The sequence below is a fragment of the Ancylobacter sp. 3268 genome (assembly GCF_031456575.1).
Classification (GTDB): domain Bacteria; phylum Pseudomonadota; class Alphaproteobacteria; order Rhizobiales; family Xanthobacteraceae; genus Ancylobacter.
On the sequence record NZ_JAVDUX010000001.1, the window covers coordinates 395,735 to 450,859 of the forward strand.

Here is a 55,125-nt window from a genome sequence, read left to right on the forward strand (position 1 = left end):
CGGCGATCTCCTTCTCCAGATTGCGGGCCGTGGAGGAAATGATCCGCACATCCACCGAGACGCGCGTGGTGCCGCCGACCCGCATGAAGTTCTGGTCGACCAGCACCCGCAGGATGCGGTTCTGCGTCTCGCGCGGCATGTCGGCGATCTCGTCGATGAACAGCGTGCCGCCATGCGCCTCTTCCAGCGCGCCGACCTGCCGCCCCTGCCCCCCGGTCATCGCTTCTACGCCGAACAGCTCCACCTCCATGCGCTCGGGGGTGATGGCGGCGGCATTGATAACCACGAACGGTCCGTTGGCGCGGGCCGAGGCGGCGTGCAGCATGCGCGCGGTCAGCTCCTTGCCGGAGCCGGAAGGGCCGACGATCATGATGCGGCTGTTGGTCGGCGCCACCCGCTCGATGGTCTGGCGCAACTGGTTCATCACCGAGGATTTGCCCACCAGCTGCTGGGCGACCGGTGCGCGCTGCTTGAGATCGCGCACCTCGCGCTTCAGCCGCAGCGTTTCCATGGCTCGGTTGGCGACGAGGATCAGCCGGTCGGAATTGAACGGTTTCTCGATGAAGTCGTAAGCGCCCTGCTTGATGGCCGCCACCGCCGTCTCGATGGTGCCGTGGCCGGAGATCATCACCACCGGCACATCGGGATGCTGCCGCTTGATCACCTCAAGCAACTGCAGGCCGTCGAGCTTGGAGCGCTCGATCCAGATGTCGAGGAAGATGAGGTGCGGGCGGCGTGCTTCGATGGCGGCAAGCGCCTCGTCGCTATCCTTGGCGGTGCGTGCGCCGTAGCCCTCGTCCTCGAGAATGCCGGCGACCAGCCCACGGATGTCGGCCTCGTCGTCGACAATCAGAATGTCGGTCGCCATGGTCGGGTCTCCTTCAGCCGGCCTGCTGCGCAGGTGCGGTCTTGTCGCTGGTTACGAGGTGGGGAAGGCCGGCGCCCGAGCGCAGGAAACGCAGGCGAATCCAGGCGCCGCGGCCTTCGGGGGCGTCGGCAAGCTCGATGCCGCCGCCATGTTCTTCCATGATCTTGCCGACGATGGCGAGGCCGAGGCCGGTGCCCTTCTCGCGTGTCGTGACATACGGTTCGAGCAGTCTCGCGCGATTTTCGGTCGGCAGGCCCTTGCCGTTGTCTATCACGTCGATGGTGACATTGCGCTCGTCGGAGGCAAGTTCGACCGTGATCCGCGGTGGTTCAACCCGATCTTCCGCCGCAATGCCTTCAAGGGCTTCGGTCGCGTTCTTCACGATATTTGTGAGCGCTTGCGAGATAAGTCGCCGGTCGAAGCGCGCCGATACCGGGCCTTCGGGCGCATCGAAGCGGATGTCGATTTCCGGATTGCCGACCCGCATCAGGAACACCACCTGCCGCACCGTCTCGGCGACGTCGTGCTCCTCGACGACCGGCTTGGGCATGCGGGCAAAGGACGAGAACTCGTCCACCATGCGGCCGATATCGCCCACCTGGCGGATGATGGTGTCGGTGCACTGGTCGAACACCTCCCGGTCCTCGCCGATCACCTTGCCGTAGCGCCGGCGCAGCCGTTCGGCGGAAAGCTGGATCGGAGTGAGCGGGTTCTTGATTTCATGGGCGATGCGGCGGGCGATGTCCGCCCAGGCGGAGGAGCGCTGGGCGACGACGAGTTCGGTGATGTCGTCCAGGGTGACCACCCAGCCGTGATCGGCCTCACGCGATTGCTCAGTGGTGAATCGCACGGCGATCACCCGGTCACGGCCGTCGCGCGACAGCGACGTATTGCCCTGCACGGTGCGGGGGCCTGCGCCCATCGCCTCGACCAGCATCGGCGCGATCTCCGGCACGATATCGCCGAGCGGCTTGCCGAGCGCGTCGTCTTCACTCACGCCCAGCATCTTCTCGGCCGGACGGTTGATGATGGTGATGGAACCGGAGGAATCGACGCCGATGACGCCGGCGCCTACTCCCGACAGCACCGCCTCGGTAAAGCGCCGGCGGGTGTCGATCTGGTCGCGGGCCTGCACCAGGTCGTTCTGCTGGGTGCGCAATTCCTGCGTCATCTTGTTGAAGGTTTCGGCGAGGCTCGACAGGTCGCCCTCGGTCCGGCGCACCGGCACCTCGACATAGAGATTGCCGGCCGCCACGAGGTCGGCGGCGCCGATCAGACGGCGGATCGGGGCAACAAGGCGGTTGGCGAAATGGATGCCGAGCCAGACCGCGCAGAGCAGCACGGTAAGCGAAATCACTGCATAGAGCAGCGCGAAGGCGACCTGCACGCCGATGCGCTGCTGCTCGAGGTTTCGGTAATCAGCAACCGCGGCCTGCGTCTCCTTGAGATAGTTGATGACGCGCGGATCGATCGGCCGCGCCACGTAGAGGAACAAATCACCGAATTCTTTCAAGGGTATAACCGCGCCGACGAAGTCGGCATCGGTCGGCAGGTAGATCAGCGGCTGCTCTTCGGTGGCGTCCTTCACCGCGAGGTTCGACGGCACCACGAATTCGCGGCCGGTGCGAATCGTGGTGCGATCGACCACTGCGAGATCGCGCTGGATCACCATCGCGGCCGGCAGGCCGCGCACCACCGCCTGCGCGGTCATCGCCTGGCGGAAGCGGCTGCGGTCGGTGTCCCAAAGCGGGCGGATGCGCTGGAGATCGCGCGCCATGCCCATGACATCGCCGCGGATCGAATAGGCATGCTCGCGCACATAGGTCTGCGCCACCGATACCGCGTTGTCGACGATGGCGCGGGTGCGCACCGAGAACCAGCGATCTAGCCCACGATCTAGTGTTATGCTCGCCAAAAGCGCTACTAATAGTGCCGGAACCACAGCAACGATGCCGAACAGGCCGACGATCCGCACATGCAGCCGCGCCGCGGCCCGGCCCCTGCGACGGGCCTTGACGATCCGCCAGACCTCGCGGCCGATAATCCCCAGCAGGATCAGCGACATCGCGCCGTTGATGCACAGGACGACGACGACGATCTCCTGCGATGGCACCAGCGGGGTGATGCCGATCAGGATGATGAAGCTGACCAGTGAGGTGACCAGTGCGGTCAAAACCGCGAGCGGCGCCAGGCCCCAGAGCGAGAATCGAAAGCCCATACCCCCGAGGTCGGGGGTATCGCGGCTTTCCGTGTCTCGCGCTCTGTCTGTGTCCGTCATGCCTCACCGTGGCGACGGACGGTTCGATTCGGTCCGGCGCAACTGATGCAATGAAATGACACTGGTGCAAAAATGTGACATGCGCCAGAGGCGGCCGCATTTAATCGGCCGGCATCCACATCACTTGAAGGTCAGCACGCCTGTTATCGACTCGTGCGGATTATCTGGATGTCGAGATCGCGGATCTTCTTGCGCAGGGTGTTGCGGTTGAGACCCAGCAGTTCGGCGGCCTTGATCTGGTTGCCGCGCGTCGCCGCCAGGGCGGCGGAGAGCAGCGGGTATTCCACATCCTTCAAGATGCGGTGATAGAGGCCGGGCGGCGGCAGGTTCTCGCCGAAGCCGCCGAAATAGGTGTTGAGGTGGCGCTCCACCGAGGAGGACAGCGTCTCGTCCTGGCCACCCTCCTCCGGCGTCGCGGTCGAGATCGGGGTGGCGAGCTCGGCCTCGATGATCGACGCGGTAATGATTTCCTGCGGGTAGAGCGCGGCGAGGCGGCGGATCAGGTTCTCCAGCTCGCGCACATTGCCCGGCCAGCGATAGCGCTTGAGGCGATCGAGGGCGGCGATGTCGATCTGCTTGCGCGGCAGTCCCTCGCGCTCGGCCTGCAGGAAGAAGTGGCGCACCAGATCGGGAATGTCCTCGGTGCGCTCGCGCAGTGGCGGCAGGCGCAGCGGCACGACGTTCAACCGGAAGAACAGGTCCTCGCGGAACAGCCCCTGCTGGATGAGGATACGCAGGTCCTTGTTGGTGGCGGCGACGATGCGCACGTCGGTCTTGATCGCGGTGCGTCCGCCGACCGTGGTGTATTCGCCCTGCTGCAGCACCCGCAGCAGCCGGGTCTGCGCCTCCATCGGCATGTCGCCGATCTCGTCGAGGAACAGCGTGCCGCTCTCGGCCTGCTCGAAGCGACCGGCCGAGCGGGCATTGGCGCCGGTGAACGCCCCCTTCTCATGGCCGAACAGCTCGGATTCGATGAGGTCGCGCGGGATCGCCGCCATGTTGATGGCAACGAACGGGCCGTTGCGGCGCTTGCCGTAATCGTGCAGCGCGCGGGCCACCAGCTCCTTGCCGGTGCCACTCTCGCCGGCGATCATCACCGTGAGGTCGGTCTGCATCAGCCGCGCCAGCACGCGGTAGATATCCTGCATCGCCGGCGAGCGGCCGACCAGCGGAATGGCATCGGGCTCGTCGCCGCCCTTCGGCGCCAGGTCGTGCTTCTTCGGCTCCGACAGCGCCCGGCCGACGATGGCGATCAGCTCCTTCAGGTCGAAGGGCTTGGGCAGATACTCATAGGCCCCGCGCTCGGAGGCGCGAATGGCGGTCATGAAGGTGTTCTGCGCGCTCATGACGATGACCGGCAGATCGGGACGCACCTTCTTGATGCGCGGCAGGAGGTCGAAGGCGTTCTCGTCCGGCATCACCACATCGGTGATGACGAGATCACCGTCGCCCTGGCTCACCCAGCGCCAGAGCGTGGCGGCATTGCCGCAGGAGCGCACCTCATAGCCGGCCCGCGACAGCGCCTGATTGAGCACGGTGCGGATGGCGGCATCGTCATCGGCGACCAGAATACTTCCCGTGGGCATTGGCGCTCTCAATTCTTCTCAGTGCCGCGGGCGGCGCCGCGATACATAGGCATGAGGACTCGGAAGGTGGTGCGGCGCGGCTGGCTGTCGCATTCGATGATGCCGCCATGGTCGCCGACGATCTTGGCGACCAGGGCGAGGCCGAGGCCAGTGCCGGTCGGCTTGGTGGTCACGAACGGGTCGAACAGGTGCTGCATCAGGTCCTCGGGCACGCCGGGGCCGTTGTCGCGCACGCAGAATTCCAGCGGCAGGCTGACCCGTGTCGCCGAGCCGGGCACGGTAAGCCGCACGCCGGGACGGAAGGCGGTGGTGAGCATGATCTCGCCATCCGGGCTGTCGCCAATGGCTTCGGCGGCGTTCTTCACCAGATTGAGGAACACCTGGATCAGCTGGTCGCGATTGGCGAGCACCGGCGGCAGCGAGGGGTCGTATTCCTCGACGAAACGGATGCCGCGGGCGAAGCCGTTGGAGGCGAGCGTGCGCACATGCTCCAGCACGGCATGAATGTTCACCGGCTCGCGCTCGATCGGCCGCTCGTCCGAGAACACCTCCATGCGGTCGACCAGCTTGACGATGCGGTCGGCCTCGTCGGTGATCAGCCGGGTCAGCGAGCGGTCGTCATCGCTGGCGTTCAGCTCCAGAAGCTGCGCCGCGCCGCGAATGCCGGACAGCGGGTTCTTGATTTCGTGCGCCAGCATGGAGGCGAGCGCGGTGACCGAGCGGGCGGCGCCGCGATGGGTGAGCTGGCGATCCATCTTGTCGGCGATGGTCCGCTCCTGCAGCATCACCACCACATGGCCGGCGGCTTCCGTCAGCGGCGCGACGTGGATGTCGACGATGCGCTCACCGCCATTGCGCGGCGTCCCGAGATCGACGCGGTATTCATTCACCGCCGCGTTGGTCGCCCTCACCTGCTCGACCAGCGCCAGCAGCGGGCTGCCGAAGGGAATGAACTCCTGCAGCCGATGACGGGCGAGCACGGCGTGTCCGGCCTCGAAGAATGCCTCCGCCGCCACGTTGGCGTCGACCAGGCGGTCGTCATCGGCGACGGTGAACACCGGATGCGGCAACGCATTCACCACCGCATCCGACATGGCGGGGCTGCCGGCTTCCAGCGCCGGGGAGGTCGAAGCCGGGGCCTTGCCCGCCGTGGTTTTGGCCGCCGGAGACTTGGTGTCCGGAGACTTGCTGTCCGGAGATTTGGCATCCGCAGATTTGGCCCCTGCATCGGGCTTGAGCGTCTTCATGCTGCGGCACTCCATGACAATTCGTCGAAAGCGGCGCGGATGCCGGCGCGGACCTCGCGCGGCTCATCCTGCGTGAGGATGCGCTTGCGCCAATGGGCCAGCGCATCCGGTGTCCGCCCGGCCGTGACCGCAGCCGCCTCCAGTGCCCAACCAATATGCTTGCGTGCCTGCCGCCGCCCGAGATCGATGCCGTAATGCGACAGCCAGCCCTCATAGAGCTCCAGGAGCACGTTACGTTGCTCGGCGAGGCTCGGATCGGCCGGTACGCGGCGGGCGTCGGGAGACTGGGCGAGATAGGCGGCCACCTGGCCGGGGAACCACGGGCGCCCCTGGGCGCCGCGTCCGATCATCACCCCCGCCCCGCCCGAGGCCGCCAGCATCGCCGGCACCTGCTCCGCCGCCACCAGATCGCCATTGGCGAGCACCGGGAGATCGATGGCCGATGCGACGCTGGCGATCGCGCGCCAATCGGCGCTGCCGGTGTAGAACTGGCAGCGGGTGCGGCCGTGAATGGTGACCATCCGGACGCCGATATCCGCCGCCCGGCGCGCCAGCTCCGGAGCAATCAGGCCGCTATCGTCCCAGCCGAGGCGGGTCTTCAGCGTCACCGGCACCATCACCGCGCCGACCACTGCCGCGATGATGGCGGTGGCGAGGTCGAGGTCGCGCAACAGCGCCGCCCCGGCGAGGCCGGTGGTGACCCGCTTGGCCGGGCAGCCCATATTGATGTCGATCAGCGCCGCGCCGGACGCCTCCGCCATCGCGGCGGCGCGTGCCATGGAGGCCGGCTGGTTGCCGGCGAGCTGCACCGCATGGACGGGCACGCCCGCCGCCTCGGCCCGCAGCGCGGTTTCGGCATGGCCGGATTCCAGCGCCTCCGACGCCACCATCTCCGATATCACCAGCCCGGCACCGTAGCGGTGCGCCATGCGCCGGAACGGTGCATCGGTGATGCCCGCCATCGGCGCCAGCACGACGCGATTCGGCAGCGTCAGTGGCCCGACGGTGAGAGTGGCGTTCGGAAAGGCAGCAACGATCAAGCGATGATCACTCGGTGCACAGGAAATGAGCCCAGCGGGCGGTGCCTACATAATAGACAGACAGCGCCCGTCATCAAGTCTCCTGCACGGAATAGTTCGAAACTTTTGCACCGCCGTGCCGCTTTTGGGCTAAACGGGTGGCTGGGGCAAGACCTTGGGCAAGACCCTAGGCAAGACCTGGGCAGGCCCCTTGGGAAGGCGGCGCCGGGGTACCGGCCGGTTTCAGGAGAGCGTAAGTGCAGGCGGATCTGCGGGCTGACATGCGCGCCGACGTCATCGTGGTTGCCGCCGGGCGCGGAATCCGTGCCGGCGACGGACTGCCGAAGCAGTATCGCCTGGTGGGCGGGCGCCCGCTGCTGCGCCATACGCTGGAACGCTTTCTCGGCCAGCCCGGCATCCGCCGGGTGGTGACGGTGATCGATCCCGTCCATGCCGGGCTCTACGCCACGGCGACGCAAGGCCTCGCCGCCCGCTTCGGCGCCGACCGGCTGGCGGCGCCGGTGGCCGGCGGCGCAACGCGCCAGGCCTCGGTGCGCGCCGGGCTGGAGGCGCTGGCGGACGCTCCCCCGGAACTGGTGCTGATCCACGATGCCGCCCGCCCCTTCGTCACCGCGCGCCTCGTCGCCGATGCCCTGGCGGCGGCGGCGCAGCATGGGGCGGCGGTGCCGGTGCTGCGGCTGGTCGACACGGTGAAGCGCTGCGAGGCGGAAGGCTTCGTGGTCTCCGGTCCCGATCGCGACCTGCTGCGCAGCGTGCAGACGCCGCAGAGCTTCCGCTATCCGCTGATTCGCGACGCGCATCGCGCGCTCGCCGGGCGCGACGACCTCACCGACGATGCCGCGGTGGCCGATGCCGCCGGGCACCGGGTGGCGAGCTTCGCCGGCGACGCCGGCAATCTCAAACTGACGACGCTGGAGGATTTCGTGAGCGCCGAACGGGTTTTCGCGCGGGAGCTTCAGGATTTGGCCGATGTGCGCACCGCCACCGGCTACGACGTGCACGCCTTCGGCGAGGGCGACCATGTGATGCTTGGCGGCCTCGCCATTCCGCATGGGCGCGGCCTTTCCGGCCATTCCGACGCCGATGTGGTGCTGCACGCGCTGACCGACGCGCTGCTCGGCACCATCGGCGCCGAGGATATCGGCTTCCATTTCCCGCCCTCCAAGCCGGAGTGGAAGGGCGCCGCTTCCGACCAGTTCCTGCGCCATGCGGTGGGGCTTGTGACGGCAAAGGGCGGGCGGGTGGCGCATCTCGACGCCACCATCGTCTGCGAGGAGCCGAAGATCGGCCCGCATCGCGAGGCGATGCGGGAGAGCATCGCCGCCATCGCCGGGCTACCGATGGCGCGGGTGAGCGTGAAGGCGACCACCAGCGAGCAACTCGGCTTCACCGGCCGGCGCGAGGGCATCGCCGCGCTTGCCACCGCCACGGTGCGGCTGCCCTGGGGCGAGGACGGACAATGAGTGCGCGCGACGAACTCGCCAGCCGCGTATTGGGGCTGTGCCGGGCGCGCGGCTTCACCGTGGCGACGGCGGAATCCTGCACCGGAGGGCTGGTGAGCGGGGCGCTGACCGAGATCGCCGGCTCCTCCGACGTGGTGGACCGCGCCTTCGTCACCTATTCCAACGCCGCGAAAGTGGCGGTGCTCGGCGTTTCCGAGGCGACACTCGCCGCCCATGGCGCGGTGAGCGAGGAGACGGCGCGGGAAATGGTCGCCGGGCTGCTGCGCATTGCCGGCACCTCGCTCGGCGTGTCGGTGACCGGCATTGCCGGGCCGGGCGGCGGCTCGGCGGCAAAGCCGGTCGGGCTGGTGCATTTCGCCGCCGCGCGGGCGGATGGGCGGGTGATCGTGCGGCGGGACGTGTTCGCCGGCGAGGACCGCGCCGGCGTGCGGGCGCGGGCGGTGATGACGGCGCTGGAGATGCTGGCCGAACTGGCGGAAGCCTAGGTTTTTCCACGCAATTCCTTGCGCAAAACCGCTTCGCACTTTTGCGGGAATGGCTCTAAACCGCCGTGCCGTAGACCTCGTCGGCCCGCTTCTCGAAGGCCTCGGCGAAGCGACGGAAGGCGGCGTCGAACATCGCACCCATCAGCATGCCGAGCGTGCGCGAGCGGAACTCATAATCGATGAAGAACTCGACATCGGAGCTGCGCTCGCCGGTGGCGCGGAAGCTCCAGCGGTTCTCCAGCCGGCTGAACGGGCCGTCGAGATATTCGACGACGATGGTGAGGCGCGGCCTGTCCAGCGTCACCCGGCTGGTGAAGCTCTCGCGGAACACCTTGTAGGCGACGGTCATGTCGGCGACGAGGATGTCGATGCCCTCCCCGCTCGCCACCTTCCGGCGCACATGCAGGCTCTCGCAGAGCGGGACGAATTCCGGGTAGCGCTCGACATCGGCGACGAGGTCGAACATGTCGACGGCCGAATGCCGGACCTGCCGCTTGCTGCGGAACGACGGCATGGCTCAGACGGGCGCCAGCGCCGGGGACGCAGTGCCGAGCTTCGACGCCCGCGCGGCGCGCAGCCGCGCGAAGTCCTCGCCGGCATGGTGAGACGAGCGGGTCAGCGGGCTCGACGACACCATCAGGAAGCCCTTGGCATAGGCGATGGTCTCGTAGGATTTGAACTCCTCCGGCGTCACGAAGGCCATCACCGGGTGATGCTTGCGGGTCGGCTGGAGATATTGCCCGATGGTCATGAAGTCGATCTCGGCCGAGCGCAAATCGTCCATCAGCTGCAGCACCTCGTTCCTGACCTCGCCGAGGCCGACCATGATGCCGGACTTGGTGAAGATCGACGGATCAAGCTCCTTCACCCGCTGCAGCAGCCGCAGCGAGTGGAAATAGCGGGCGCCGGGGCGGACCTTCAGATAGAGCGAAGGGACGCATTCGAGATTGTGGTTGAACACGTCCGGCTTCGCCTCTACCACCACTTCCAGCGCGCCGTCCTTGCGCAGGAAATCCGGGGTGAGGATCTCGATGGTGGTGCCGGGGCTGGTGGCGCGGATGGCTCGGATGGTGCGGGCGAAATGCTCGGCACCGCCATCGGCGAGATCGTCGCGGTCCACCGAGGTGACGACGACATGCTCGAGGCCGAGGCGGGCAACGGCATCGGCAACCTTCTGCGGCTCGTCCATGTCCAGCGGGCCTGGCATGCCGGTGCGGACATTGCAGAAGGCACAGGCGCGCGTGCAAGTGTCGCCCATGATCATGAAGGTGGCGTGCTTCTTCTGCCAGCACTCGCCGATATTGGGGCAGCTCGCTTCCTCGCACACGGTGACGAGGCCGTTGGCGCGCACAATGTTGGCGGTTTCCTGCCAGCCGGGCGTACCCGGGGCGCGCACGCGGATCCAATCCGGCTTCTTCAGGACCGGCGTCTCGGGCCGGTTCACCTTTTCCGGGTGGCGCGGCTTTTCGAGAGCGCGATTCAACGTGTTGAGGACGGTGACCATGCAGTGCCCGATGCCCGTTGGAGTTCGGCCGGTTCGCGTTTCGTCTTCACACTTAATGGCTGCACGGCGCGCCGGGAACCCCCGTCCTTCGGACAGGTGCCCCGTGCGCCACGCACGCCTCGACGCGCCTGACGCGAAGGAGCGTCAGCGCGAGCGCAGCTTGCGCCAGATGAACAGCACGATGACGGCGCCGACCGTGGCGGCGATCAGGGTGCGGAAGAAGCCATAGACCGGGATCGCCGCCAGCTCGGCGAGGTATTTGCCGACAAAGGCGCCGATCAGGCCGAACAGCAGGTTGGCGAACAGGCCGTGGTCGCTTTCGGTCACCCGCTCGGCGATCCACCCGGCCAGCAGGCCGATGATGATCATGGTGAACCAGCCGACACCCGGCTGGTCCGCAACGGCGGCGAAGCTTTCCATGGACGTTTCCTACCTCTGCCGATCTGCCTGGCGGCGCGCCTCAGATGTGGATGGCGCGCCCATAAGCGGCGAGCACGCTTTCATGCATGGTCTCAGAAACCGTCGGATGCGGGAAGACGGCGTTGATCAGCTCTTCCTCGGTGGTTTCCAGATTCATCGCCAGCACGAAGCCCTGGATCAGCTCGGTGACTTCCGCGCCGACGAGATGGGCGCCGAGCAACTGGCCGGTCTTGGCATCGAAGATGGTCTTGACCAGACCGTCGGCCTCGCCGAGCGCAACCGCCTTGCCGTTGCCGATGAACGGGAAGCGGCCGACCTTGACCTCGTAGCCGGCCTCCTTGGCCTTCTTCTCGGTGAGGCCGACGGACGCCACCTGCGGCATGCAATAGGTGCAGCCGGGGATCATTAGCTTGTCCATCGGATGCGCGTGCTTGCCGGCGATGCCCTCGACGCAGATCACGCCCTCATGCTCGGCCTTGTGCGCCAGCATGGGCGGGCCGGCGACGTCGCCGATGGCGTAGATGCCGGGCACATTGGTGCGGCACAGGCCGTCGATGACCACGCAGCCGCGATCGGTCTTCACGCCCACGGCTTCGAGGCCGAGATTCTCGATGTTGCCGACCACGCCCACCGCCGAGATCAGCCGGTCGGCGACGAGGGTCTGCACCTTGCCGTCGGCGGTCTCGACGGTGGCGGTGACGTTGTCGGCGCCCTTGACCACCTTCGACACCTTGGCGCCGGTGAGGATCTTGATGCCCTGCTTCTCGAAGCGCTTCCTCGCGTGCTCGGCGATCTCCTCGTCCTCGACGGGGAGGATCTGCGGCAGCAGCTCCACGATGGTCACGTCCGAGCCCATCGCCTTGTAGAAGGAGGCGAATTCGACGCCGATGGCGCCCGAGCCCATGATCAGCAGCGACTTCGGCACGCTCGCCGGCGCCAGCGCGTCGAAATAGGTCCAGATCAGCTCGCTGTCGGGCTCGATGCCGGGCAGCGCGCGCGGGCGGGCGCCGGTGGCGACGATGATGTTCTTGGCGGTGTACTCGCCGGCGCCGAGCGCGCCCTTCGGCGCGCCATCGGTGGCGGCGACCGACACCTTGCCGGGCGCGGTGATGGTGGCCTGGCCCCAGATCACCTCGACCTTGTTCTTCTTCAGCAGGAAGCCGACGCCGTTGCTCATCTGGCTGGCGATGCCGCGCGAGCGCTTCACCACCCCGGCGATGTCGACGCCGAACTTCTCGGCGACGAGGCCGTAATCCTTGGCGTGCTCGATATAGTGGAAGATCTCCGCCGAGCGCAGCAGCGCCTTGGCCGGGATGCAGCCCCAGTTCGGGCAGATGCCGCCCATGTACTGGCGCTCGACCACACCGACCTTGAGCCCGAGCTGGGCGGCGCGGATGGCGGCGACATAGCCGCCGGGGCCGGAGCCGATGATGAGGACGTCGTAGGAAGCGGCCATCTGGGTTGTTCCGTCATGCACCGGGGCCGCGCGGGCGGTTCGCGCCGGCAGGCCCCTCGCGAAGGTGGAGGCCGGGACGGCTGCCCCGGCCATGACGAGATCGGCGGTCGCTCAGACCAGCATCGCCATCGGCTTCTCGATCAGCGCCTTGAAGGCGGTGAGAAGCTGAGCGCCCATGGCGCCGTCCATGACGCGGTGGTCGCAGGAGATGGTCACCGTCATCACCGTGGCGACGGCGAGCTCGCCCTTCTTCACCACCGCCCGCTGCTCGCTGGTGCCCACCGCGAGGATGGTGGCGTGCGGCGGGTTGATGATGGCTGTGAAATCCTTGATCCCGAACATGCCGAGATTGGAGATCGCCGAGGAGCCGCCCTGGTACTCGTTCGGCGCCAGCTTCTTGTTGCGGGCGCGGATGGCGAGGTCGCGGGTCTCGTTGGAGATGTAGGACAGCGACTTGGTCTCGGCCTTGCGGATGATCGGGGTGAGCAGGCCCTTGCCGCCGTCGATCGCCACCGCGACGCCGATGTCGGAGTGCTTCAGCTTGAGGTAGCGGTCGCCGCCCCATACCTGATTGGCATCCGGCACCTGCTGGAAGGCGAGCGCGTAGGCCTTGATGACGAAATCGTTGACCGAGAGCTTGTAGGCCGGCTTGCCGTCCTTCTCCGGCGCGGACTTGTTCAGCATCTCGCGCAGCTTCATCAGCTCGTCGACGTCGCAGTCGACGGTGAGGTAGAAGGTCGGCACTGTCTGCCGCGCCTCGGTCATGCGCTGGGCGATGACGCGGCGCATGCCGTCGAGCGGGACTTCCTCATAGGTGCCGGGCTCGTAATAGGCCTTGACCTGCTCGAGCAGCGCGCCGGGGGCCGGCGCCGGCTTGGCGGCGGAGGGAGCCGGAGCGGCGGCGGCGGGCGCCGGCGCCGTGGCCGTCGCGGGCTTGGCGGCGCCGGGCGTGGCGGTGGCGACATCGGCGGCGACGATGCGACCGCGCGGCCCGGAGCCCTTAACTGCCGACAGGTCGACGCCCTTGTCCTTGGCGAGACGCCGGGCCAATGGCGAAGCGAAGATGCGCTCGCCGGTGGCGGCCGGCGCCGGCGCGGCGGCAACCGGAGCGGCCGCGGGTTCGGCCGGCTTCGGCGCCTCGGCGACGGGCGCCGGAGCGGCTGCGGCCGGCTTCGCAGCGGAGGTGCCGCCGGCGGCGACCGCCTTGGCATCCTCGCCATCGGCGGCGAGCACGGCGATGAGTTGGTTCACCGGCACGTCCTGCGAGCCTTCCGGCACCATAATCTTGGCCAGCGTGCCCTCGTCAATGGCCTCGACTTCCATCGTGGCCTTGTCGGTCTCGATCTCGGCGATCACGTCGCCGGGGGAGACCTTGTCGCCTTCCTTCTTGAGCCACTTGGCGAGGTTGCCCTTCTCCATGGTGGGAGACAGGGCCGGCATGAGGATCTCGATCGGCATGGGCGCTCTCCGTCCTCAGCAGCTTCAGCGATAGGTCACGGCCCGCGCGGCCTCGACCACTTCCTGGACGTTCGGCAGCGCAAGCTTTTCGAGATTGGCGGCGTAGGGCATGGGGACGTCCTTGCCATAGACGCGCAGCACCGGCGCATCGAGATAGTCGAAGGCGCTCTCCATGACGCGGGCGGAAATCTCGGCGCCGACACCGGACTGGCCCCAGCCTTCCTCCACCGTGACGAGGCGGCCTGTCTTCTTCACCGAGGCGAGGATGGTCTCGGTGTCCATCGGGCGGATGGTGCGCAGGTCGATCACCTCGGCGTCGATGCCGAGCTTGGCGAGTTCGTCCGCCGCCTTCAACGCGTAGGACATGCCGATCGACCAGGCGACCAGCGTCACGTCCTTGCCGGGGCGGGCGATGCGCGCCTTGCCGAGCGGGACGATGAAGTCGTCGAGCTTCGGCACCGGCGAGGAGTGGCCGTAAAGGATTTCGTTCTCGAGGAAGATCACCGGGTTGGGATCGCGGATCGCCGCCTTGAGCAGGCCCTTAGCGTCGGCGGCGGTGTAGGGCGCCACCACCTTGAGGCCGGGGATGTGCGAATACCAGGCGGTGTAGTCCTGGCTATGCTGGGCGGCGACGCGGGCGGCGGCGCCGTTGGGGCCGCGGAACACGATCGAGCACTGGATCTGGCCGCCGGACATATAGAGCGTCTTGGCGGCGGAGTTGATGATCTGGTCGATCGCCTGCATGGCGAAGTTGAAGGTCATGAACTCGACGATCGGCTTCAGCCCGGCCATGGCGGCGCCGACGCCGACGCCGGCGAATCCATGCTCGGTGATCGGGGTATCGATGACCCGCTTGGCGCCGAATTCCTGCAGCAACCCCTGGGTGATCTTGTAGGCACCCTGATATTCGGCGACTTCCTCGCCCATGACGAAGACGTCGCCGTCGCGGCGCATCTCCTCGGCCATGGCGTCGCGCAGCGCCTCGCGCATGGTCTGGTTGACCATCTCGGTGCCCTCCGGCACTTCCGGCTCGGGCGCAGGAGCGGAGACGACCGCGGGGGCCGCCGGGGCGGGGGCGGACGTGACGACCGGCGGCGGCTCGGCCGGGGCGGCGGCCACCGGCGGCGCGGACTCGGTGGCCTTCGGGGTGGGAGCTGCCGCGGCGCTGGCGTCCTCGCCATCGGCGAGGATGACGGCGATCGGGGTGTTCACCGCGACATCCTGCGTGCCTTCCGGCACCAGGATCTTGCCCAGCGTCCCCTCGTCGACCGCCTCGACTTCCATCGTGGCCTTATCGGTCTCGATCTCGGCGATGACATCGCCGGATTTGACCGTGTCGCCTTCTTTCTTGATCCACTTGGCCAGATTGCCCTTCTCCATGGTGGGAGACAGGGCGGGCATGAGAATTTCGGTCGGCATGGCGGCGTTCCCCAAAGAACGAGCGTCGAGATCGCGCGTCACTGATGCGTCGGTGCGGAGGGCACGAACGTCAGGTTGCTGTAGACGGCCAACGAAGCGGTGGCCACGAGAAAGGCGACGAAGAGGGCGACCAGCATCCGCGAGAGGCGTTGCGAAAGATTGGCCGCCCGGTCCGCCGGCGCCCCGGCGAGGTGGCGTATGGCGAACGGCCACACGACCATCTTGATCCAGTCGGCAGCCGCGTTGCTGCCGCCGCCGGCGCGGACGCCGGAAAGAATGCGGAACGCCGTGGCGACGGAAAATACCCACAGCACGACGATCGCCGATGCTCCGGCGACCCACAAACCCCAGAACAGCCAGGCGAGCATGCCCCTGCCCCGCCGATCAGCGGAGGACGTCGGTGTAGAGCTCGGAAGGATCCGGCTCCGGATCATGGCTGGCGAAATCGGCGGCGGCGTTCATCACCTCGCGGATTTCGGCATCGATGGCCTTGAGGTCGTCCTCGCTGGCCCAGCCCTTTTCCAGCAGGCGCGCGCGCACCTGCTCGATCGGGTCGTGCTCGGTCCGCATCTTCTGCACCTCCTCCTTCGACCGGTACTTGGCCGGGTCGGACATGGAGTGCCCGCGATAGCGGTAGGTGAGCATTTCGAGGATGTAGGGACCCTTGCCGGAGCGGGCGAATTCCACCGCGCGCTCGCCGGCGGCCTTGACCGCCCGCACATCCATGCCGTCGACCTGCTCGCCGGGGATGTTGAACGAGGCGCCGCGCTTGGAGAAATCGGTCTGCGCCGAGGCGCGGCTCACCGCGGTGCCCATGGCGTAGCGGTTGTTCTCGATGATGTAGACCACCGGAAGCTTCCAGAGCTCCGCCATGTTGAAGCTCTCGTAGACCTGCCCCTGATTGGAGGCACCGTCGCCGAAATAGGTCAGGCACACGCCGCCATTGTCGCGGTAGTGGTTGGCGAAGGCGAGGCCGGTACCGAGCGACACCTGGGCGCCGACGATGCCGTGGCCGCCGAAGAAGCCCTTCTCGATGCTGAACATGTGCATCGAGCCGCCCTTGCCCTTGGAATAGCCGCCGCGGCGGCCGGTGAGCTCGGCCATGACGCCCTTGGGGTCCATGCCGGTGGCCAGCATGTGGCCGTGATCGCGATAGCCGGTGATCACCTGATCGCCCGACTTCAGCGCCATCTGCATGCCGACGACGACGGCTTCCTGCCCGATATAGAGATGGCAGAAACCGCCGATGAGGCCCATGCCATACATCTGGCCGGCCTTTTCCTCGAAACGCCGGATCTCCAGCATCTGTCGATAGGCGGCGAGTTCCCGATCCTTCGAGAAGTCCAGCGCATCGGCCGGCTTGTCGGAACGCCTCGTGGAAGATTTCGGCGCAACGGCCTTGGAGGCAGTGGTCCTGGGGGCGGGGGACTTCTTCGCAGCTACAGCCATAGGCGCATCCCTAGCTCGTTACCGGATTTTGGGAGTGTCTTAGCGCAACTTCCGAGCCGACGCTACGCGCAAAACGCAATGCTGCGGCGCACAACATGTTGCCAGCGCAAGGGTTTCCCGCTCTAAACTTATATACGGTTAAATGTAAGATTTAACTTTTATGAAGTTAAGCTATTGCGATTTATCGGTTTCCCGCTGGTATTCCAGGCGTGCGCGAAGACCGGGCGCCATCGGAGCCCTTTTCGCACATTGAACCTACGGATGAGCCTATTGCATCAATGTCGGCTGCGCGCGGGGGCGCAGCAGGACGAGGTCCTTGGGATGGACCAGATTGAGCAGCGAGCGGGCCTGCTCGTCCAGCATGTCGGCATCGACGAGATCGGGCGACAGCAGGCGCACCTTGGCTTCGATGGCCTGGCGCTGGGTGCGCAGGACATCGCGCTCCTGCGTCAGCGCCTGCATCTGCTCCTCGAAGTGCCTTCGTGCCACCAGGCCATATTGGCCGTTATAGCCCTGGAAGGCGAAATAGCCGATGAGCGATGCCGCGCCGAGATGCAGCGTGACGGTTTGGAGAATCGAGCGCCAGCGGGTGCGTGCTATCATGGATGAAAGCTTAGCCCTATCCGGTTGAGGCTCCGTTAACTCTGTCGCCGGGAGGCGGCAAAACCGGCCCGGGCGGGCCTTCAGCGCCGCGGGCCGGCCCGCCGCCGGCTCAGAGGGTGGCGAGCACGCCGCTCACGATCGCGTTCAGCTCCGCCGGCTGCTCCAGCGGCACATAGTGGCCGCAGCCCGGAAGTACGTGCAGCGTGCCGCGACGCGCCAGTCTCGCCTGCGCCGAGCTCACCGCCGGGCCGGGAAACCTGTCGTCCGCGCCGGTGACGATGGTCACCGGACCCGGAAAGGCGGCAAGGATGTCATCGCGGCTCGGCCGGCTGTGGAAGGCCCGTATGGCCCGCGCCAAATCGCCGGCGGACTGGCGGAGAGCAATGGCTGCGGCGCGGTCGCGCGCACATGCGGCCGAGGTGGGGAACAGCGGAGCCCAGAGCGCCTGCCACGCTGGCGCGACGCCTTCATGCGCCAGAATGTCGAGCGCGGCATCCCTGAACGCCGGCTCGGGCCGATGGACGGCTTTGGTGCCGATCAACACCAGGGCGGCCACCCGCTCCGGTGCCGCGGCCGCCAGTTCGAGGGCGCAGGAGCCGCCGATCGAACAGCCGACCACGACCAGCCGACGCCCCTTTACGCTTTTCAAGATAGCGGAAGCCCAGTCCGCCATGCGATCGCCCAGAGGGTAGAGCGTCGGGGCGAATGTGGCGCCGGGCAACAGATGGCGTTGCCCGGCCCACATGGAGGCGTCCAGGGGAAGCGCGTGCAGCAGGACCAGTTCGACCGATCCGTCAGCGGGCATGCCGAACGCCGCCTGCCGCCGTCGCCCCGCCTCTTCTCAGCCCAGCGCCTTCAGCGCCGAGCGGCCGGCATAGATCGCCTGCGGGCCGAGCTCCTGCTCGATGCGCAGCAGCTGGTTGTACTTGGCGGTGCGGTCGGAGCGGGCGAGCGAGCCGGTCTTGATCTGCCCGCAATTGGTGGCGACCGCGAGATCGGCGATGGTCGAATCCTCGGTCTCGCCCGAGCGGTGCGACATCACCGCCGTGTAGCCGGCCTTGTGCGCCATCTCCACCGCGTTCAGTGTCTCGGTGAGCGAGCCGATCTGGTTGACCTTCACCAGGATCGAATTGCCGACGCCCTGCTTGATGCCGGCGGACAGGCGCTCGACATTGGTGACGAACAGATCGTCGCCGACCAACTGGCACTTCGAGCCGATCGTGTCGGTGAGCAGCTTCCAGCCCTCCCAATCGTCCTCGGCCATGCCGTCCTCGATGGTGACGATGGGATAGCGGGCGACGAGATCGGCGAGATACTTCACCTGGGTCTCGACATCGCGCACGACGCCTTCGCCCTCATAGTCGTACTTGCCGTTCTTGAAGAACTCGGTGGAGGCGCAGTCGAGGCCGATATACACGTCCTCGCCCGGCTTGTAGCCCGCGGTCTCGATGGCCTTCACCACAAAGGCGAGCGCGGCGTCGGCCGACGGCAGGTTGGGGGCGAAGCCGCCCTCGTCGCCGACATTGGTGTTGTGGCCGGCGTCCTTCAACGCCTTCTTCAGCGTGTGGAAGATCTCGGCGCCGGTGCGCAGGCCTTCCGCGAAGGTCGGGGCGCCGACCGGCAGGATCATGAATTCCTGGAAGTCGATCGGGTTGTCGGCATGGGCGCCGCCATTGACGATGTTCATCATCGGCACCGGCAGGACGCGGGCGTTGACGCCGCCGACATAGCGGTAGAGCGGCAGGTCGCGGGCGGCGGCCGCCGCCTTGGCGAGCGCCAGCGACACGCCGAGAATGGCGTTGGCGCCGAGGCGGGCCTTGTTCGGGGTGCCGTCGAGCTCGATGAGGATCTGGTCGATCGCCGCCTGGTCCTCGGCGTCCATGCCGCCGATGGCGTCGAAGATCTCGCCGTTGACGGCGTCCACCGCCTGCGAAACGCCCTTGCCGAGATAGCGGGACTTGTCGCCGTCGCGCAGCTCCACCGCCTCATGGGCGCCGGTCGAGGCGCCCGAGGGCACCGCCGCACGGCCCTGGGAGCCGTCCTCGAGGATCACATCGACCTCGACGGTCGGGTTCCCGCGGCTGTCCAGAATCTCGCGGCCGATAATGTCGACAATGGCAGTCATTCGCTTCCCCGGTTCGTCATGGGCGATGGTGTCACAGCGCTTCTACCGCCTCGCCATGACATGCGAAAGAGCCCGCGCTAAAGAACCGCGCGGGTGGGCACGAGGAGAAAGACGATGACCGACGAAACGCTGCAGCTCGGGCGCGCCACCGTGTGGCCGGCCTCCCCCGGGCAAGCGGTGCTGGACCGCGTGCCCAACCCGCAGGCCGACACGCTCTATGTCGCGCGCTTCACCTGCCCGGAATTCACCTCGCTCTGCCCGGTGACCGGGCAGCCGGACTTCGCGCATCTGGTCATCGACTATGTGCCGGACGGCTGGCTGGTGGAGTCGAAATCGCTGAAACTCTATCTCGCCAGCTTCCGCAATCATGGCGCCTTCCACGAGGACTGCACGGTGGCGGTGGGGCGGCGGCTCGCCGATCTGCTGAAGCCGCACTGGCTGCGCATCGGCGGCTACTGGTACCCGCGCGGCGGCATCCCGATCGACGTGTTCTGGCAGAGCGGCGCGCCGCCCAAGGATATCTGGCTGCCCGACCAGGGCGTGCCGCCCTATCGCGGACGCGGCTGAACTCTCCAGCCGTTCGATAGGCCGCTTGACACCATCGGCAACGGCCCGGATGGTTCCCAGCCTCGAACCATCGGCGCGCACGCGCTTGTCCTTCCGAACTCGCGAGCGTGCCCTCGGATGCCGACGACCTTCGCGGTGGTGATCACCAATTACAATTACGGCCGCTTCGTCCTCGAGGCAGTCGACAGCGCACTGGCCCAGAGCCGGGCGCCGAACCGGGTGATCGTGATCGATGATGGTTCGAGCGACGATTCGGCGCTGCGGCTGACGCAGACCTATGGCGACGATCCGCGCGTCGAGCTGGTGTTCTCGCCCAATCGCGGGCAGCTGGCGGGGTTTGCCGCCGGTGTGGCGCGGGCTGACGCCGACGTCGTCTGCTTCCTCGACGCCGACGATTTGTGGAAGCCCGACTATCTCGCCCGGCTCGGCGCGCTCTACGATGCCCGCCCCGATATCGATTTCGTCTTCTCGAACCTGCATCAGTTCGAGCAGGCGCATGGCATCGAAGCTTTCGCCGACGCGGAGGAGGATCTCGGCCATACCGCGGTGATGACCTATCTCACCGGGGCCTGGTATGGCGCCTCCACCTCGGCGCTCTCGCTGCGGCTCTACTGGGCGCGGCGCTGCACCGATTTTCCCGAGCCGTTCATCCGCATGTGGAGGCTCTGCGCCGATGGCTGCGTGGTTCTGTCGGCCAGCATCTATGGCGCGCGCAAATATTATTTGCCGACTAATAGCGTGCGATATCGCGTTCATGGCGGGAACGGCTGGTATGCCAACCGGACCGACGTGTCGGATTATCGCGAATCCATCGCCAAACGCGGCACGGTGAACTATTGCGCCGGATTGATCGGCCTCGCGGCCGACAGCGCGGCGATGCTGCCGCTGGAGCTTGCCACCAAGCCGGCACCGCCCGATCGTGAGATTGCCCGCTACCGCGACGTGATCGAACGGCTGGCGCGGGATCCGGCCGCGGTTCCTCCGCTGGATCACCTTCCGCTGCCGCGCCGGGAGCCGGCGAGGAGCCTGGCGAAAGCCGCGGCGCCGCTTCCGCCTCCTGCGCGTGCCGCCGGGCACCCTGCCCTGGCGCCGCCGCCGGATGTCGTGCCGGCAGCCGAACCCTCGGTCGCGGGGATCGTCCCGCGACGGAAGATCGAGAGCGCGTTCATCGCCATCGGACAGCGCTCGCCCTGGCGCCACCCGCGCCGCTATTTGCGCGATATCCTACGCGTCGTGCTGCAGAAGCCGAACGTCTGAGCCGGCCGGCCGCACCCTGTCGGTCACTCCACGGTGACCGACTTGGCGAGGTTGCGCGGCTGGTCGACATCGGTGCCCATCTGCACCGCGGTGTGATAGGCGATGAGCTGGATCGGGATCGCATAGACCAGCGGCGCCACCAGCGGGTTCATTTCCGGCAGAACCAGCGTCGCCTCGGTCTCGATACCGGCCTCGGCGGCGCCGCGCGCATCGGTCAGCAGGATGATGCGGCCGCCGCGGGCAGCGACTTCCTGCATGTTCGACATGGTCTTGTCGAAGACCTGGTCATGCGGGGCGATCACCACCACCGGCATCTTCTCGTCGATCAGCGCGATCGGGCCGTGCTTCAGCTCGCCGGCGGCATAGCCCTCGGCGTGGATGTAGGAAATCTCCTTGAGCTTCAGCGCGCCTTCGAGCGCCAGCGGATAGGAGGTCGAGCGGCCGAGATAGAGCACATCCTGCGACTTGGCGAAGGAGCGTGCCAGCTGCTCGATCTGCGGGCCGAGCCGCAGCGCCTCGTTCATCAGCCTTGGCACCTCGACCAGGGCCCGCACCAGCTCGCGCTCGCGCTCCGGCGTCAGCACGCCGCGCGCCCGGCCCGCCGCCACCGCGACGGCGGCCAGCGTCGCCAGCTGGCAGGTGAAGGCCTTGGTGGAGGCGACGCCGATTTCCGGGCCGGCAAGGGTCGGCATCACCGCATCGCTCTCGCGGGCGATGGTGGAGGTCGGGACATTGACCACCGCCATCACCTTCTGCCCCTCCTGCCTGGCATAGCGCAGCGAGGCCAGCGTGTCGGCGGTCTCGCCGGACTGGGAGATGACGATGGTGAGCCCGTTCTTCGGCAGCGGCGCCTCGCGGTAGCGGAACTCGGAGGCGACATCGATTTCCACCGGCAGGCGGGCGATCTGCTCGAACCAGTATTTGGCGATCAGCCCGGCATAATAGGCGGTGCCGCAAGCGGCGATGGAAATCCGCTCCAGGCCGGTGAAATCGAAGGGCAGGTCGGCTTCCAGCTGCACCGTCTCGGCGGCGAGGTCGAGGTAGTGCGCCAGCGTGTGCGAGACCACCTCCGGCTGTTCGTGCATCTCCTTGGCCATGAAATGGCGGTGGTTGCCCTTCTCCACCAGGAAGGCGGAGGCGGTGGAACGCTGGATCGGCCGCACCACCACATCGTTGGCGGCGTTGTGGATTTCCGCCCGGCCGCGATGCAGCACCGCCCAATCGCCGTCGTCGAGATAGCAGATGGTGTCGGTGAAGGGCGCCAGCGCGATGGCGTCGGAGCCGAGATACATCTCGCCCTTGCCATAGCCGACGGCGAGCGGCGAGCCCTTGCGGGCGCCGATCAGGAGGTCGTCCTCGCCCTCGAACATGAAGGCCAGCGCGAAGGCGCCCTTGAGCCGCGGCAGCGACGCGGCGACCGCCGCCTCCGGCCCGGCGCCGCCGCGCAGCTCGCGGGTGACGAGATGGGCGACGACCTCGGTGTCGGTCTCGCTCTCGAAATTGGCGCCGTCGCGCAGCAATTCCTCGCGCAGTTCGCGGTAGTTCTCGATGATGCCGTTATGCACCACCGCCACCTGCATGGTCGCATGCGGATGGGCATTGGCGACGCTGGGCTTGCCATGGGTCGCCCAGCGGGTGTGGCCGATGCCGACATGGCCAGCGAGCGGCGCCTGGGCGAGCTCGTTTTCCAGATTGCGCAGCTTGCCCTGGGCGCGGCGGCGGGTGAGGCGTCCCTGCTCCAGCGTCGCCACCCCGGCGGAATCATAGCCGCGATATTCGAGGCGCTTCAGCGAATCGACGAGCCGGTCGGCCACGGACGCCGTACCAACGATGCCAATGATGCCACACATGGCGCAGACCTTTCGCGCGAACCAGCACAGGAGTTTACCGGTACGGGTTTAACCGGGTGTCACCGCACTGCAAAAATCAATTCGGATGTCGATTCTTATCTCAACCCGCGGTGGCGGCTTTCCGGATCGCCTGAAGCCGCTCGCGCAGACGCGCGGCGAGGCCCGGCTTGTTCACCTGCCGGGCGCGGCCGATGGCCAGGGCATCGGCCGGCACGTCCTCGGTGATGACCGAGCCGGTGCCGATATAGGCGCCGTCGCCGATGGTGACGGGAGCCACCATCAGGCTGTTGGTGCCGATGAAGGCATTGGCGCCGATGGTGGTGCGGTGCTTGCTGAAGCCGTCATAATTGCAGGTGATGGAGCCGGCGCCGATATTGGTGCCCTCCCCGACCGTCGAATCGCCGACATAGGACAGGTGGTTGACCTTCACCCCCGGTGCGAGGTCGGCGTTCTTGATCTCGACGAAGTTGCCGATATGCACGCCCTCTTCCAGCCTGGCGCCGGGGCGGAGCCGGGCGTAGGGGCCGACCGAGACGCCACCGGCAAGCGTCGCGCCCTCGATATGGCTGAAGGCGCGGATGACGACGCCGTCCGCCACCGTGACGCCGGGGCCGAACACCACGTTCGGCTCGACGACGACGTCGCGGCCGAGCCGGGTGTCGGCACTGAAGAACACCGTCTCGGGCGCGACGAGCGTGGCGCCGCCCTCCATGGCCGCCCGCCGCAGCCGCTGCTGCTGCACCGCCTCGGCCTCGGCGAGCTGGGCGCGGGTGTTGACGCCGGCGACCTCGCCGGCCTCCGCCACGCACACCGCCGCCGGGCGACCGCGGGCGATGACCGCCTCCACCGCATCGGTGAGGTAATACTCGCCCTTGGCATTGGCATTGCCGATGCCGGAGAGAACCTCCAGCGCCAGCTTTCCGTCGATCGCCATCAGCCCGGCATTGCACAGGCCGATGGCCTTCTCGGCCTCGCTGGCGTCCTTCTCCTCGCGGATGGCCACGAGGTCTTCGCCCCAGGTGATCAGGCGGCCATAGCCGGTCGGATCGGCGGGTCGGAAGCCGAGCACCGCCAGGCCGTCGCCCTCCGCCAGCGGCGCGCGCAGCGCCTCCAGCGTCTGCGGCCTGACCAGCGGCGTATCGCCATACATGACGAGGATGTCGTCATACCCCCGCTCCAGCGCGGGGGTGGCGGCAAGCACCGCATGGGCGGTGCCGAGGCGCTCGCGCTGCACGAACACGCTCGCCTCCGGGGCGAGGCGATGCACCTCCGCCGCCACCTGTTCGTGGTCGGGGCCGATCACCACCGCGATCTCGGCAGCGCCGGCCGCCTTCGCGGTTTCCAGCACATGGCCGACCATGCTGCGCCCGGCGACCTTGTGCATGACCTTGGGCAGCGCCGACTTCATGCGCGTGCCTTCTCCGGCGGCGAGGACGATGACGAGCAGACGGCGCATGCGCGGATTCTCCGAAAGAACGGGCGCCCGTCTTTAGCGCAGCGCCGCCATCGGCGGGAAGACCGCGAAATTCCGGCCGTTGAATGGCGGCGCCCGCCGTGGCATCCAATGGGACGTTCGCAAGCCGCCGTGCCTAAACCGCCGTGTCCTAGCCGCCATGTCCTAGCCGCCATGTCCTAGCCGCCATGTCCTAGCCGCCCGAGGAGCCGATCATGAACCAGCGCAACTTCCTGCCGGGTGCCCGCGCCTGGAACGTCATCCTGGTGCTTGGCGGCTTCGCGCTCGGCTGGGCGATCTATATGCGCTACGCGCTGGTGGAGCAGTCGGCGGTCGGCCTCGCCTGCCTCGGCGTCGAGACCGGCAGCTGCATCGCCCGGCGCACGGTGATTGAGCTGTTCGGCTATTCCGCCTTCGGCATCGCCGCGCTGGCGACATCCCTCATCCAGCTCGTCCGCCCCTCGATCCCGATGTTCACCCTGGCGCTCATGGCCACCGCGGCCGGACTGGTGATGTACAACAACAACCTGTCCGGCGTGGCGGCGGGCCTGCTGCTCATCTCGTTTGCGCGGCCGTGGCAAGGCGCCAGAGACTGAGCGCCATCACCACAAGCAGCGCGCTGGTCCACAGGCCCTGCCAGTTGGCGAAGGTCTCGTTGACCGCGATGTAGAGGCCGCTGCCGAGGAAGATCGCCGCGGTGATCTTCTCGGCCGCCGCCGCCTCGGCGCTCACGCGCGGCGCCGCGACCAGCGCGTAGAAGGCGAAGGCCATGATGATCGGCGTCAGGCCGGCGAACTGGAAGTCCTTGTAGCGCGGGTCGAAGACCAGCCCCAGCGCCACATGCGCGATCAGCACCACCGCGGCGGCAAGCAGCAGCGCCATCGCCCGCTCCACCGGCGCGGCGGCGCGGCGCGATAGGCCGTCCAGCGCCTGGGTGAGCGCCACCGCCCTCGCCTGCCGGCCCACCGCGAAGGCGGCGACGAGCGGCACGAGCACCGCCAGGGCCAGGATCGATCCGCCGCGCAGCCCGCCGCCGATGCCGAGGCTCTCGATCGGCACCGAGACCAGGGCGCGGCCGATCGTCAGCCCGGAAAACAGCGCAATGCCGGACACCGCCAGCCAGCGGCGGTTGTTCATGCCCCGGCCCCGGCTGCCAATGGCGCCGGCGACAAACACGCCCAGAGCCAGGAAAATGCCGAGGATCGCCTGCCGCAGCCAGTGCGGATGGTCCGACACCGCCTCGCCCCAGCCGAACTTGAAGTCGCGGGTATAGGCATCGAGGAAGCCCCAATGGCCGCCCACCGTGCCCTCGGAGGCGCGCTTCCACGGCTGGTCGAAGGCCTCGATGACGTTGAGCCGGTAATTTTTCTCCTTGGCGAGCGCCAGCAACTCCTGGATTACCATCGCCTGGTTGGAGGGCGAGGGCAGCGCGCCCTCGCGCATGCGGCCCTCGCTCGGCCAGCCGGTCTCGCCGATCAGGATCTCCTTGTCGCCGAACACCTTGCCGACATGCTCGCGGATTTCGCCGATATGGGCGGCCGATTTGTCCGCGGCCACCGGCACGTCTTCCCAGAACGGCAGGATGTGCACGGTGACGAAGTCGACATACTGCGCCAGATCCTTGTTGCGCTCCCAGAACTCCCAGACATCGGCATAGGTGACCGGCACCGGCACCTTGGACTTCACCTCGCGGATCAGCGCTGCCATGCCGGTGGAGGATTGCTCGCCGCGCAGCAGCACCTCGTTGCCGACGATGACGGCGTCGATGACGTCCGGGTTCTGCTGCGCCGCCTTCACCGCCGCGTCGATCTCGACGCGGTTCTTCGCCTCGTCGCGGCCGATCCACATGCCCTGCAGCACCTTGAGCCCGTGCTTGCGCGCCATTGCCGGCACCACCTCGAGACCCATCTCGGTGGAATAGGTGCGCACGCAATGGGTGATCTTCGCCAGCCGGGCGAAGTCGTCGTCAATCTGCCCGGGCGGGATGACCAGCCCCTCGATGAAGGGCGACTGGCCGGGGCGGAACGGCGCATAGGAGACGCAGGGCATCTTCTCGCCTGCCGCCAGCGGGGTGGCGGGCATCGGCACCGGCTGGCCCAGCCAGGCCCAGACGGCAACGATCACCGCGCTGACGAAGGCGGCGAGCAGGGGGGCGAGGCGCATGCGGAAGGTCTCCAGCGGCAGGGTGCGGTGCGGCACCGGCTGGGGTAGCGGTGCAAAATGGCGAGCGCAAGGGGGCTGACGCAGGGCGGCAAAACAGCGCGGAGCGGGGTCACCCTCGAAGAAGGGGCGAGGGGGCGGCGTGACCGGGAGGCGGCCCGGAAGCAGGAAGTTGCGATCTTAAATGTCCGCTGAGGATGGTTACGCACAATGAGGCGGCAAAGGCGCCGCGATGCTGACAAATTCAGCAGCTTCACCTAGTGTCTTAAAGCTGGTTTGGTTTCCTCTCGCGTGTGACGAATTCCTCCATGTTGTGCTCTGTACGCCCCTTCGCCGCCGCTCTGCTCGGCGGCCTTCTTCTCACGGCTGCCGTCACCGCTCCGGCGTTCGCGCAGAACAGCGCGCCCGAGCAGAAGCCGGCCGAGCAGCAGTCCCCGGAAGAGCAGGCCAAGGAGGCCCAGCGCCGGTCGATCGAGGAATATAACGAGGCGGCCAAGCTGCCGGGCAATGCCGGCCTGCCGGAATGCGTGTGGAGCGGCCGGCGCATCGCCATGCTGCTCTGGCGCGACGATATCGACACCGCCCGCCGCCACATGGAGCTCTATGAGCGCTTCGGCTGCCCCACCGAGCATCTCAAGATCGCGTTCCGCTGCCTCGTGCGGCAGGGCAACATAGATCCCAAGGCGCAGGAGCGCCTCTCCGAACGGGTGCATGCCTGCTGGGTGAATCCGGACTCGACGCCGTCCGCCCCGGCAGCGCCCGCCGCCGCCCCCGCCGCGCAATGATCTGAGCCCAACGATTTCAACGTAATGATTTCATGGCGCGGCCCCAGCCGCGACACGCCGCCGCCACAGACGGGAACCATCTTCCCGTCGTCGCGTTCTAGGCAAGCCGCAGGCACGAATCGTATTTTTTGCGATGCAGCCATGCGGATGCTGCAAACGCGTTGAAGTTCAATTATATATTCGCCCGTTACCTCTCAAAAGCTGGTGGGTTGTCCATGCGTCCCGCTGTTCGTGTTGCTGCCGCTGCGATTGCGGTAGTCACGTCCGTGCATGCCTTCATGTGGCTCGCAATGCGTTCGGAGGTGACCGCTCCGGCGATCTCCGACCGTTTGGCCAGCATGTCCTTTGCGCCCTATGCGCGCGACATGAACCCGGACAAGGGACAATCGACCACGGAGGCGCAGGTTCGCGCCGACGTGGAGGCGGTTGCGCCCTATACCAAGGCGGTGCGTACCTACGCCTCCACCGGCGGGCTGGAAAACGTCGCCCGCATCGCTTCCGAAAAAGGGTTGAAGACAACCATCGGCGCGTGGCTCGACGAAAACGAGGACCGCAACGCCCGCGAGATCGCCAACGCCATCGATGCGGCGAAGAAGAATTCCAACGTCGTTGGCATCGTGGTCGGCAACGAGTCGATCCTGCGCGCCGAACGGACGCCCGAGCAACTCATCGACACCATCCGCCGCGTGAAGCGGGAGGTGAACGTACCGGTCACCACCGGCGAGACCTGGGACGTCTGGCTCGAGCATCCCGAGCTGGTATCGGCCGTCGATTACATCGCCGCCCATATCCTGCCCTATTGGGAAGGCGTGCCTGCCGACCAGGTGGTCGACCGCACCATCACCATCTATAACCGCCTGCGCGCCGCCTATCCCGGCAAGCGCATCGTCATCGCCGAGTTCGGCTGGCCCAGCGCCGGCTACAACCGCGACGGCGCCGTCCCCGGCGAGCTGATCCAGGCGCAGGTCATCCGCGACTTCGCCGCCCGCGCGGATGCGCTGGGCATCGACTACAACCTCATCGAAGCCTTCGACGCGCCGTGGAAGAGCTTCGAAGGCTCCGTCGGCCAGTACTGGGGCATGCTCGACGCCGACCGGCAGTTGAAATTCCCGCTCGCCGGGCCGGTCACGCCCTCCACCTACAACGCCACCGCCGCGATCGCGCTGCTGTTCGGCATCGCCTTCTCGCTGCCTCTGTTCCGCTTCGCCCGGCTGACCTTCACCCAGGCCGCGGTGATGGCCGGCGCCGCCAATCTCGTGGGCGCCTGGATCGCCACCGTCACCGATCACTGGCTGACCCACTATGTCGTAGGCGGCAACAAGATCACCTTCGTGGTCTCGATCGTGCTGCTGGTGCCGCTGGTCATCGTCATGCTGTACCGGGTCGAGGAACTGGCGACCATCGCCTTCGGCCGTCGCCCGCGCCGGCTGATCGAGGCGAATAATACCGCCATGCCGGCCCGCACGCCCAAGGTGTCGATCCACATCCCGGCCTATAAGGAGCCGCCGGAGATGCTGAAGCAGACGCTGGACAGCGTCGCCCGGCTCGACTGGCCGAACTATGAGTGCCTCGTCATCATCAACAATACGCCCGACCCGGCTTTCTGGGAGCCGATCGAGGCCTATTGCCAGCAGCTCGGCGAGCGTTTCAAGTTCATCAACCTGCCCAAGGTCGAGGGCTTCAAGGCCGGCGCGCTGCGCGTCGCCATGGAGCAGACCGCGCCGGATGCCGAGATCATCGGCGTGATCGACGCCGACTATGTGGTGGCGCCGAACTGGCTGCGCGATCTGGTGCCGACCTTCGAGGACCCGACGGTGGGCATCGTGCAGGCGCCGCAGGACCATCGCGACGCCCATCGCAGCCTGCTCAACGAGGCGATGAACACCGAATATGCCGGCTTCTTCGACATCGGCATGGTCCAGCGCAACGAGCACGACGCCATCGTGGTGCACGGCACCATGTGCCTGATCCGCCGCGCCGCCATGGTGGAAGCCGGCGACTGGTCGAGCGACACCATCTGCGAGGACACCGATCTCGGCCTCTCCATCGTCGAGCGCGGCTGGAAGAGCCACTACACCAACACCCGCTATGGCTGGGGCCTGCTCCCGGACGATTTCGCCTCGTTCAAGAAGCAGCGCCACCGCTGGGCCTATGGCGGCATGCAGATCATCAAGAAGCACTGGCGCCGCATGCTGCCGAACGGCGGCACCCGCCTCAACAGCGCCCAGCGCCGCGAATTCTCGATCGGCTGGGTGAGCTGGCTCGGCGCCGAGAGCATCGGCGCGCTGGTGGCGATCCTGTCGCTGCTGTGGGCGCCGGTGGTTTTCGCGCTCGGCATCGCCGTGCCGCAGCGGATCCTGACCGTGCCGATCGTGTTCTGCTTCGGCATCTATGTGCTGCATTTCTGCGCCCTCTACCGCCTGCGGGTGGCGACCACGCCGCTGCGGATGATCGGCGCGGCCTTCGCCGCCATGGCGGTGCAGTTCACGGTGGCCAAGGCGGTCTATGACGGGTTCCGCTACAAGGACCTCGCCTTCGCCCGCACCGCCAAGGGCTCCTGGCTGGCCGGCGCCGCCCGCGCCTTCCCGGCCCTGCCGGAGGCGGTGATCGGCGGCGGGCTGATGCTCAGCGCCATCGCCCTGCGCATGACCAACTGGCATGCGGTGGTCGAGGTGGACCTGTTCGCCCTGGCGCTGGCCATCCAGGCGATGCCCTTCCTTGCCGCCGCCGTGATCGGCTGGCTGGAAGGCTCGAAGTACAACGAGTTCGCGACCTGGGCGAGCCTGAGCGCCCGTGCCCTCGCCCTGCTGCCGGGCCGTGCCACCCAGCCGGTGGCGGTCGGCATCACCGTCAACAGCGCCGCCGGCGAGCTGCCTCCCGCGGGTACGCAGATGTAGGACGAAGCTGCCGGACCCTCGTCCGGCTCCTGCGACGAAGCTGAAGCGCCGGTTCCTTGTGGGGCCGGCGTTTTGCTTTGGACAACGCCAGGCAGAGGGGGCAGCGCACCGTTGCTGCGGCTCGGTACGGCAGTGCGGATATGAAGCAGCGGGCGCCGTCACGCGAACCGGCACCGGCTTCGTGATCCGCAGCCGCTTCGGTCCATGGCGGCCGGCGGCAGGATCAGGGCATCAGTTCCGCCAGAATGGCCCACTGTCCCTGATGCTCGACCAGCGCCTCCCGGGTGCGATTGCGGGTCGCCACCTCTTCGACCAAGGTCGAATAGGCCGTCCTGGCCGCCTCCAGCGAATGCACCCAGATATAGGGAATGGTCCGATCGACCAGGGCTTCGAGCGGGCCGCGCGTATAGTCGCGCTGCATGAAGGCGAGGCTGCACAGGATCAGATGCGTGGTGCCGCCGCGAAGGCCGATGCAACCGGGATCGTCGGTCTCGATCACGGTGAAGCCGAGATCGGTATAGAGCCGCCGGGCAGGGTCGAGGTCACGGGTAATGGTGAGCGGGGTTATGCGGCGGACGGGACCATCGGGCAGCACCAGCGCCGCCTCCGGCAGCGACATGGCGAGGGCGAGCGCCGCGAGCGAAGTCGGCGTCGCCGCCCTGCCGCCCTCCAGTCGCTGCACGGTGCGCACGCTTACCCCACTGACCGCCGCCAACTGATCCTGCGACCAGCCGCGCTTGAGGCGCTCCGATCTCAACCGGCTGCGATTGATGCGATGAGGCATGGCTGGTCTCCGGGAAAGGCCAGCGCACGGTAGCGCCAAGATGGCCGGCCGACCACGACAGCGGCCCGTCACGCTCGGGGCTCGCCGGGGGGCCACGCTCTGCCCGCTCTGCATGCCGGCCAGCGCCACGCAGAGAAGGCCGCCGAGCCCAAAGTAAAAGGCCCGAAGCCTGCTCCGGGCCTTCCATAGAGGTGATCGGTGCGAGCCTCAGGCCCGACCGGGTTCTTGTCGCCTGCCCGCTCCGCTCACTCGGCGGCGCGCTGCACGTCCGGCGCGGTCGCCTCGGCCACAAGGGCCTCGAGAGCCGCCTCGAGGGTCATCGCCGTCTGGTTCGGCGAGCCGAGGCGACGGATGGAGACGGTGCGCTCGGCCGCCTCCTTGCGCCCGACCACGATCAGTGCCGGCACCTTGGCCAGCGAGTGCTCGCGGACCTTGTAGTTGATCTTCTCGTTGCGGGTGTCGAGTTCGACCCGCAGGCCGCGCTTCTTCGCCAGCGCCACGATTTCCTGCGCGTAGTCGTCGCCCTCGGAGGTGATGGTCGCCACCACCGCCTGCACCGGCGCCAGCCAGAGCGGGAAATGCCCGGCGAAATGCTCGATCAGGATGCCGGTGAAGCGCTCCATCGAGCCGCAAATGGCGCGATGGATCATCACCGGCGTCTTCTTGGCGCCATCGGCGTCGACATAGAAAGCACCGAAGCGTTCCGGCAGGTTGAAGTCGACCTGCGTGGTGCCGCACTGCCATTCACGGCCGATGGCGTCGCGCAGCGTGTATTCGAATTTCGGCCCGTAGAAGGCGCCCTCGCCCGGCAGGATGCCGGTCTTGATGCGGTTGCCCGAGCGCGCGGCGATCTGCTCCAGCACGCGGGTCATCACCTCTTCGGCGTGGTCCCACACCGCGTCGGTGCCGACGCGCTTGTCCGGCCGGGTGGAGAGCTTGACCACGATCTCCTCGAAGCCGAAATCGGCATAGGTCGAGAGGATGAGATCGTTGATCTTCAGGCACTCCGCCGCCATCTGCTCCTCGGTGCAGAAGATGTGGGCGTCGTCCTGGGTGAAGCCGCGCACGCGCATCAACCCATGCAGCGCACCCGACGGCTCGTAGCGATGCACGGCGCCGAATTCCGCAAGCCGCATAGGCAGATCGCGGTAACTCTTCAGGCCGTGCTTGAAGATCTGCACATGGCCGGGGCAGTTCATCGGCTTGAGCGCATAGACGCGGTCATTATCCTCGTTGGTGCCGGCGGACTGCACCTTGAACATGTTTTCCTTGTACCAGCCCCAGTGGCCGGAGGTCTCCCACAGGGAGTGGTCGAGCACCTGCGGGGCATTGACCTCGTCATAATCGGCGGCAAGGCGCCGGCGCATATAGGCGACGAGGTTCTGGAACAGGCTCCAGCCCTTGGGGTGCCAGAAGACCACGCCCGGCCCTTCCTCCTGGAAGTGGAACAGGTCCATCTCGCGGCCGAGGCGGCGATGGTCGCGCTTCTCGGCTTCCTCGAGCTGGTGGAGATAGGCGGCCATCTCCTCGTCCGTGCGCCAGGCGGTGGCATAGATGCGGGTAAGCATCGGATTGTTGCTGTCGCCGCGCCAATAGGCGCCGGCCACCTTCATCAGCTTGAAGGAATTGCCGATCTTGCCCACGCTCGGCATGTGCGGTCCGCGGCAGAGGTCGAACCACGCGCCCTGCTTGTAGATCTTGATCTGCTGGTCGGCGGGGATGGCGTCGATCAGCTCAACCTTGAACGCCTCGCCCTTCTCGCCGAACACGCGCTTCGCCTCGTCGCGGTCCCACGCCTCCTTGGTGAAGGGCGCGTCGCGGGCGATGATCTCGCGCATCTTCTTCTCGATGGCCGGGAAGTCCTCCGGCGAGAACGGCTCGTTGCGGAAGAAGTCGTAATAGAAGCCGTTCTCGATCACCGGGCCGATGGTGACCTGCGTGCCGGGCCACAGCGCCTGCACCGCCTCGGCCAGCACATGGGCGGCGTCATGGCGGATCAACTCCAGCGCCTCCGGGCTCTCGCGGGTGACGAGCTCGATCTTCGCGTCGGCGGCAATGGGGTCGGAGAGGTCGGTCAGCACGCCGTCGAGCTTGACCGCCAGCGACTTCTTGGCGAGCGACTTGGCAATGGAGGCCGCAACCTCGGCACCGGTGGTGCCGGGAGCGAACTCGCGGACGGCGCCATCGGGGAAGGTGAGATGGATCATGGTCTTTTCTCCTGCCCACTCCTGCGAACCACGCAGGTAGGCTGTTCTACGTGAGGTAACCGGCGGACCGCCGTCCACTCGCGCGGGCGGGTGCGGGCCTAGTCTTTCGCCCATGCGCCGGGCGCCCGCGCATAGCGCCACGGCATATACCACACCGCTTTCGGCGGCAATTCGGCCGGCACCGCCTCGAAGCCGGAGCCGCCCCAGGGATGGCAGCGGCAGATGCGTCCGGCCGCCATCCAGCCGCCGGCCCAGGCGCCATGGCGAATGATCGCCTGGTCGGCGAATTCCGAGCAGGTCGGCAGATAGCGACATTGCCGCCCCATGAAGGCGGAGAGTGAGTAGCGGTAGACGAGGATCGGTAACCGCAACAGCAGGCGCGGCAGGCGCCGCAGCGTGGCCAGCGCGTCGATGCGGGGCTTCAACGCGCCCTCCCCGCACCCCTAACGGGGAACCGGCGGGCGTGCCGCGCATTATCGCCAGGCCCGATGGGCGTCGAGCTGGGAGCTTGCTTCACGATGACCACTACGCTGCGCCTTCTGTTGCTTGCGGGGACGACGGCCTTCGCTCCCCTCGCGATCCTGCCCGCCACGGCGCAAAGCCCCGCCCCGGCCAGCCCGCCGCCGGTGACAGCCCCACCTGCGATCACGCCACCTGCCAACACCCCGCCGGCCGCGGCCCCCGCGCCGCCGCCTGCCCCAACCGCGCCAGCGGGCCCGGCCGGCGGCACCCAGCCGGCGCCTTCGGCAGCCACCTCGCCGGAAGTGGATCCGGATATGCAGCGCGTCGCCGCCTGCAAGGAGCGGGCGCTGGAGCGGCTGAAGGCGGTCTCGCCTTCCATCGACGACATCTACATGGATGTCGACGGCCTCACCATCGCCACCGCCAACAGCAAGATCGGCGATACGCCGGTGAGCGGGGTCATCATGGGCGAGGCCTATATCCAGCGCGATCGCAAGGACGAACCGAACCGCTTCGTCTGCCTCACCGGGCCGAAGGGCGAGGTGCTGTTCACCTTCTTTACCGTGCGGTGAGCGCCCTATTCGGCCGCCTCGCTCGCCTGCCGCGCTTCGATCTGACCGATGGCATCGACCACGGCGTCGAAGGTCAGCAGGGTCGAGGCATGGCGGGCCTTGTAGTCGCGCACCGGCTCGAGCACGGCGAGTTCGGACCAGCGCCCGCCGGGAGCCGGCCCGTTCTCCTTCAGCATGCGGTGCATCGCCTCGCGGATCGCGCGCAGCTCCTGCGCCGTCGACCCGACCACATGGTCGGCCATGATGGACGAGGAGGCCTGCCCGAGGGCGCAGGCGCGCACCTCATGGGCAAAATCGGTAACGACCCCGTCCTTCATGGCGAGATCGATGGTGACGGTGGAACCGCAAAGTTTGGAATGCGCCGTTGCAGTGGCATCCGGCGCCTCCAGCCGGCCGAGCCGTGGTATATCGGCGGCAAGCTCGAGAATGCGGCGATTGTAGACGTCGTTTATCATGAGAGCGCCCATCCGCCGGGAGCGGCATTGCGTTGAATGGCTGGTTGCGACGCGGTACGTGTCCCTTATATAGGAATGCGGGATCGTGGCGAAAGAAGCCCGGTCCCGTTCGAGCCTCTGCGCGTCAGGCAGAGCGGCCGGGCTTCCGGCTTCTCAGCACCCGCATGGCGACAAAACCGGTGACACCCCGGCGCCCGGTTATCAATGCGCCGTCGAACGGAGTTCGTCATGGATGCCGTGCTGAATGCCTTGATGCGTAGTGCAAAGAACGAAACCGAAAGCCCTGTGGAGGCCGCCCCGACTTTGGCCGCGCAGAAGCCCAGCCGCGAAGAGGCCGAAGCCGCCGTGCGCACGCTCATCGCCTGGGCCGGCGACGACCCGGATCGTGAAGGCCTGATCGACACCCCCAAGCGCGTGGTGCGGGCCTATGAGGAGCTTTACAAGGGCTACGAAAGGCCGCTGGAAAGCGTGCTCGACCGCACCTTCGGCGAGATCGGCAATTTCGACGACATGGTCGTGGTGCGCGACATCGTGTTCTATTCGCACTGCGAGCACCACATGGTGCCGTTCATGGGCAAGGCGCATGTCGCCTATTTTCCGGTGGAGCGTGTGGTCGGCCTGTCGAAGATCGCCCGCGTGGTCGATCTGTATGCCCGCCGCCTGCAGACGCAGGAGCACATGACTTCGCAGATCATCACCGCGCTCGACGAGACGCTGAAGCCGCGCGGGGTTGCCATCCTCATCGAGGCGGAACACATGTGCATGGCGATGCGCGGCATCCAGAAGCCGGGCGCCTCCACCGTCACCATGCAGTTCACCGGCGTGTTCCGCGACGATCCGCAGGAGCAGGTGCGCTTCATGAACCTGATTCGCGGCGCCCGTCCGTGACCGACGCCGCCCGTTGGTTCGCCCCCGCCGGCGACAAGCATGCGGTGGAGGAAGGCGACCGCCTCAGCCCGAAATTCGACGCCGACGGCCTCGTCACCGCCATCGCGGTCGATGCCGGGGACGGGGCGGTGCTGATGCTCGCCCACATGAACGCGCAGGCGCTGGCGCTGACCATCGAGACCGGCCTGGCGCACTATTACAGCCGCTCGCGCCGCAAGCTCTGGAAGAAGGGCGAGGAAAGCGGTCACCTGCAGAAGGTGGTGGAGCTTCGGATCGACTGCGACCAGGACGCGGTGCTGATGCGGGTCGAGATGGCCGGCAGCGGCGCGGCCTGCCATACCGGACACCGCTCGTGCTTCTTCCGCTCGGTGCCGCTCGGCGCACCGCCAAGCCCGGAGCTGAAGCTCGCGGTAAACGATGGTGGCCGGCTGTTCGACCCGCAGCAGGTGTACGGCACGCCGGACCAGACCGACACGCCGCGCTTCTGAGCGGCGCCCAGACCCAATCCCACGCGGCGGTAGCATGTCCAGACCGACCGGAAGGGTTCCGGCTGGGCACCGGACACGACAGGCCACGCCGCAGCACCCGCCGAACCTCCGGGGTGTCCCGGAGGGGCGGGCAGCCGCCGCATGCGCCTTGCGTCGATACGCCTCAGGTCGACAGGATGTATTCCCGCATCGCCGAGCTCTCGCGCTCGAATTCTGCAAGCCGGTGCTTCACCACGTCGCCGATGGAAACGAGGCCGATCAGCTTGCCGCCCTGCACCACCGGCATGTGGCGGAAGCGCCCGGCCGTCATCTGTTCCATCAGCTGCGGCACCGTCTCGTTGGTGTCGCAGGTAACCACCTTGGTGGTCATCACGGTGTCCAGCTCGTCGTCGAGCCGTTCCGGCCCCTCAAGCCCGATCACCCGCACCACGTCGCGCTCCGACAGGATGCCGATGACCCGCCGCTCGCGGTCCGTCACCACCAGGGCGCCGATGCGCTTCTGGGCCATCAACTCGGCCGCCTCGCGCAACGAGGCGCTCGGGCCGATGGTCTCAACGCTGTAACCCTTCTCGTCCAGAATAGACCGCACGGTCATTGGCCTGCCTCCTTCCCGGCGGGCATCATCCGTCGTGGTGATGCCCGGTTTGTCGGGCGGATCGTTTCATCGTCCGCCGGCTCGGAACGCGCCATGCATCAGCACGTTCCGTTGCGACAGATGATCGTTCCGAATGGAGCGGACGGCAATAGGGTTGCTGCAACTCGCCGGAAGCCGCCGGCGCAACGGCCCGCGGGAACGTCGTCTGGTCAGCCGACGTAGCGGCGATCGTCCGGGGCGCGCCGCACCGGATCGAACAGCGGGAAAGCCAGCAGGCCGGCAAGAAAGCCGCCAATATGCGCTTCCCAGGCGACGGTGCCGGAGGCGATGCCGCTGGGCGCGCCGAGGCCGAAGGCGATGTTGATGGCGAACCACACCACCACGAAGCTGATCACCCGCCGGTCGCGCAGGATGCGCGTCAGCGGCTGCGCCGGCACATGCACCGCGTGCCGCGCGGTGTCCGGGCGCCAGGCCGCGTAACCCTCGGTCGCGAACATGAAGCGCAGCGATGCCGCCATGCAGCCCGACACGGCGGCAGAGGCACCGATCATCGGCACCGGCTCGCCGGCATGGGTCAGCAGATGCAGCCCGGCTCCCGCAGCCGCCGTGAACAGGAAGAAGATGACGAAGCGCGCAGTGCCGAAGCGGCGCGCCACCGGCGAACCGAAGGCCAGCAGCCAGAGCGTGTTGATGCCGACATGCATGAAATCGGCGTGCAGGAAGGCATAGGTCACGAAGGTCCAGAGATCCGCCCCGCTGCCGCCGGGCAGGACGCCATCGGCAAAGACGGTGGGATCGAAGCGTGCCGGGATGAAAGCGAACAAGGCAAGGATCTCGACGTCGATCCCCTCCCCCACCAGATTGCGGACGACCTGGATGGCGACGAGCACAGCCGCCAGCACGACGATCACCGCCGGCACGTTGAAGATGGGCTGGTGCCGGGGATCGGCATGTCGGGTCGCGTCTAGCACGCCGATCACATAGGCGCCCTGTCCCGACTCGGCAAGCGCGGACGGAGCGGGCGCGTGCCCGACAGACGTAAATAAAATCCAAGCCGCAATGGTTAACGAGCAATAGAAAACCCGTTAACATTCCATGTCGACAGTCGTTACGAATTCCGCGCTTCGCTTAGACCAAGATCAAAACCTCTCTGCCATGATGTGATCGTGGACAGGGAAATGGAGTTCGCGAAGATGAAGAGCCTCACAGGGGCCTTGGTCGCGGTGGCGATGGCGGTGCTGGCAGTGCCGGCCGGAACGGCGCCGGCTCAGGCCAGCGAAGCGCGCGCGAGCGACGCGGTGGCGATGCTCTCGCCCTTCGCCGCCAATATGGCGGTGAGCGGCTCGACCTCGACCCCGGTCGGCTATGCGCGCTTCTGTGAGGAGATGCCGGCCGAATGCGGCAATGGCAACGGCCGTGCGGGCCGTGTCGTCGTCAACGAGGCGGAATTCCGCCAGCTCCAGAAAGTGAACGACGAGATCAACGCGCGCATCCAGCCGATGACCGACCTCGACCACTATGGCGAAGTCGAGCGCTGGACCTTCGCGGAAGACGGCTATGGCGACTGCGAGGAATATGTGCTGGTGAAGCGTCGTGAGCTGATCCGTCTCGGCTGGCCGCCGGAGACGCTGCTCATCACCGTGGTGCGCGACAAGAAGAATGCCGGCCACGCGGTGCTCACCGTGGTCAGCGACCGCGGCGACCTGGTGCTCGACAACCAGGAATCGCCGATCCTGCTGTGGCACGAGACCGGCTATCGCTTCGTGAAGCGGCAGGCGCAGGGCAACCCGGACCGCTGGGTTTCGCTGGGCGACGTGCTGGCACCGGCGACCGTCGGCCGCGCCAAGTGAGCCGGCGGCGCGGCGCAACCGCCTCCTCTTCTTCCGCTGGTCGGGCCGGGGGAAAACCGTGCGCGGATGGTTGATCGACACTGAAGAGCCGGCGCGGATTTACTCAAAACAAACGCTCCCGCCAGATCGGTGGAAGCGTTTTTGTTTAATCGGCTTTTACGATAACTTGCCTGCGCCGGATGGCAGGCTCAGTCTATGCGCTTCAGACCTTCGGCGAAGCGGCGCCAGTTGCGCACATAATGCGCGGCGGTGCCGTGAATGCGCGCCTGCCATTCCGGTCCCAGCTCGCGGATCGCCTTGGCCGGCGCACCGACGATGAGCGAATTATCCGGGAACTCCTTGCCCTCGGTAACCAGCGCCCCCGCCCCGACGAGGCAGTTGCGGCCGATGCGGGCGCCGTTGAGGATGGTGGCGCCCATGCCGACCAGGCTGTTTTCCCCGATGGTGCAGCCATGCAGCATCGCCTTGTGGCCGATGGTGCAGTCGTCGCCGATGGTCATCGGGAAGCCGGGATCGGTATGCAGGACGCACAGTTCCTGGATGTTCACCCGCGCGCCGAGGGAGATCCGCTCATTGTCGCCGCGGATGACCGAACCGAACCACACGCTCGCCTCGTCGGCGAGCGCCACATGGCCGATGACGGTGGCATCCGGGGCCACCCAGAAGCGCCCGAGGGCGGGAAGCTCCGGCTGGACGCCGTCAAGGGCATAGATCGGCATGGGGCAACCCTCCAGAAGCGATCAATCTTCGAGGTCGGTATCGAGGATCGCCATCTGGAAATTGTAGGACAGGTCGCCGTCTTCCTTGTCCTCGAACATCACGCCGATGAACTCGTCGCCGATATAGACCTCGGCGGAATCCTTCTTCTTCGGGCGTGCCACGACCTTGATCTGCGTGTTGTTGAACAACCGGCGCATATAGGTCTGGACGCGCTCGAGATCCTTCTTTTCCAAAACCGTGCTCCCACGATGGTGTGTCGGGCCGCAGGCTTGCCACGGCACGGCGTGCGGCGCAACAGCGCCGGGGGCTGCTTCCCCCGGTTCAGATCGACTCGCCGAGGAACGGCAGCTCGAAAAGCTGGTCCATGCTGCGGGAAGGGTCGGCGCAGGTGCCGGTCTCGCCGACGATGCGTGCCGGCACGCCGGCCACCGTGGTCTTGGGCGGCACCGGCTTCAGCACCACCGAGCCGGCCGCGATGCGCGCGCAATAGCCGATCTCGATATTGCCGAGCACCTTGGCGCCGGCGCCGATCAGCACGCCGCGGCGGATCTTCGGATGGCGGTCGCCATGCTCCTTGCCGGTGCCGCCGAGGGTGACGTTCTGCAGGATCGAGACGTCGTCCTCGATCACCGCCGTCTCGCCGACCACGATGCCGGTGGCATGATCGAAGAAGATGCCGCGGCCGAACGGCGCCGCCGGATTGATATCGACCTGGTTCACCGCCGAGGAGCGGCTCTGCAGATACAGCGCGAAGTCGCGGCGGCCATTGTGCCACAGCCAATGCGCCAGCCGATGGGTCTCGATGGCGTGGAAGCCCTTGAAATAGAGCAGCGGCTGGATCGCCCGGTCGGTCGCCGGGTCGCGGTCGCACACCGCCATGAGATCGGCGCGGATGGCGATGCCGAGCGACGGGTCGGAGGCAAAGGCGTCGTCATAGGCCTGGCGGATCAGTTCGGCCGGCACGTCGGCATGGTCGAGGCGCTGGGCGATGCGGTGCGCCACCGCCTTTTCCAGCGACTGGTGATGCAGCACCGTCGAATAGACGAGGCTCGCCAGCGCCGGATCGCCGGTTGCGACCTCTTCGGCTTCCTGACGGATGCGCGACCAGACCGGATCGACCTTTTCAATGAGGGAACGCGTCGCGTCTGTGCGCGAATTCAGGGGCTGCACCATTGCCTTGTATCCTGTCGATGGCCCCTCGCGAAGGGCGCGGTCGCCGCCGGACGAGCCGAATTGGCGACGTTCTAGCATAGGTGGGGCGCCGGGCCTATGTGGTCCAGTCCTGTTTGGCGGCGGGCGGCCGATCACCTCCGGGGGATCATCCGCCGGCGATCAGGGGCGGGCGTCGAGGAAGGCCAGCGCCGCCTGCTTGAACACCTTGTCGCCGACCGCCAGCATGTGCTCGCGGTCGGGTATATCCAGCACTTCGGCGCCGGGGATCAGCGCGGCAAGCGGGCGCGCCGCGCCGGAAACCGCGTCGCGGGTGCCGATGGCGATGAGGGTCGGCGCCTGGATCCGGCCTACCTCCTCGCGGGTCAGGGTGCGGCGCGAGCCATAGATGCAGGCGGCGAGGGCCTGCCGGTCGCTCTTGGTCTGTTCGGCGAAGGCGCGGAAGGTGCGCCCCATGGGATCGGTGACATCGTCGAGGCTGGGCGCGAGAAGCGCCTCGGCCACCGTCACCGGCAATCCGGCGCCCTCGACGAGATGAATGCCGATGCCGCCGAGGATGAGCGACCGCACCCGCTCCGGCGCGGTGAGCGCGACGCAGGCGCCGATGCGCCCGCCCATCGAATAGCCCATGACATCGAAGCGCGGCAAGCCGAGATGGCTCATCAGCGCCAGCACGTCGCCGGCCATGATCCACGGGTCGTAGGCGTCCTGCTCATAGAGCTTCACCGAGGCGCCGTGGCCGCGATTGTCCATGGCGATGACGCGACGTCCGGCGCGGGTCAGCGTCGACACCCAGCCGGGGCCTACCCAGTTGATCTCCTTGGTGGAGGCGAAACCGTGGATGAGGACGATCGGCTCGCCCGCGCCTTCACTCGGCCGCTCGTCGAGATAGGCGAAGTCGAGGCCGTCATGGGAGAAGGTGGGCATGTCGGCTATGGCTCCGGCAAAGCAGGGCTGCAATGAGAGCCGGCAAGCTAATGAGAGCGGCGGGGCGTGCCAAGCCGATACTCGGCATGCCGGATATGCATGCGCCGAGGCCGCGGCCCGCGTGGCGCTCAGGCTGGCCGCATCTTCGGTCGACGGCTCTCTCGCCGCCACAGCGGACGCAGCATCGCCACTACGAAACGGTTGAATGCGGCCACGAGACCGAGAAGGTTGAGCATCGCCGCGATTACCCAGAAGGCCAGCTTGGTGGTGAGTTCCCCAAGCACCAGCGCACCGCGGCCGAGCGTCTTCAGCACTGCCAGTGTCTGGCCGCCTTTCGCGTCGGAAAGCCGGCGCAGCCGCGTGACATCGGTCACGTCGTCTGCGTGGCGCAAGCCGGCGAGGGTGGCACGCATCCCCGCCTTCTCGCCGACACGCCCGAGATCGGCGACGACGGCGATCGCACGCGCCTTGCGGCCGGAGCGCAGGAGACCGATGAGCTGGTCGCCGAGCCGCACGCTCAGCGCGCCGACCCTGCGGGCACCCTTGGCGAGGCTGAGGCCGGCACGTAGCGTCAAGGGCGTGCCGAAGGCGGCGTAAGTGGCGGCGGTCGCCGCGACGCCGGCACCAGCGAGGCCGACCATCAGCGGATCCACCGTGTCGCCGCGCAGATAATTGCCGGCCTGACGGCCAAGGTCGCGCACATCGCCCCAGACGGTAAGGTCGCCCGCCGTCGCGCCGGCAAGGCCAGCAAGGTCCTCCGCCTCGCCGGTGACAAATCCCCGGCCGAATGCACCGGCCCCGCGCATGGCGCCGGCGGTGGAGGAAGAGCCGGCCAGCACCCGCGCACGCAGTTCCGGCGGCACCGGAAGGGCGCGGGCATCGGCAAGCTCGATGAAGCTGGCCGCGAGCTCCGCGTCGCCGCCGGCGAGTGCTGCCTCGATCTCGCGCTGCGCCCGCTCGGCGGTGAGCGCCTTGTCGAGGCGCAGGTCGGCGAGCCGCGCGGCGTCGTCCTGCGCCATCAGCAGCGCGAGCGCCTCCCTTCCCACCGGCAGCAGCCAGTGGGCCGAGCCGGCGAGGGCGACCAGAAGCGATGCCGCGGCAAACAACCGGGCGAATGGCAAGCGGCGCATCATTGCGGAACCGGGTGGAGTACGCTGCGTCATGCACGCGCATTGTGGCGAAGCCATGGGATGGACGATCTGACCGCGACGCGGCCTCTTTCGCCGGCCGGCTCCAGCGGCTATCCTGCCGGCCTTCAAAGACCAGCGCGGACAGGGCAGATACATGGCAGGCCACGTCGTTCCACACTTCCACAATTCGGCGGGCGTGCCGGCCATCTCCATCGGCGCGAAGGAATTCATGTGCGTCGGCGCCAAGCCGCCCTACGACCATCCGCATGTCTTCCTCGACATGGGGTCGGACGACGAGATCATCTGCCCCTATTGCTCCACCCTCTTCAAGTTCGACGCCAAGCTGCACGGCGACGAATCGGTGCCGGCTGGCTGTCTCTACGAGGCCGCCGCGGCCTGAGGAGGCTCCTTGTCCCAGCGCGACATCCTCGTCGCCGGTGCCGGTGTCGGGGGGCTGAGCGCGGCGCTTGCCCTGGCACAGGCCGATTACGACGTCACCCTGCTCGAACGCGCGCCGTCGCTTGAAGAAGCCGGTGCCGGCGTGCAGTTGGCCGCCAATGCCACGCGCTGCCTCGCCCGGCTGGGCGTGCTCGACCAGGTGGCGGCGCGGGCGGTGCAGCCGGCCTTCATGCGGGTGATGGATGCCCGGCGCGGCACCGTGCTCGCCGAGGCCCCGATGGGCGAAGCCGCCGAGCGGCGCTTCGGCTCCCCGTTTCTCGTCATCCACCGCGCCGATTTGCAGGCCGCTCTCGCCGAGGCGGTTGCGGCCGAGCCGCGCATCCGGCTGATTCTCCGCTCCACCATCGAAGGGTTTTCCGAGGAGCACGGGCGGGTTCGCGTGGCGACAAGGCGCGGCGAAACGCCGGAGATCTTCGACGGCGCGGCGCTGATCGGGGCCGACGGCATTCGCTCGGCGGTGCGCGGACAGATGTTTCCTCACGCCTTTCCCAGCTTCCGTCACCGCGCCGCCTGGCGGGCGACCGCACCGGTGGCGCGGCTGCCGGCGCGTCTCGCCGATGCGGCGACGCGGCTATGGCTCGGGCCGCGCGCGCATCTCGTCACCTACCCGGTACGCGGCGGCAAGGCGGTGAATCTCGTCGCCATCACGCCCGACGAGCGCACCGCGCATGGCTGGAGCCATGAGGGCGAGGAAGGCGAGCTGGCCGGGCATTTCCGGGGCTGGTGCGCCGATGTGCAGGAGTTGCTGGCGGCGCCGGGCGCCTGGCTGCGCTGGGCGCTGTTCGATCTCGATCCGCTGCATGCCTGGGGCACCGGGCGGGTGACGCTGCTCGGCGATGCCGCCCATGCCATGGTGCCGTTCCTCGCCCAGGGGGCGGCGCAGGCGATCGAGGATGCGATGGTGCTGGCCGATTGCCTGCGAGAGAGCGACGACATGGCCGCCGCGCTGCGCCGCTACGAGACGCTGCGCCGGCCCCGTACCACGCAGATACAGACGGCGGCGCGGGGCATGGACCGCGTGTACCATCTCTCCGGCCCGTCGGCCTTCGCGCGCAACCTGGTCATCCGGGCCAAGGGCGGCGCCGGCGTGCTGGAGCGCTATCGCTGGATCTATGAGTGGCGGGGATGAGCGACGGCCATCGGCAGCGCCTGGACCGGATCGCCGCCGCCACCCGGCAGTTCCTGGAGACGGTCTGGCCGGAATGGCATGCGGCGTGGGGCGAGCCCCCTCCGGTGATGTAGCGCCGAACCTGCGGGCGCTCCAGCCTGTTTCTGGTTCATGTGCTGCAAGAACAGGGCCTGCGCGTCCGCTGGACCAGCGGCACGCCGCGACTGGAGGAGCAGGCGCCGGAGATCGGACCATACGGTTTCTTCGACGGCCGGCAATGGCAGGCGCATGCCTGGTGCGGCAGGGCGATCTGATCATCGACGTCACCGCCGACAAGTTCGGCGCGGCGCCGGTGCTGGTGGTCGCGGCCGGCGATCCCCGCTACGGCGAGGGGCTCGGCGATACCGCCCTGCCGGCCCTCGCCGCCGCGCGCGAGCGGACGGTGGCCGCCCTGCTGCCGCGCTGGCAATGCTCGCCGCAGCGGGCACGGCCCGCGGCCTGCCTCAACTGCTGACCTGGAGGCCGGCGACGCCGCCGACCAGCGCGGCGGTGGCGAGAATCTTGCCGAGGCCGAGCGGCTCGCCGAATAGGGCGGCGCCGAGGATGACGGCGCCGAGCGTGCCCATCGCCGTCCAGGCCGGATAGGCGAGGCTGACCGGCATCGACTTCATCGCCATGGTGAGGAAGACGACGCTGATGCCGCCGGCGACCAGCGTGAGGACGCTCGGCATCAGCCGGCTGAAGCCCTCGGACGCCTTCATCGCCAGGGCGAAGACGATTTCAAATCCTGCCGCCAGCACGAGAAACAGCCATGCGGTCATGGATCACTCCTGTCATAAAGATGAGACGCGTTCAGGCGTCCCTTGCGTGGCATGGAGATAAGCTCCCAAAATCTGATCGACAAACGCGAAGTTCTCAGCTTATGACTGAATTAGATTCATCCATGAGGATGCCATGCGCCGTCTGCCCTCGCTGGGATCGCTTCGTGCCTTCGAGGCCGCCGCCCGGCTGGAAAGCTTCAAGGACGCGGCGGCCGAGCTCGGGGTGACGCCCACCGCCATCAGCCATCAGGTACGGTTGCTCGAAGAGGATCTCGGCACGCCGCTGTTCATCCGTCGCACGCGCAAGGTGGTGCCGACCGGCAGCGGGCGGGCGCTGGCGATGCGGCTGGGGGGCGCCTTCGATGCGATGGCGGACGCGGTGGCGCAGGCGCGTCCGCGCCCGGGACGGCGACTGGCGACGCTGTCGGCCACCCTCGCCTTCTCCGCCCGGCTGCTGGTGCCCCGCGCCGGGCGTTTCCGCACTCTCTATCCGGGCTGGGATCTACGGCTGCATGCCTCGGACGACTCGGTGGATCTGGTGGCCGGCGAGGCGGATGCCGCTATCCGCTATGGGCGTGGCAGCTATCCCGGCCTGGTCTCGGTGCGGCTGATGACCGAGTGCTTCGCCCCGGTGTGCAGCCCGCGCATCACGCCCGCCCGGCCGGAAGACCTCAAACAGGCGACGCTGATCCATTTCGACTGGCTGCTCGCCAAGGTGCACAATAAGACGCCCAGCTGGGGGGACTGGGCGGAAGCCGCCGGTCTCGCCGGTCTCGACACCACGGCGGGGCTGACCTTCACCGATGAGAACAGCGCCATCGAGGCGGCGGTGGCGGGACAGGGCGTGGCACTGCTCAGCCTGCCGCTGCTGGGATCGGAACTGCGATCCGGCGTGCTGGTGCAGCCCTTCGGCCCGGTGATCGAGGGGCTGGGCTTCGACTTCGTCTTTCCCGAGGGCGCCGACGCCCGGCCGGAGGTGGCGACGCTGCGCGACTGGGTGCTGGGGGAACTCGGCCCGGCCGCCGGCTTGACGGCCGCCTCGTCAGCTGGCGAGGCGTGACGCCGGTGGCCTGCCGCCGACCAGCAGCAGATCGCTTTCGTCCTTCAGGCTCACGCCGGTCAGGCGGCGGGCGAGCGCTTCCTTCAGCAACCAGGAGAGCTTGAAGGCGGCATGGTCGTGGGAGAGCCCCTCCCCGCGCACATTGGAGATGCAGTTGCGTTCGGCATCCGAGCGGCCGATCTTCGGCGCGAAAGTGAGATAGAGCCCGAGGCTGTCCGGCGAGGACAGGCCCGGCCGCTCGCCGATCAGCACCACCACCGCCTTGGCGGCGAGGATCGCGCCGACCTCGTCGCCCAGAGCGACCCGGGCCTGCGAGGCGATGGCGACCGGACCGGTGTTCCAGCCTTCCTCCGCCAGGCGTGGCTTGAGGGCGGCGAGAAACGGCGCCGCCTGGGCGTGGATGGCGGTCGACGACAAGCCATCGGCCACCACCAACGCGACGTCCGGCGCGCTGCCGGCATAAGGCGCAAGGGCGGCGCGGCCCTCCTCCGACAATTTGCGACCGAGATCGGGGCGGCGGAGATAGGCCTCGCGCGAGCGGGCGGCGGAGGCAACGTGCACGGTCTCGAAGCCGAGAGCGCCGATGGCGGCGGCGGTCGCCTCCGCCTCGAAGGCGGTATGGACGGCATCGCGCGCCTGCGCATGGGCAAGGGCGAAGCGCAGCACCTCGCGGGTGGGCAGGCCGGTGCCGGAGCGGCCGAGCGCGATGCGCGCCGGAGTGGCGCGGGCGAGCTTGGCCCAGGCATCCTCGATGACAAAGGCGTTGGCCGGCCGGGAATCGTCGTTCATGTCCCTGCCCTCCTCACGCCGCGAGGCCAGGAGCGTAGGCGAGCAGCGGGTTGGTGCCGCCCGGCGGATTCAGCCGCCCGTCCGGGCCGGTAATGCCCATGGAGTTCAGCCAGGCCTCGAATTCCGGCGCCCGCTTCAGGCCGAGCACGTCGCGCAGATAGAGCTGGTCGTGGAACGAGGTCGACTGGTAGTTCAGCATCACGTCGTCCGAGCCGGGAATGCCCATGATGTAGGTGACGCCCGCCGCGCCGAGCAGCGTCATCAGCGTGTCCATGTCGTCCTGGTCGGCCTCGGCATGGTTGGTGTAGCAGACGTCGCAGCCGAGCGGCACGCCCATCAGCTTGCCGCAGAAATGATCCTCCAGCCCGGCGCGGATGATCTGCTTGCCGTCATAGAGATATTCCGGGCCGATGAAGCCGACCACGGTATTGACCAGCAGCGGCTTGAACGGCCGGCACACCGCATAGGCGCGCGCTTCCAGCGTCTGCTGGTCGACGCCGTGATGGGCATTGGCGGAGAGCGCCGAACCCTGCCCGGTCTCGAAATACATCACATTGTCGCCGAGCGTGCCGCGCTTCAGCGACAGCGCCGCCTCACGCCCTTCCTTCAAGGTGGCGAGGTCGATGCCGAAGGAGGCATTGGCGGCCTGCGTGCCCGCCACCGACTGGAACACCAGGTCGACCGGCACGCCGCGATTGATCACCTCGGTGGAGGTCGTCACATGGGTCAGCACGCAGGCCTGGGTGGGAATATCGAAGCGGGCGATGATGTCGTCGGTCAGCTTCAGCAGTTCGCTCAGCACCGGCAGGCTGTCCGAGGCCGGGTTGATGCCGATCACCGCGTCGCCGCAGCCATAGAGCAGGCCGTCGAGTATGGAGGCGGTAATGCCGGCGGGATCGTCGGTGGGGTGGTTGGGCTGCAGTCGCACCGCCATGGTGCCGGGCAGGCCGATGGTGTTGCGGAACCTCGTCACCACCCGGCATTTCTTGGCCACTGCGATGAGGTCCTGGTTGCGCATCAGCTTCGAAACCGCCGCCGCCATTTCCGGGGTGATCGCCGGGGCGAGCGCCGCGAGCATCTGGGGAGAGGCGGCGTCGGACAGCAGGAAATCGCGGAAATCGCCGACCGTCAGATGTGCGATCGGCCGGAAGCCGGCGGCGTCATGGCTGTCGATGATGAGGCGGGTGACCTCGTCGTCCTCGTACGGTACCAGCGCCTCGGTGAGAAAAGTCGCCAGCGGCACCTCGGCGAGGCACATGCGGGCCGCGACGTTCTCCTCCGCCGAAGTCGCCGCGATGCCGGCCAACATGTCGCCGGAACGGAGCGGCGTCGCCTTGGCCATCAGCTCCCTGAGATCGGCGAAGACATAAGCGCGCGGCCCGATGAGGTGACGATACGGCATGGCTTCTCCTCGACCAGCGACCGATGCCCAATCCGGCGCCATGGCGCAAAAACATACTCCGCGAAGATGGGCAACGGAAGTCGCCGCCGGCAACAAGCTGTGTCGCCCCCGGCTCTGGACGGCAGGCGGCACGGGGGCTAGGACGGCGCACAAAATACCAGATCGAACGGCGAGGAATCGATGGCGACCTTCATCCTCATTCACGGCGCCTGGCACTGGGGCGGTTGCTTCGTGCAGGTGGCGAACCGGCTGGCGGCCATGGGCCACGCGGTGATCACCCCCGACATGGCCGGCCACGGCTTCGACCCGACGCCGATCGCCCATATTCCCGACCTGCCGACCTATGCCGCCAGCGCCCGCGCGGCGCTGGAAGAGATCGAGGGCAAGGCAATCATCGTCGGTCACAGCGTCGGCGGCGCGACGGCGAGCTGGCTGGGCGAACTGATGCCCGAGCGCGTGCAGGCGCTGGTCTATCTCAGCGGCTTCATGGCGCCGAACGGCAGGAGCGCCCGCGACTTCGTGATGACGCCGACCCACCTCAAGCATCCCGCCATTCTCGAGACCCAGGGCATGCTGCGGGTGAACCGCGAGGGGCTGGGGCTCGACTTCTCGAAGCGCCACCTGATCATTCGCTCGCTCTATTCCGATTGCACGCCCCACCAGATCGAAGTGGCGTTGCCCAATCTCATCCCGGTCACACCGCATGTGCCCTTCGCGGCGGTTTCGACCATCACGCCGGGCCGTTACGGCCAGCTGGAACGGCACTATATCGAGTGCCTGCAGGACCAGGCCCTGCCCCTGCCGGTTCAGCGCGAGATGCAGGCGGCAGTGCCGGGTGCCACGGTGCATTCGCTCGATGCCGGCCACTCCCCCTTCTTCAGCCGGCCCGACGAGGTGGCGGATATACTCGACGCGCTCGCGTGAGGCGCGCGACTTTCCCTCTCGCCAATTGGGAGAGGGAAAGAGCAGCGACCCTAGAGACGCTCACTCCGCCATGAAGCGGTAGCCGACGCCCGGCTCGGTGCGCAGGATTGCCGGCTGGGCCGGGTCTCGCTCGATCTTGGCCCTCAGCTGGCCGATGAACACCCTGAGATAGTGCAAGTCCTCGCCATGGGCCGGGCCCCAGATCGAGGTCAGCAGCGTGCGGTGAGTGACCACCCGTCCGGCATGGCGCGCCAGCAGCACCAGCAGGTCGTATTCCTTCGGGGTGAGCTTCACCGGCACGCCGTCACGGGTGACGAGGCGGCGCAGCGTATCGATGACGAGGCCGTCGATCTCGACATGATCCGCCTCCGCCTCGGCGGCGAGCCGATGGCGGAGCGCGGCACGGATGCGGGCGGTGAGTTCGCCAATGCCGAAGGGCTTCTCGACATAATCGTCGGCGCCGAGATCGAGGGCGGCGATCTTCTCGCTCTCGCGGTCGCGGGCGGACAGGATGATGATCGGTACGCTCGACCAGCCGCGCAGCTGGGCGACCACCTCCTTGCCGTCCATGTCCGGCAGTCCGAGATCGAGGATGACGACATCCGGCGCGGCGGTAGCGGCCGCCTTCAGCGCCGCCGCACCGGTTGCCGCCTCCACCACGTCATAGCCGGCGGCGGTGAGCGCCGGCCTGAGGAATCTCTGGATCTGCGGCTCGTCGTCGACGACGAGGATGCGGTCGCTCATGGGGTCGGGGTCCTCGCCTCACCAGGAGGCACCGGGAAGCGCAGCACCATGCGGGTGCCGCGCCGCCGCGTGGCCGGGCTTTCGGCCTTGATGGTGCCTCCCATGGCGTCGACGAAGCCTCGCGCGATCGAAAGTCCCAACCCGGTGCCGGGCGGGCGCCCGTCCGGTGTGCCCGGACGAAAGAACTTTTCGAACACCTTGTCGAGGTCTCCCGGTGCGATGCCCTTGCCGGAATCGGTGACGGAAATGACGATTTCGCCGCCTTCGGTCCGCGCGAAGATCTTCACCGGCTCGCCGGCGGCGTATTTGGCCGCGTTGTCGAGAAGGTTGAACAGCACCTGCCCGAGCAGCACGCTGTCCCCCTGCATCAGCGGCAAATCGGCGGCGATCGACACGTCAATGGCTAGCTGCGGGTAATAGCGCGTGCAACGTTCCACCGCGGCGCGGATGACGTCGCCGACCTCGATCCAGTCGCGGCGGGTCTCCAGCGTGCCGGCCTCGATGCGGGTCATGTCGAGAAGGTTGGAAACGAAGCGCGACAGGCGCGCCCCCTCCTCCTCGATGGTGGCGAGCAGATCGTCGCGGCTCGCCTTGTCCATGCGGTCGCCCAGCTGGCGCAGGCTGGTCACCGCCCCGGTGATGGTGGCGAGCGGGGTGCGCAGATCGTGCGAGATCGAGGAGAGCAGCGCCGTGCGCAGACTATCGCCCTGCAGGCGCGCGGCCTGGGCGATGCTCTGCTCGGCCAGGCGGGCGCGGTCGAGCGCGATGGCGGTCTGATCCATGATCGCCGCCAGCATCGGCTCGGCGGCGCCGTCGAAGGGCTCGGCATCCCAGCGCAGGCCGAGAATGCCGACCACGCCGTGCGGGCTGGTCATCGGGCGGAACTGCCAATGGCTGGAGGGCAGCGTGCCGGTGTCGCGGCCGGCAGGCTCCTTGTGTTCAAACGCCCAGCGGGCGGCACTCATGTCACCGACATCAAGATCCGCATCGGGCGGCCAGGCGGCGGCGAGCGCCACGGCGCCATCCTGCTGCGTCAGAATCACCGCCGGGCGGTTGAAGCTCTCATGAAGCTGCGAGACCGCCACCCACAACACGTCATCGGCCTCGGCATTGCCGGAGAGCTTGCGCGAAAAGTCGTAGAGCGATTGCAGAGCGGCAGCGCGGGCGCGGGCGGCTCGCGCCTGCTCGCTCACCCGCGAGGCGAGTCCGCCGGCGAGCAGCGCCGCCAGCAGGAACACGATGAACGCGAACACCTCGTGCGGCGAGGCAATGGTGAAGGTGTAGAGCGGCGGGATGAACAGGAAGTTGTAGGCGAGCCCCGACAGCACCGCGGCCAGGAATGCGGCGCTGTAGCCGGCCCGAATGGCAGAGACCACCACCGCCATAAGGAACAGCAGCGAGACATTGGAGAGCGGCACCGCCCGCTCGATGCCGGCGGCGATCAACGCCGCCGCGCTGGTGCTGCCGAGAGCATAGGCGGCCGCGCGGATCAGTTCCCGCGCGGGTCGAGCGTGGCGGTGCGGCCGGTCCGCCGGTGCCTCGGCCTGATCGCCGGTAACGACATGCACCGCGATGCCCGGCACGTGGGCGACGATCGCGTCGGCGAGCGAATGGCGCCGGAAGAACGTCCAGCGGCGGCGGGCCGGCGCACCGATGACGATCTGGGTGACGTGTTCGCGACGCGCGAGACGGATCAGCTCGGCGACGAAGTCATTGGCGGTGATGCGCTGTGTCTCCGCCCCCAACCTTTCGGCAAGGCGCAGCAACTCGTCGATGCGCGCCGGGGCGCCCTCCCCCGGCTCGCTGTCGGCTCGCTCCAGCGACACCACCGTCCATGCGGCGTTGAGGCCCGAGGCGAGCCGGCTTGCCTCGCGCACCACCTTCTCGGACAGCGCGTCGGCGCCGACGCAGACCAGCAGCCGCTCGGCCGAGGCCCACGCGCCCTCAATGGCGTGGCCCTTGAGGTAGTCGACCATGTCGTCATCGACACGGTCGGCGGTACGGCGCAAGGCGAGCTCGCGCAGCGCGGTGAGGTTGCCGAGGCGGAAGAAGCGCTCGGAGGCACGGCGTGCGCTCTCCGGCAGATAGACCTTGCCCTCCTTCAGCCGGTCGATCAGCTCGGCCGGCGGCAGGTCGACGAGGATGATCTCGTCGGCCTTCTGCAGCACGGTGTCCGGCACCTGCTCGCGCACGCGGATGCCGGTGATGTTGGCCACCACGTCGGCGAGGCTTTCGAGGTGCTGGATGTTCAGCGCCGTCCAGACGTCGATGCCGGCGGCGAGCAGTTCCTCGATGTCCTGGAAGCGCTTGGGATGGCGGGAGCCTTCCGGGTTCGAGGAGGCGAGCTCGTCGAGGATGAGGATGCGCGGCTTGCGGGCGAGCGCGGCATCGAGGTCGAAGGTTTCGATGACGCGGCCCTTATAGGGCACCCGCCGGCGCGGCAATATTTCGAGGCCGTCAAGCAGTTCGGCGGTCTCGGAACGGCCGTGGGTCTCGGCGAGGCCGACCACGATATCGGCCTTCAGCTTGCGGGCGCGGGCGAGCATCGCATAGGTCTTGCCCACGCCCGGAGCGGCGCCGAGAAAGATGGTGAGGCGGCCACGGCCGTCCGCGCGCTTGCCGTCGAGACGCGTCTCCTGGCGCATCGACGCCAGGAGCGCATCCGGATCCGGCCTGCCCTCGTCACGGGGCTCCGTTGCCGCCATCTCGTTGAAATCCCGTCAGCTCTTCAGATTGTCGAGCGCGAGGTTCAGCCTTAGCACATTGACCCGCGGCTCGCCGAGGAAGCCGAGTTCGCGGCCCTGAAGCACGCCATCGACGAGGGCGTCGACCCGCGCGGCATCGAGGCCGCGCGCTTTGGCGACACGGGCGACCTGAGCGCGGGCGAAGTCCGGCGAGATGTCCGGATCGAGGCCGGAGCCGGAGGTGGTGACGGCATCGGCCGGCACTGCCCCCCCGATCCCGGCGGCACGCAGCTTCTCGATATCGGCGGCGACGCGGTCCTTCAGTTTCGCGGCCGTCGGGCCGAGATTGGAGCCGGAGGAGGCGCCGGCATTGTAGGGATCCGGCGAGGTTGCAGAGGGCCGCGGCCAGAAATAGCGCTCGGACGCGAAGTTCTGCCCGATCAGCGCCGAGCCGACCAAGGTGCCGTCTCTCATGACGAGGCTGCCGCCCGCCTGGCCGGGCAATGCGGCACTGGCGATGCCGGTTATGGCAAGCGGATAGGCGAGCCCGAGCAGTGCAGTGAGAAGTATGGTGAGGACGATCGCAGGACGAAAATGCTTCAACATGATCACACCAGGTGCAGGGCGGTGACGGCGAGGTCGACCAGCTTGATGCCGATGAAGGGAAGGATCAGCCCGCCGACGCCGTAGACGAGCAGGTTGCGCCGCAGCAGCGCGGCGGCCCCGGACGGCCGGTAGGAGATGCCCTTCAGGGCGAGGGGGATCAGCGCGATGATGATCAGCGCATTGAAGATCACCGCCGACAGGATCGCCGACTGCGGCGAGGACAGCGCCATGATGTTGAGCGCGTTCAGGCCGGGATAGGTGGCGACGAACAGCGCAGGGATGATCGCGAAATATTTCGCGACGTCGTTGGCGATCGAGAAGGTGGTCAGCGAGCCGCGCGTCATCAGCAACTGCTTGCCGATCTCGACGATCTCGATGAGCTTGGTGGGCGAGGAATCGAGGTCGACCATATTGGCGGCCTCGCGCGCGGCCTGGGTGCCGGTCTGCATGGCGACGCCGACATCGGCCTGGGCGAGCGCGGGCGCATCATTGGTGCCGTCGCCGCACATGGCGATCAGCCGGCCGCCCTCCTGCTCCTTGCGGATATAGGCGAGCTTGTCCTCCGGCGTCGCCTGGGCGAGGAAGTCGTCGACGCCGGCCTCCGAGGCGATGGCGGCGGCGGTGACCGGGTTGTCGCCGGTCACCATCACCGTGCGGATGCCCATGGCGCGCATCTGCGCGAAGCGCTCCTTGATGCCGGGCTTCACCACGTCCTTCAGGTGCACCACGCCGAGCAGCCGGTCACCCTCCGCCACCGCGAGCGGCGTGCCGCCGGTGCGGGCGATGCGGTCCACCGCGGCCCGGAAGGCTTCCGGTGCCCGCGCCTCCTCGACGCCGGCAAAGCGCAGCACCGCATCGACCGCCCCCTTGCGCAGCTTGCGGGCGCCGAGATCGATGCCCGACAGGCGGGTCTCGGCGGCGAAGGGGATCACCGCGTCGGGCTGCGCGGTCGGCGCCGGCACGCGGTATTCGCCCGTCGCCAAGGCGACGATGGAGCGGCCTTCCGGCGTCTCGTCGGCGAGGCTGGCGAGCAGTGCCGCCTCCGCCAGCGCCTTCTCGGTGACGCCAGGCACCGGCAGGAAGTCGGTCGCCATGCGGTTGCCGAAGGTGATGGTGCCGGTCTTGTCCAGCAGCAGCGTATCGACGTCGCCCGCCGCCTCCACCGCGCGGCCGGAGGTGGCGATGACGTTGAAGCGCACCAGCCGGTCCATGCCGGCGATGCCGATGGCCGAGAGCAGGCCGCCAATGGTGGTGGGGATCAGCGTCACCAGGAGCGCGGCAAGCACGGTGACCGACAGCACGGTGCCGGAATAGCCGGCGAGGCCCCACAGGGTGACGACGGCGATGAGGAAGATCAGCGTCAGGCCCGAGAGCAGGATCGACAACGCGATCTCGTTCGGGGTCTTCTGCCGCTTGGCGCCCTCGATCAGCGCGATCATGCGGTCGACGAAGCCGCCGCCCGGCGCCACGGTGACGCGGATGAGCATCCGGTCCGACAGCACCTGCGTGCCGCCGGTGACGGCGGAACGGTCGCCGCCGGCCTCGCGGATCACCGGGGCGGATTCGCCGGTGATGGCGCTCTCGTTCACCGAGGCGACGCCCTGGATGACCTCGCCATCGGCGGGAATCAGTTCGCCGGCCTCTACGATGACCACATCGCCGATCTTGAGCGTGGCGGCGGGCACCGTCTCGATGCGGCTGCCCTCGTGCTTCAGCCGCGCCGAGAGTTCGGAGCGAGCCCGCTTCAGGCTGTCGGCCTGGGCCTTGCCGCGGCCTTCGGCCACGGATTCGGCGAAGGTGGCAAACAGCACGGTGAACCACAGCCAGGCGGCGATCTGGCCGGAGAAGCCGGCATCGCCGCCGGCGGCGAGATCGCGGACGAACAGCAGGGTGACGAGCGCCGCCACCAC

53 protein-coding genes (2 of these 53 only partly in view) are annotated in these 55,125 nt (G+C 67.8%); 16 read left to right on the top strand and 37 right to left on the bottom strand.

The genetic code is table 11. The annotated features are described in order from the left end of the window. From J2X65_RS01875 to dusB, 5 genes are all read right to left on the bottom strand, one after another. Positions 1-868, bottom strand: the 5' portion of a protein-coding gene (locus tag J2X65_RS01875) for a sigma-54 dependent transcriptional regulator (RefSeq protein ID WP_310197167.1). Its footprint begins 503 nt before the window's first position; only the first 868 of its 1,371 coding nucleotides appear in the window; the start codon lies at positions 866-868; its stop codon lies off the left edge, out of view. Between the two features lie 13 nt (positions 869-881). Beyond that, positions 882-3,086 (bottom strand): PAS domain-containing sensor histidine kinase, encoded by a 2,205-nt coding sequence (locus J2X65_RS01880; protein ID WP_310197168.1) that lies wholly within the window; start codon positions 3,084-3,086, stop codon positions 882-884. A 203-nt stretch (positions 3,087-3,289) separates the two neighbouring features. After that, positions 3,290-4,732: a nitrogen regulation protein NR(I) gene (gene ntrC, locus J2X65_RS01885; RefSeq protein WP_310197171.1), complete on the bottom strand. Its 1,443-nt coding sequence runs from the start codon at positions 4,730-4,732 to the stop codon at positions 3,290-3,292. A gap of 8 nt (positions 4,733-4,740) precedes the next feature. After that, the gene (locus J2X65_RS01890) at positions 4,741-5,826 is read right to left on the bottom strand and encodes a nitrogen regulation protein NR(II) (RefSeq protein ID WP_310197395.1); all 1,086 of its coding nucleotides are present in this window, start codon (positions 5,824-5,826) and stop codon (positions 4,741-4,743) included. Positions 5,827-5,975: 149 nt separating this feature from the next. After that, entirely contained in the window at positions 5,976-7,019 is a 1,044-nt protein-coding gene (dusB, locus tag J2X65_RS01895) for a tRNA dihydrouridine synthase DusB (RefSeq protein ID WP_310197174.1), read from the bottom strand. 260 nt (positions 7,020-7,279) lie between these two features. Here dusB and J2X65_RS01900 point away from each other — a divergent pair, with 260 nt between their 5' ends. Together J2X65_RS01900 and J2X65_RS01905 are read left to right on the top strand one after the other, a co-directional pair. Continuing rightward, a complete protein-coding gene (locus J2X65_RS01900) occupies positions 7,280-8,482 on the top strand; it encodes a bifunctional 2-C-methyl-D-erythritol 4-phosphate cytidylyltransferase/2-C-methyl-D-erythritol 2,4-cyclodiphosphate synthase (RefSeq protein ID WP_310197398.1) in 1,203 nt (400 codons plus the stop codon). Continuing rightward, positions 8,479-8,967, top strand: coding sequence for a nicotinamide-nucleotide amidohydrolase family protein (locus J2X65_RS01905; protein ID WP_310197176.1), 489 nt, complete (start codon positions 8,479-8,481; stop codon positions 8,965-8,967). The genes J2X65_RS01900 and J2X65_RS01905 overlap by 4 nt, the downstream gene beginning before the upstream one ends. A 55-nt stretch (positions 8,968-9,022) precedes the next feature. Here the strand turns inward: J2X65_RS01905 and J2X65_RS01910 are convergent, their stop codons facing one another. The 11 genes from J2X65_RS01910 to eno all read right to left on the bottom strand — a co-directional run bounded on the left by J2X65_RS01910 (position 9,023) and on the right by eno (position 19,401). After that, positions 9,023-9,481, bottom strand: coding sequence for an SRPBCC family protein (locus tag J2X65_RS01910; RefSeq protein ID WP_310197179.1), 459 nt, complete (start codon positions 9,479-9,481; stop codon positions 9,023-9,025). Between the two features lie 3 nt (positions 9,482-9,484). Continuing rightward, positions 9,485-10,471 carry a lipoyl synthase gene (lipA, locus tag J2X65_RS01915; protein ID WP_310197182.1) on the bottom strand — a complete coding sequence of 329 codons (987 nt, stop codon included), beginning with the start codon at positions 10,469-10,471 and terminating at the stop codon, positions 9,485-9,487. Between the two features lie 144 nt (positions 10,472-10,615). Beyond that, positions 10,616-10,891 carry a GlsB/YeaQ/YmgE family stress response membrane protein gene (locus J2X65_RS01920; RefSeq protein WP_310197185.1) on the bottom strand — a complete coding sequence of 92 codons (276 nt, stop codon included), beginning with the start codon at positions 10,889-10,891 and terminating at the stop codon, positions 10,616-10,618. A 40-nt stretch (positions 10,892-10,931) separates the two neighbouring features. After that, positions 10,932-12,347 (bottom strand): dihydrolipoyl dehydrogenase, encoded by a 1,416-nt coding sequence (lpdA, locus tag J2X65_RS01925; RefSeq protein ID WP_310197189.1) that lies wholly within the window; start codon positions 12,345-12,347, stop codon positions 10,932-10,934. 111 nt (positions 12,348-12,458) lie between these two features. Beyond that, positions 12,459-13,805, bottom strand: coding sequence for a pyruvate dehydrogenase complex dihydrolipoamide acetyltransferase (locus J2X65_RS01930; RefSeq protein ID WP_310197192.1), 1,347 nt, complete (start codon positions 13,803-13,805; stop codon positions 12,459-12,461). 24 nt (positions 13,806-13,829) lie between these two features. Next, on the bottom strand, positions 13,830-15,224 hold the full coding sequence (locus J2X65_RS01935) for a pyruvate dehydrogenase complex E1 component subunit beta (protein WP_310197195.1): 1,395 nt from the start codon (positions 15,222-15,224) through the stop codon (positions 13,830-13,832). Positions 15,225-15,262: 38 nt separating this feature from the next. Beyond that, positions 15,263-15,592: a hypothetical protein gene (locus J2X65_RS01940; protein WP_310197200.1), complete on the bottom strand. Its 330-nt coding sequence runs from the start codon at positions 15,590-15,592 to the stop codon at positions 15,263-15,265. A 16-nt stretch (positions 15,593-15,608) separates the two neighbouring features. After that, entirely contained in the window at positions 15,609-16,673 is a 1,065-nt protein-coding gene (gene pdhA, locus J2X65_RS01945) for a pyruvate dehydrogenase (acetyl-transferring) E1 component subunit alpha (protein ID WP_310197202.1), read from the bottom strand. Positions 16,674-16,940: 267 nt separating this feature from the next. After that, positions 16,941-17,276, bottom strand: coding sequence for a septum formation initiator family protein (locus J2X65_RS01950; protein WP_310197205.1), 336 nt, complete (start codon positions 17,274-17,276; stop codon positions 16,941-16,943). A 109-nt stretch (positions 17,277-17,385) separates the two neighbouring features. Beyond that, on the bottom strand, positions 17,386-18,081 hold the full coding sequence (locus J2X65_RS01955) for an alpha/beta hydrolase (RefSeq protein ID WP_310197209.1): 696 nt from the start codon (positions 18,079-18,081) through the stop codon (positions 17,386-17,388). A 36-nt stretch (positions 18,082-18,117) separates the two neighbouring features. Then, complete coding sequence (eno, locus tag J2X65_RS01960) at positions 18,118-19,401, bottom strand: phosphopyruvate hydratase (protein WP_310197212.1); 1,284 nt, start codon at positions 19,399-19,401, stop codon at positions 18,118-18,120. A gap of 114 nt (positions 19,402-19,515) precedes the next feature. Here eno and queF point away from each other — a divergent pair, with 114 nt between their 5' ends. Further along, positions 19,516-19,968 carry a preQ(1) synthase gene (gene queF / locus J2X65_RS01965; protein ID WP_310197215.1) on the top strand — a complete coding sequence of 151 codons (453 nt, stop codon included), beginning with the start codon at positions 19,516-19,518 and terminating at the stop codon, positions 19,966-19,968. A 117-nt stretch (positions 19,969-20,085) separates the two neighbouring features. After that, complete coding sequence (locus tag J2X65_RS01970) at positions 20,086-21,225, top strand: glycosyltransferase family A protein (protein WP_310197218.1); 1,140 nt, start codon at positions 20,086-20,088, stop codon at positions 21,223-21,225. Positions 21,226-21,248: 23 nt separating this feature from the next. On the opposite strand, the gene glmS is transcribed toward J2X65_RS01970, so the two are convergent. Both glmS and glmU read right to left on the bottom strand, forming a co-directional pair. Further along, a complete protein-coding gene (glmS, locus tag J2X65_RS01975; RefSeq protein WP_310197220.1) occupies positions 21,249-23,075 on the bottom strand; it encodes a glutamine--fructose-6-phosphate transaminase (isomerizing) in 1,827 nt (608 codons plus the stop codon). Between the two features lie 100 nt (positions 23,076-23,175). Further along, complete coding sequence (gene glmU, locus J2X65_RS01980; RefSeq protein WP_310197223.1) at positions 23,176-24,531, bottom strand: bifunctional UDP-N-acetylglucosamine diphosphorylase/glucosamine-1-phosphate N-acetyltransferase GlmU; 1,356 nt, start codon at positions 24,529-24,531, stop codon at positions 23,176-23,178. A 212-nt stretch (positions 24,532-24,743) separates the two neighbouring features. Between glmU and J2X65_RS01985 the strand changes: the two genes are divergently transcribed. Then, positions 24,744-25,124 carry a hypothetical protein gene (locus J2X65_RS01985; RefSeq protein WP_310197225.1) on the top strand — a complete coding sequence of 127 codons (381 nt, stop codon included), beginning with the start codon at positions 24,744-24,746 and terminating at the stop codon, positions 25,122-25,124. On the opposite strand, the gene J2X65_RS01990 is transcribed toward J2X65_RS01985, so the two are convergent. Beyond that, the gene (locus J2X65_RS01990; protein WP_310197228.1) at positions 25,084-26,691 is read right to left on the bottom strand and encodes a beta-1,6-glucan synthase; all 1,608 of its coding nucleotides are present in this window, start codon (positions 26,689-26,691) and stop codon (positions 25,084-25,086) included. The two genes, J2X65_RS01985 and J2X65_RS01990, sit on opposite strands and share 41 nt — an antisense overlap. 305 nt (positions 26,692-26,996) lie before the next feature. Between J2X65_RS01990 and J2X65_RS01995 the strand changes: the two genes are divergently transcribed. Both J2X65_RS01995 and J2X65_RS02000 read left to right on the top strand, forming a co-directional pair. Next, positions 26,997-27,473 (top strand): hypothetical protein, encoded by a 477-nt coding sequence (locus tag J2X65_RS01995; RefSeq protein ID WP_310197231.1) that lies wholly within the window; start codon positions 26,997-26,999, stop codon positions 27,471-27,473. Between the two features lie 215 nt (positions 27,474-27,688). Then, a complete protein-coding gene (locus J2X65_RS02000; protein ID WP_404977641.1) occupies positions 27,689-30,370 on the top strand; it encodes a glycosyltransferase in 2,682 nt (893 codons plus the stop codon). Positions 30,371-30,593: 223 nt separating this feature from the next. Here J2X65_RS02000 and J2X65_RS02005 read toward each other — a convergent pair whose 3' ends face one another. The 3 genes from J2X65_RS02005 to yidD all read right to left on the bottom strand — a co-directional run bounded on the left by J2X65_RS02005 (position 30,594) and on the right by yidD (position 33,786). Further along, positions 30,594-31,154 (bottom strand): helix-turn-helix domain-containing protein, encoded by a 561-nt coding sequence (locus tag J2X65_RS02005; protein WP_310197237.1) that lies wholly within the window; start codon positions 31,152-31,154, stop codon positions 30,594-30,596. A 245-nt stretch (positions 31,155-31,399) separates the two neighbouring features. Continuing rightward, positions 31,400-33,361 carry a threonine--tRNA ligase gene (gene thrS, locus J2X65_RS02010; protein WP_310197240.1) on the bottom strand — a complete coding sequence of 654 codons (1,962 nt, stop codon included), beginning with the start codon at positions 33,359-33,361 and terminating at the stop codon, positions 31,400-31,402. 98 nt (positions 33,362-33,459) lie between these two features. Further along, positions 33,460-33,786, bottom strand: a complete 327-nt coding sequence (yidD, locus tag J2X65_RS02015) for a membrane protein insertion efficiency factor YidD (RefSeq protein WP_404977642.1) — start codon at positions 33,784-33,786, stop codon at positions 33,460-33,462. A 351-nt stretch (positions 33,787-34,137) separates the two neighbouring features. Between yidD and J2X65_RS02020 the strand changes: the two genes are divergently transcribed. Beyond that, a complete protein-coding gene (locus J2X65_RS02020) occupies positions 34,138-34,395 on the top strand; it encodes a hypothetical protein (RefSeq protein ID WP_310197243.1) in 258 nt (85 codons plus the stop codon). A 5-nt stretch (positions 34,396-34,400) separates the two neighbouring features. Here J2X65_RS02020 and J2X65_RS02025 read toward each other — a convergent pair whose 3' ends face one another. Continuing rightward, the gene (locus J2X65_RS02025; RefSeq protein WP_310197246.1) at positions 34,401-34,850 is read right to left on the bottom strand and encodes an iron-sulfur cluster assembly scaffold protein; all 450 of its coding nucleotides are present in this window, start codon (positions 34,848-34,850) and stop codon (positions 34,401-34,403) included. 228 nt (positions 34,851-35,078) lie between these two features. Between J2X65_RS02025 and folE the strand changes: the two genes are divergently transcribed. Both folE and hisI read left to right on the top strand, forming a co-directional pair. Further along, entirely contained in the window at positions 35,079-35,738 is a 660-nt protein-coding gene (gene folE, locus J2X65_RS02030) for a GTP cyclohydrolase I FolE (protein WP_310197249.1), read from the top strand. Beyond that, entirely contained in the window at positions 35,735-36,226 is a 492-nt protein-coding gene (gene hisI, locus J2X65_RS02035; protein WP_310197252.1) for a phosphoribosyl-AMP cyclohydrolase, read from the top strand. The genes folE and hisI overlap by 4 nt, the downstream gene beginning before the upstream one ends. Before the next feature lie 163 nt (positions 36,227-36,389). On the opposite strand, the gene J2X65_RS02040 is transcribed toward hisI, so the two are convergent. Together J2X65_RS02040 and J2X65_RS02045 are read right to left on the bottom strand one after the other, a co-directional pair. Then, on the bottom strand, positions 36,390-36,821 hold the full coding sequence (locus tag J2X65_RS02040; protein WP_213360941.1) for a CBS domain-containing protein: 432 nt from the start codon (positions 36,819-36,821) through the stop codon (positions 36,390-36,392). Positions 36,822-37,030: 209 nt separating this feature from the next. Then, entirely contained in the window at positions 37,031-37,792 is a 762-nt protein-coding gene (locus J2X65_RS02045) for a rhomboid family intramembrane serine protease (protein ID WP_310197258.1), read from the bottom strand. Between the two features lie 222 nt (positions 37,793-38,014). Here J2X65_RS02045 and J2X65_RS02050 point away from each other — a divergent pair, with 222 nt between their 5' ends. Then, entirely contained in the window at positions 38,015-38,671 is a 657-nt protein-coding gene (locus tag J2X65_RS02050) for a transglutaminase-like cysteine peptidase (protein ID WP_310197261.1), read from the top strand. A gap of 188 nt (positions 38,672-38,859) precedes the next feature. Here the strand turns inward: J2X65_RS02050 and J2X65_RS02055 are convergent, their stop codons facing one another. The 5 genes from J2X65_RS02055 to J2X65_RS02075 all read right to left on the bottom strand — a co-directional run bounded on the left by J2X65_RS02055 (position 38,860) and on the right by J2X65_RS02075 (position 42,618). Next, positions 38,860-39,390, bottom strand: a complete 531-nt coding sequence (locus J2X65_RS02055) for a gamma carbonic anhydrase family protein (protein WP_310197264.1) — start codon at positions 39,388-39,390, stop codon at positions 38,860-38,862. Positions 39,391-39,411: 21 nt separating this feature from the next. Beyond that, positions 39,412-39,624, bottom strand: coding sequence for a DUF3126 family protein (locus J2X65_RS02060; RefSeq protein ID WP_213351414.1), 213 nt, complete (start codon positions 39,622-39,624; stop codon positions 39,412-39,414). A gap of 88 nt (positions 39,625-39,712) precedes the next feature. Then, positions 39,713-40,564: a serine O-acetyltransferase gene (cysE, locus tag J2X65_RS02065; protein ID WP_310197268.1), complete on the bottom strand. Its 852-nt coding sequence runs from the start codon at positions 40,562-40,564 to the stop codon at positions 39,713-39,715. 159 nt (positions 40,565-40,723) lie between these two features. Then, positions 40,724-41,488 (bottom strand): alpha/beta hydrolase, encoded by a 765-nt coding sequence (locus J2X65_RS02070; RefSeq protein WP_310197270.1) that lies wholly within the window; start codon positions 41,486-41,488, stop codon positions 40,724-40,726. Between the two features lie 128 nt (positions 41,489-41,616). Beyond that, positions 41,617-42,618 carry a hypothetical protein gene (locus J2X65_RS02075; RefSeq protein ID WP_310197273.1) on the bottom strand — a complete coding sequence of 334 codons (1,002 nt, stop codon included), beginning with the start codon at positions 42,616-42,618 and terminating at the stop codon, positions 41,617-41,619. A 154-nt stretch (positions 42,619-42,772) separates the two neighbouring features. Between J2X65_RS02075 and J2X65_RS02080 the strand changes: the two genes are divergently transcribed. The 3 genes from J2X65_RS02080 to J2X65_RS02090 all read left to right on the top strand — a co-directional run bounded on the left by J2X65_RS02080 (position 42,773) and on the right by J2X65_RS02090 (position 44,699). Beyond that, entirely contained in the window at positions 42,773-43,018 is a 246-nt protein-coding gene (locus J2X65_RS02080; RefSeq protein WP_310197276.1) for a zinc-finger domain-containing protein, read from the top strand. A 9-nt stretch (positions 43,019-43,027) separates the two neighbouring features. Further along, positions 43,028-44,206 (top strand): FAD-dependent monooxygenase, encoded by a 1,179-nt coding sequence (locus J2X65_RS02085; RefSeq protein WP_310197279.1) that lies wholly within the window; start codon positions 43,028-43,030, stop codon positions 44,204-44,206. 256 nt (positions 44,207-44,462) lie between these two features. Beyond that, positions 44,463-44,699: a hypothetical protein gene (locus J2X65_RS02090; protein ID WP_310197283.1), complete on the top strand. Its 237-nt coding sequence runs from the start codon at positions 44,463-44,465 to the stop codon at positions 44,697-44,699. On the opposite strand, the gene J2X65_RS02095 is transcribed toward J2X65_RS02090, so the two are convergent. Then, complete coding sequence (locus tag J2X65_RS02095; RefSeq protein WP_310197285.1) at positions 44,689-45,006, bottom strand: multidrug efflux SMR transporter; 318 nt, start codon at positions 45,004-45,006, stop codon at positions 44,689-44,691. The genes J2X65_RS02090 and J2X65_RS02095 overlap by 11 nt on opposite strands. Positions 45,007-45,139: 133 nt before the next feature. Between J2X65_RS02095 and J2X65_RS02100 the strand changes: the two genes are divergently transcribed. Next, entirely contained in the window at positions 45,140-46,066 is a 927-nt protein-coding gene (locus J2X65_RS02100) for a LysR substrate-binding domain-containing protein (protein ID WP_310197287.1), read from the top strand. Here J2X65_RS02100 and eutC read toward each other — a convergent pair. Together eutC and J2X65_RS02110 are read right to left on the bottom strand one after the other, a co-directional pair. Next, entirely contained in the window at positions 46,049-46,855 is an 807-nt protein-coding gene (gene eutC, locus J2X65_RS02105; protein WP_310197290.1) for an ethanolamine ammonia-lyase subunit EutC, read from the bottom strand. The two genes, J2X65_RS02100 and eutC, sit on opposite strands and share 18 nt — an antisense overlap. Before the next feature lie 13 nt (positions 46,856-46,868). Beyond that, positions 46,869-48,257, bottom strand: coding sequence for an ethanolamine ammonia-lyase subunit EutB (locus J2X65_RS02110; RefSeq protein ID WP_310197292.1), 1,389 nt, complete (start codon positions 48,255-48,257; stop codon positions 46,869-46,871). A gap of 180 nt (positions 48,258-48,437) precedes the next feature. On the opposite strand from J2X65_RS02110, the gene J2X65_RS02115 reads away from it, so the two are divergent. Continuing rightward, positions 48,438-49,181: an alpha/beta hydrolase gene (locus J2X65_RS02115; protein WP_310197294.1), complete on the top strand. Its 744-nt coding sequence runs from the start codon at positions 48,438-48,440 to the stop codon at positions 49,179-49,181. Positions 49,182-49,241: 60 nt separating this feature from the next. Here J2X65_RS02115 and J2X65_RS02120 read toward each other — a convergent pair whose 3' ends face one another. The 4 genes in view from J2X65_RS02120 to kdpB are tightly spaced (at most 15 nt apart) and all read right to left on the bottom strand, a layout consistent with a single transcriptional unit that may run on beyond the window. Beyond that, complete coding sequence (locus tag J2X65_RS02120) at positions 49,242-49,925, bottom strand: response regulator (protein WP_310197297.1); 684 nt, start codon at positions 49,923-49,925, stop codon at positions 49,242-49,244. Next, complete coding sequence (locus tag J2X65_RS02125; protein ID WP_310197299.1) at positions 49,922-52,630, bottom strand: sensor histidine kinase KdpD; 2,709 nt, start codon at positions 52,628-52,630, stop codon at positions 49,922-49,924. The genes J2X65_RS02120 and J2X65_RS02125 overlap by 4 nt, the downstream gene beginning before the upstream one ends. 15 nt (positions 52,631-52,645) lie before the next feature. Next, on the bottom strand, positions 52,646-53,215 hold the full coding sequence (gene kdpC, locus J2X65_RS02130; protein ID WP_310197301.1) for a potassium-transporting ATPase subunit KdpC: 570 nt from the start codon (positions 53,213-53,215) through the stop codon (positions 52,646-52,648). Between the two features lie 2 nt (positions 53,216-53,217). Beyond that, on the bottom strand, positions 53,218-55,125 hold the 3' portion of the coding sequence (kdpB, locus tag J2X65_RS02135) for a potassium-transporting ATPase subunit KdpB (RefSeq protein WP_310197303.1). Its footprint extends 144 nt past the window's final position; 1,908 of the gene's 2,052 nt are visible here — the last part of the coding sequence; its start codon lies beyond the right edge, outside the window — the gene reads right to left on this strand; its stop codon occupies positions 53,218-53,220.

What these genes read in the sequence shown, in the direction of transcription:
- J2X65_RS01880 (WP_310197168.1), bottom strand. Translation starts at nt 3,086, where the DNA reads ATGGGCTTTCGATTCTCGCTCTGGGGCCTGGCGCCGCTCGCGGTTTTG.
- ntrC (WP_310197171.1), bottom strand. Translation starts at nt 4,732, where the DNA reads ATGCCCACGGGAAGTATTCTGGTCGCCGATGACGATGCCGCCATCCGC.
- J2X65_RS01890 (WP_310197395.1), bottom strand. Translation starts at nt 5,826, where the DNA reads ATGTCGGATGCGGTGGTGAATGCGTTGCCGCATCCGGTGTTCACCGTC.
- J2X65_RS01900 (WP_310197398.1), top strand. Translation starts at nt 7,280, where the DNA reads ATGCGCGCCGACGTCATCGTGGTTGCCGCCGGGCGCGGAATCCGTGCC.
- J2X65_RS01905 (WP_310197176.1), top strand. Translation starts at nt 8,479, where the DNA reads ATGAGTGCGCGCGACGAACTCGCCAGCCGCGTATTGGGGCTGTGCCGG.
- J2X65_RS01910 (WP_310197179.1), bottom strand. Translation starts at nt 9,481, where the DNA reads ATGCCGTCGTTCCGCAGCAAGCGGCAGGTCCGGCATTCGGCCGTCGAC.
- lipA (WP_310197182.1), bottom strand. Translation starts at nt 10,471, where the DNA reads ATGGTCACCGTCCTCAACACGTTGAATCGCGCTCTCGAAAAGCCGCGC.
- J2X65_RS01920 (WP_310197185.1), bottom strand. Translation starts at nt 10,891, where the DNA reads ATGGAAAGCTTCGCCGCCGTTGCGGACCAGCCGGGTGTCGGCTGGTTC.
- lpdA (WP_310197189.1), bottom strand. Translation starts at nt 12,347, where the DNA reads ATGGCCGCTTCCTACGACGTCCTCATCATCGGCTCCGGCCCCGGCGGC.
- J2X65_RS01930 (WP_310197192.1), bottom strand. Translation starts at nt 13,805, where the DNA reads ATGCCGATCGAGATCCTCATGCCGGCCCTGTCTCCCACCATGGAGAAG.
- J2X65_RS01935 (WP_310197195.1), bottom strand. Translation starts at nt 15,224, where the DNA reads ATGCCGACCGAAATTCTCATGCCCGCCCTGTCTCCCACCATGGAGAAG.
- J2X65_RS01940 (WP_310197200.1), bottom strand. Translation starts at nt 15,592, where the DNA reads ATGCTCGCCTGGCTGTTCTGGGGTTTGTGGGTCGCCGGAGCATCGGCG.
- pdhA (WP_310197202.1), bottom strand. Translation starts at nt 16,673, where the DNA reads ATGGCTGTAGCTGCGAAGAAGTCCCCCGCCCCCAGGACCACTGCCTCC.
- J2X65_RS01950 (WP_310197205.1), bottom strand. Translation starts at nt 17,276, where the DNA reads ATGATAGCACGCACCCGCTGGCGCTCGATTCTCCAAACCGTCACGCTG.
- J2X65_RS01955 (WP_310197209.1), bottom strand. Translation starts at nt 18,081, where the DNA reads ATGCCCGCTGACGGATCGGTCGAACTGGTCCTGCTGCACGCGCTTCCC.
- eno (WP_310197212.1), bottom strand. Translation starts at nt 19,401, where the DNA reads ATGACTGCCATTGTCGACATTATCGGCCGCGAGATTCTGGACAGCCGC.
- queF (WP_310197215.1), top strand. Translation starts at nt 19,516, where the DNA reads ATGACCGACGAAACGCTGCAGCTCGGGCGCGCCACCGTGTGGCCGGCC.
- J2X65_RS01970 (WP_310197218.1), top strand. Translation starts at nt 20,086, where the DNA reads ATGCCGACGACCTTCGCGGTGGTGATCACCAATTACAATTACGGCCGC.
- glmS (WP_310197220.1), bottom strand. Translation starts at nt 23,075, where the DNA reads ATGTGTGGCATCATTGGCATCGTTGGTACGGCGTCCGTGGCCGACCGG.
- glmU (WP_310197223.1), bottom strand. Translation starts at nt 24,531, where the DNA reads ATGCGCCGTCTGCTCGTCATCGTCCTCGCCGCCGGAGAAGGCACGCGC.
- J2X65_RS01985 (WP_310197225.1), top strand. Translation starts at nt 24,744, where the DNA reads ATGAACCAGCGCAACTTCCTGCCGGGTGCCCGCGCCTGGAACGTCATC.
- J2X65_RS01990 (WP_310197228.1), bottom strand. Translation starts at nt 26,691, where the DNA reads ATGCGCCTCGCCCCCCTGCTCGCCGCCTTCGTCAGCGCGGTGATCGTT.
- J2X65_RS01995 (WP_310197231.1), top strand. Translation starts at nt 26,997, where the DNA reads ATGTTGTGCTCTGTACGCCCCTTCGCCGCCGCTCTGCTCGGCGGCCTT.
- J2X65_RS02000 (WP_404977641.1), top strand. Translation starts at nt 27,689, where the DNA reads ATGCGTCCCGCTGTTCGTGTTGCTGCCGCTGCGATTGCGGTAGTCACG.
- J2X65_RS02005 (WP_310197237.1), bottom strand. Translation starts at nt 31,154, where the DNA reads ATGCCTCATCGCATCAATCGCAGCCGGTTGAGATCGGAGCGCCTCAAG.
- thrS (WP_310197240.1), bottom strand. Translation starts at nt 33,361, where the DNA reads ATGATCCATCTCACCTTCCCCGATGGCGCCGTCCGCGAGTTCGCTCCC.
- J2X65_RS02020 (WP_310197243.1), top strand. Translation starts at nt 34,138, where the DNA reads ATGCAGCGCGTCGCCGCCTGCAAGGAGCGGGCGCTGGAGCGGCTGAAG.
- J2X65_RS02025 (WP_310197246.1), bottom strand. Translation starts at nt 34,850, where the DNA reads ATGATAAACGACGTCTACAATCGCCGCATTCTCGAGCTTGCCGCCGAT.
- folE (WP_310197249.1), top strand. Translation starts at nt 35,079, where the DNA reads ATGGATGCCGTGCTGAATGCCTTGATGCGTAGTGCAAAGAACGAAACC.
- J2X65_RS02040 (WP_213360941.1), bottom strand. Translation starts at nt 36,821, where the DNA reads ATGACCGTGCGGTCTATTCTGGACGAGAAGGGTTACAGCGTTGAGACC.
- J2X65_RS02050 (WP_310197261.1), top strand. Translation starts at nt 38,015, where the DNA reads ATGAAGAGCCTCACAGGGGCCTTGGTCGCGGTGGCGATGGCGGTGCTG.
- J2X65_RS02055 (WP_310197264.1), bottom strand. Translation starts at nt 39,390, where the DNA reads ATGCCGATCTATGCCCTTGACGGCGTCCAGCCGGAGCTTCCCGCCCTC.
- cysE (WP_310197268.1), bottom strand. Translation starts at nt 40,564, where the DNA reads ATGGTGCAGCCCCTGAATTCGCGCACAGACGCGACGCGTTCCCTCATT.
- J2X65_RS02070 (WP_310197270.1), bottom strand. Translation starts at nt 41,488, where the DNA reads ATGCCCACCTTCTCCCATGACGGCCTCGACTTCGCCTATCTCGACGAG.
- J2X65_RS02075 (WP_310197273.1), bottom strand. Translation starts at nt 42,618, where the DNA reads ATGCGCCGCTTGCCATTCGCCCGGTTGTTTGCCGCGGCATCGCTTCTG.
- J2X65_RS02080 (WP_310197276.1), top strand. Translation starts at nt 42,773, where the DNA reads ATGGCAGGCCACGTCGTTCCACACTTCCACAATTCGGCGGGCGTGCCG.
- J2X65_RS02090 (WP_310197283.1), top strand. Translation starts at nt 44,463, where the DNA reads ATGGCAGGCGCATGCCTGGTGCGGCAGGGCGATCTGATCATCGACGTC.
- J2X65_RS02095 (WP_310197285.1), bottom strand. Translation starts at nt 45,006, where the DNA reads ATGACCGCATGGCTGTTTCTCGTGCTGGCGGCAGGATTTGAAATCGTC.
- J2X65_RS02100 (WP_310197287.1), top strand. Translation starts at nt 45,140, where the DNA reads ATGCGCCGTCTGCCCTCGCTGGGATCGCTTCGTGCCTTCGAGGCCGCC.
- eutC (WP_310197290.1), bottom strand. Translation starts at nt 46,855, where the DNA reads ATGAACGACGATTCCCGGCCGGCCAACGCCTTTGTCATCGAGGATGCC.
- J2X65_RS02110 (WP_310197292.1), bottom strand. Translation starts at nt 48,257, where the DNA reads ATGCCGTATCGTCACCTCATCGGGCCGCGCGCTTATGTCTTCGCCGAT.
- J2X65_RS02115 (WP_310197294.1), top strand. Translation starts at nt 48,438, where the DNA reads ATGGCGACCTTCATCCTCATTCACGGCGCCTGGCACTGGGGCGGTTGC.
- J2X65_RS02120 (WP_310197297.1), bottom strand. Translation starts at nt 49,925, where the DNA reads ATGAGCGACCGCATCCTCGTCGTCGACGACGAGCCGCAGATCCAGAGA.
- J2X65_RS02125 (WP_310197299.1), bottom strand. Translation starts at nt 52,630, where the DNA reads ATGGCGGCAACGGAGCCCCGTGACGAGGGCAGGCCGGATCCGGATGCG.
- kdpC (WP_310197301.1), bottom strand. Translation starts at nt 53,215, where the DNA reads ATGTTGAAGCATTTTCGTCCTGCGATCGTCCTCACCATACTTCTCACT.